Raw genomic sequence first — 47,682 nt, 5'->3', positions numbered from 1 at the left:
TAAGTGGGTCAGTTTCGGTTATAAAGGTGGGTCAGGTGATTTTTATAATAGTGGGTCAAGTGACTTTATATTTTCCAACGGGAAAAGAGTGTGCTATTTCTTCGTGTTGTGTGTACTGACAACAGACTCTTCGCCAACTAATTTTGAAACTAAAAAATTAAAGACGATTAAGAGTTCATTTCCAGTTATCTATTACTTGAAATGTCAGGTAGTGAAAAAGGGCGACTCACTTTATCCCTTCTTGTAATTGCATTTGAAAAACATTAGGAAAATATAGGAGGATAATTGTGTTTTCTTCCTACACGACATTGTTTAAGAAATAGTGTTAGTTTTAGCTTGTGTTTTCTCATTGTGATAAATCGAATATGCCTGAATTAGTTCAATTGGCTTATTGGAAACACCAATAGTAAGCCTTATAAAGCTTCATATTTGGGATATTTCTATAAAACATTTGGTCATATTGTCTATCTTTATTATATTTGCATTTAGTTTTAATTAAATAAAGATGGATGAAAGACCTCTTAACCGGCTTAAAGTGGTTCTTGTAGAGAAACAAAAGACAAGCAAATGGTTGTCAGAACAGTTGGGCGTATCTACTGTAACAGTAAGTAAGTGGTGCACCAATATGCATCAACCAGATTTGCAGACGTTAGCAAAGATTGCCGATTTGTTAGGATGTGAAAAACGAGAACTTATCACGGAATAGATATGCCTAAAAGTAAAATGCATAAACGACGCGGAAGACTACCTTCAATAGAGGTGGTTGACCTATTTTGCGGAATAGGCGGACTAAGTTATGGAATGAAGTCAAAAGGTCTCAAGATCCGAGCTGGGTTCGATTTGGATCAAACTTGTCTGTACGCATATGAAACTAATAATGAAGCAAAGTTTATTTTCAAGGATATTAGGACTGTTCGAAAAGAAGAAATAATACCTTTCTATTCCAAGAAATCAATAAAGGTTTTGGCTGGCTGCGCTCCTTGTCAGCCTTTTTCATCTTACGCATTTAAAAACAAGAATAAAGATGAAAAAAAATACAATCTTCTTTATGAATTTGGACGTCTTGTTAAGGACGTCCAACCAGACATAGTTACAATGGAGAATGTTCCAGCTATAGCTTCATTCAAACTTCAGTCAGTTTTAGGAGATTTTGTTAAAACACTTGAATCAGAAGGATATTATGTTTCATATCATGTGGTTTATTGTCCTGATTATGGTATTCCACAGACGCGCAAGCGATTAGTATTGTTAGCCTCAAAATTAGGTGAGATAGAATTGATACCTCCAACACATCGAAAAGATAATTATGTGACCGTTCGTGATGTGATTAGCAACCTTCCCCCTCTTCAAGCCGGTGAAGAATGCCCTGCTGATAAGTTACACCGCTGTAGAGCCTTATCTGCTCTGAATATGAGAAGAATGGAGGCTACACCATATGGTGGAAGTTGGAAAGACTGGCCGGAGGAGCTTTTGTTGAATTGCCATAAGAAGGAAGGAGGTAAGAGCTTTGGTAGTGTTTATGGCCGTATGACTTGGGAAGAGCCTGCTCCAACGATGACTACGCTTTGTACAGGTATCGGCAACGGTCGTTTTGGTCATCCTATTCAGAACAGAGCTATTTCCGCACGTGAAGCTGCATTGTTCCAGACTTTTCCAACAACATATAAATTCTTTCCTAATGAGCAGGAAGTGTCTTTAACTAAGGCTTCACGTTATATAGGAAATGCTGTTCCCCCAAGATTGGGCGAAGTGATCGCAGAGAGTATTAAGAAACATATTAGAACTCACAAATAATATGGACGATAATCGTAAACTAAAATGGCGATTTGACGTTAGCACATTCCGGCTAATCGGGCGTGATTTGATAACAGATCGAGTTACAGCTCTATTCGAATTAGTAAAGAACTGTTATGATGCTAATGCCCAAAATGTAAATGTTATTTTTGAAAATGTTGGAGTTGGAAAAAAACAAGCAGTTATACGAGTAGAAGATGATGGATATGGAATGTCGTTTGAAGATATCCGAGACAAATGGATGGTTATTGGAACTTCAAGCAAACGCGCTCATCCATATTCACCAAAGCCCTTCAATAGAAGATGTGTTGGAGAAAAAGGCATAGGGCGTTTTGCTGTAGATAAACTTGGAGATAAAGTTTCCGTTATCACCAAAAAAAGAGGTGCAGAAAAGTGGCTAAAAGTTGACATTGACTGGACTTCTTATTATACTGAGAGCGAAGAAGAGGCAGATATTCGTCTATTTACCGATGTTGAGAATGTTTATACTTATAATGATTCCGAAAATCCTGATACATCAGGAACGAAATTGATAATCACTTCCATCAGAGATCCTTGGACCAAGAAGGAAATTGAGCATTTAATGCGTGAAATTTCAAAAATTGTCTCTCCATTTGCGAATTTGAGTTACCCATTCAAAGTTCGGGTAATTGCACCAGAATTTAATATAGACCAAGAATCTATCAGAACATTAGATGACTTTAATAATGCGACCATTTCTCTGAATATAGATTTTGACGAGGATAAAAAGCTTCAGCAGAGCATCTTCTATGATAAGGAAAAGAACATTTTTAGTTACCATCTTATTCCACTCAAATCTTTTGGAGGAATAAGGATTAGGATTTTTTTCTTTGACGAATCAGCCCGTAGAAGCTATCGAAAAGCCTTTCCTAATGATCCTATAGATGGGTTTAAGGTCTATCGTGATGGCATCATCGCTACGCCTTTTGCAGAAACCAATGAAATTCAAGATTTAAAACGTGACATCTTGGGAATTGATAAAAGGGTATATCAGGATATATTCAATAGAATAAGCACACGTGAGTTTTTGGGTGTTATTGACATCACCAAAAATGGGAATCCTCGAATAATAGATGCGACCAATCGACAAGACTTTGTGGATAATGTTGAGTATCGAGAGATGAAAAAATTCATCATTACTCAACTTAATGCTCTTCAAGATTACAAAGTAGAAATGCGTCAAGCAAAACGTGATAATGCACAGGAGGGGCTAAAAGTCGCATCAGATGACATCAGTTCTTTAGTAGAAGCCTTTAACGATATTGTCGCCAAAAAGCCAGAATTGAAGCAGACGGTAGAGCCTCTTATCAAACAAGTTCGTAAGACAGGGCGTAGTGTAAAGACGGCTATTAGCGAGCAAAAAAAGGCTTTAGAGGATTTTACTCGTAAGGAGAACATCTATATGAGTATTATGTCCCTACAACAGTTTGCGATTAATATCACTCATGCTGTTCGTACCACCCTTAATCAGATACGTGATAGGGTGGAGTTCTTCTATCGATATTATCCCGATCCTGAAGAGGAAGAATTGTTCATACTCTATTCTAAAGAGATGTATGAACGTTTCAAAGTACTCAACCGTGTGATTAACTATATGCTCAGTTATTCACAATCGAACTTGACTCCTGAGGAAGTTGATTTAAAAACTACGTTTGAGGAAATATTGGGTGAATACGATGATGTCTTCTCACGTGAAGGGATATCCTTACAGACAGATTTCCCTGATAAGATTGTTCTGAATGCAAATCGACAATTTTTTAGGGATATTCTGCAGAACCTAATAGATAATTCCGTGAAAGCAATGACCAAGTCAAAACCAAAAGTGATTCGTTGCTCTTACGAGGTTCAAAACGATATGTTAGAGATACTTGTTTCAGACACAGGTATAGGTATTCCTCAAGAAGACCATGAACAAATTTTTGCGTTGTATTATACAACGACCGAGTTGCAAGGAGGTGCTGGCATTGGATTGTATATTGTGAAAACTCGTGTCCAGTCTCTTGGAGGCTCTGTCGCTGTCGTTGACAGTGAATTTGGTGAAATAGGAACGACAATAAAAATAACAATACCTTTTAAAAAGTAAATAATTATGGATTTTAAGATAGTCTTTATTGATGATAATATGTCGGAGAAAGAGCCGTTTGTTCAAAATATAAGAAAGCATTACAAAGATGCTGACTGTAACCATGTTTTTCAAAATCCAGACAAAGGTTTGGAATACGTGTTGGAGAATTTGAATAGCAAAATGATAGTATTCATTGACTGGAATTTCAGTGGTCACCACAAAAAAGGCATTGATTTGTTGAAGGAGATTCGCAAAAAAACATCTTTGCTTTATATTGTGATAATGTCGGCCAACCAGTTAAGGACTGATATTCCTCTTGAATCTATCGTTGAAATGATGAACGAGGAGAATTTCTTCTATTTGGACAGAAGCAATGATGACTTTGACTCTGTCATTTCCATCATTGACAGAGTTCGTTCTCAGTGGAGTACAAAATTCGACTGCGTCCTTGAACAATGGCTTCTCCGTCATCCAGAAGATAACAACAAAGAAGCCTTTAGCGAAGTCTCCACTGGTAAAACATTTACTTGGGCTGACATCCTTGTTGAGTTGAGACAACAAACGCCTATAGGCAAATCTTTTGAACAAAAGCTTAATGAGTATTATATCTATCAACTAAATCGTTCTAAAAAATAAATATGGGCAAAATATTGATAGCATGTAATAACGATTCTACCACCATACTTCATGATTTCTTAGAATCATGTGCGGACGAGGCTAAACAAATATGTGCTGATAATAGTATTGAATACTCTCCTGTTTACCCTCCAAATTTGAGTGAACAGAATGTTATTGGTGTCATGCCTGAACACCAACTTTGTTTTTTTGCCGGTCATGGTGATACAGATGGAATTTATAATGAGGCCGAAGAAGCTGTAGTCTCAATACATACAACCAACTATAATTTCAAGAATAAAGGTCTTTATTGTGTTGCTTGTTCTTGCGCTCAAAAACTTCATTCACATTTGAAGTCTCTTGAATTACTATTCTTTGTCGGTTATAACGACACGTTCAATGTAAGAGGTGAACGTGAACCTTTTATAAATAGTGCTATGGCAGGCTTGAAAAGTTTTTTGAATGGAGACCCATTAAAAGTAGCAAAAGAAAAAATGATTGCTACGTATGACAATCAAATCGCTACATTAGATACAACTGATCCGATGGCTGCTGTTGAATTGGTTCACAATAAAGAGGCTTTAGTCTTTGATGGTAATGATGATTTATTATTTTCCAACTTACAATAATAATGAACATATTGTATAAAATCATGTACTAACAACTGTTTATTAAGCACGTAATTATAAGATCGCTCCTTATTATATTTGACAGAATGAGAAGTTATAAGTAAACATACTTTTCACTCTGCTTCTTGGGGTGGAGAGATACCCTAAAGCATACTGATCCGAAAGTTGGAGGTGGGCGACAGGAACATTTATCGGGAGTATATCGCTTTTTGCAACTACAAGGGTAAACGGTACGCCATACTGCTCATACGGAGAAAGGCGGTGTATATTCCATAACTATTATAAAAGAGTTGGTACAGCCATCAATGGGTTGCACCAACTCTTTTATAATCATTTTTAATTAGAAGTTCAAATTTCCTTTGTTCCAATTATTATCAAGTTGCTCAATATCACTCATTTTATAAACAATAGAGTATGGATAGTCTTTGTCTTTAAAATCAGCATGAGGGATAACACCTTCTCCTTCATTATACAGAGTTGCAATTATACCGTTAGCGTATTTTTTTGTATAAATATCACCATCTTCAGAGAATCCAAACTGTATTAATTTTTCCTTTTTAATAGGGTCTATATTAATTGTAATGCTTTGGGTTATATCCCTATCCCCAGAACTCTTTAAATGCAAAATAACTTCCAGTCTTTTGAAAAGAGAGAAGAAATCCGGAATTGACATTTCATCAAGTCTAAGCTCAACTAAGGAGTTGTCATTTACCATGTCTTCACATAAAATGGACACATTACACCCATCACCATAAGATGTAAAAAATTTCACCCCTATAGGATGGTAACGTTTTATGTCAACATCTATTTCCTCCAAATATTTTTCCAGAGTTGTGAAATCACTAATATCAGCTGCTGTTGAGCCTACATAATCATTGTATTGAACGGTTGCTTTCATTTTTATATGGATTTGATTACAATCACTATATAGCAACAACTGCGCCAATTTGTTTTCCTATCATCAATAGCTATGATACATGACAAAATGTCATAAAAATAGTTATCGAAGATTGGGACAAAGGTTTCTTTGCTACTTTCTTTGTCCGCCATCATGCTCACTGAAAGAAAGTAGGGCGGCTCTCGCCTCCCACCTCTCAAAAACGGGGGTAAAGCCCCGTCACCATCGTGAACATTTCCTCCAGCATATCGCAATATATCCCTTCGTGCGTTTCTATGTCCTTCGTCCTGCACTCGAATGTCTTTTTGCTGAACGTCTTGCGGTAGAAACGCATATTGTAGAGGTCTGCTCCTCCGTCATAGATGATGTCAAGTCGGTTGGCACTCGTCTTGTTCCTCGCAAGGCTCATGCGTAAACCGTTACCCATGTCTATGAAGTCTTTGCTTCCCGTCATGGCGGCAAAGCGTCTGCCACCTATCTGCTCCAAAATTGTCTTTGCTATCATATTCGTTGTTTTTAGGTGTTATGGTGTGGCGGTGCGGACACTGCCACACCGTTCAAAATTCAGTTTTCTCAGCTATGGGTGTGCATCTTTCCAACCACTTTCTCAGACACTCCATGTTGTACTCGCTCGTTATGACTGCCGTATGGCTGTCAATGGCGGTGAAACGGCTGCTTTCATAACTGTCTATCCACCCCTTCAGGGTATCAACTCCCCATGCTTCGGTATCGTCAAACATTCCGTCCAATGCCGTGATAGGCTCGCTGAACTTGACAATCAGCGTTTGGTAGGTTGTTTCGTTCATCGCTTGTCCTCCTTTCTTTCCTTTGCCGTCAGCCACTTGTCCCGTGCGGCTCGGCACTCGTCCAACGTGGGTTTCACACAAGAGAATAATTCCCCGTCTGTGTAGCGGTAGTCGTATTGCACAAGTATCCGCTTGCGTCTGCCGATACCCGTTTGGAACTTCTCGTATTTCTCTGTCCCTGCTTTCGTGCAGGTGCTTACTCCGTTGATGGTCATCCGTGTACTCATAATCGTTGTTTTTTAGATGGTTAGAAATGTACTGACAACACTCTATTCCGCATCACCATTTCGGGGTTGCTCGTGTAGCGTTGATGCAGGTAGAAATGGTGTGAGCCGAAGCCGTAAAGAAAGAACTTGTCAAGTTCGTGCTTCTCGGAAAAGTCTTTTACGCTTGCTCTTAACTGCTCCTCACTCTGACAAAGAGTGAGGAGGTTTATAAATTCAAGGAACATCGTGGGGATTTTATCGTCCCACAAACAAATCATACTTTCAATTCTTACTTCCATGCTGTTATGTATTATAAGTTGATATTATGCTGCGTTCATCCGCTGACGGATAAGTTCGGCATTGTCCTCCACAAGCCGGATGATGCGGTCGTGGTACTCGGTATTAGAATTGCATACCCCTCTGCTCTGTACCACTTTCAGTGTTTTCAGTGACACCTCTATCGTTTCAATCCGTTTGCCGTCAATGGTGGCAGATAGGATGAGGGAGTTTGCCTTGTTGTGATAACCGCCCACGCAATGGTGCATCATCCGTCCTTCCTCAATCATTTCCTCCACGCTTTCAATGACTTTGACAAGAATAAGGTTGTCGGAGAATACAAGCCCGAAGAACATTCCTTTGGCTTTCAGATAGTTTTTCTCGTCCTCAACTGCTTTCCTGCGTTGCTCTTCAGTCCGTTCACGCTCCCTTTGGCGGTTGCGCTTTATGACCAATTTGTCGTGTTCGGCTTTGAGGTCGGCAGGGCAAACGTATTTTGGGCTGTTCGTGTCCTTGCCGAAATGACGGAGCAGGTCTATGGTGTCACGCCACATTGAGCCGTCCGAAATGGTGTAGCCGTTGCGGATGCAAATCTTGACGGATGCCCAATACCGCTCCATGTCAAAGAAACTGCGGATATAATGACGTAACATGGCGTATTGCCCTGCCTTCAAGAGCGTTTCTGCTCGGCTGTCGGAAAGGATTGCCGTGAAAAGGTCATACGGCAGGATATTGTGATAGTCCCCGTTGAAGCCGTTGCGTTTCAATTCGGGGATGAAACGCTGTCGGGGATAGGTACACACAGGTGTTATATCGTATGCGTGAAGTCTGTTGTTCTTGCGTACCTCCATGTCGCTGTATTCCGCCCATTGGTCGTAATACAACATTGACATACCACGCAGTCGGGCAACGGTGGTGGTTGTGCCTTTGGGCGAAATCCACCTCTGCACCACTTCATAAATGGAATACTCGGCTGCTTGCCCTGCCTTGTATCGGGACTTCACGAAGAAGAAGCGTATCACTTGGTACTGCTTGCTGGTGGTGACGATGGAGAAGTACTCGTTCTCGCTGAAAACACTCTTTCGGGTGCGCAACGCTTCCAACTGCATACCGCAATGTGGGCAGATACATCCGCAAAGGGTGTCTGCAAGGTCGTGGTCGCTCTTCCACGAATGTCCGCACTCGGTGCAGATGTTCGTGCCGTCCGCTCTCTTGATTGCATAATGCTTGAAGCAATGGCGGAAAGCGTATGCCTTTTGTGTGGCGTTCAATCTCGGTAGCCGCTTGCTCAAACGTGCGACTTCCTGCTGTATGCGTGTTCTCGGTTTCATAATCAAAAGTCGAATAAGGATTGTTGAACTTGGGTTGTCTGTTTGGCGGTCTTAGGCTTGTTGCGGTTTTGCAACTTGCGGACTTCCTCCTCTTGGTATTGTCGGATAGCGTTCTGCCGTGCCTCCGCCTTTTCCTCTGCGGTGAGTTCCACCACATGGTTCACGGCTATGTGGCATTGGATAGGCTTGCCCACCTCTATCTCGTTCTCGTCATAGTAGTGTACGGCTTGTCCGTATATCTCGCCGTCCGTGAAGCCGTTGCAACCGCTTTTCTGCACATAGTTCAGAATGTAGGTCACACAATCGTCTATATTCTTGGCAGGGTTGCGGTAGTTCTTCGCAAAGAGCGCATCTTCCGCTGCACGTTGCTCCAAATACATCTGTATCGTTCTCTTGAAATGGTCTGTCGTTTTCATATCGCTGTCGCTTTAGATTGTCTGTTTCAGTATCTCTCTCCAATATGTCGGCTCAACCTCGCTCAAAAGGAAGTCTGTAAAGTCCTTCCGTGCGTCCTTATTCAGTTCGTGGTAGAGTTCACGGAACACGGATATATTGCCGTTGATGTATGTTTCCACCATGTACTCGAATATGTTGTCCACCTCATAGTATCTGCATTGTTGCTCTACGGTCTTGCTTCTTCTCTTTGCCATGTCGATTAAAGATTAAAGGGTGAATAACCAAAGGATGAAGCCGAAAAAGACGATTGTGGAAAGGATAGCCACTATTACACCTATCGCCACTCGGAACACTCCGTTTACTATCTCTCTGACGATGCCCCAAAGGATGCCGAATACCCAAAGGACGGTGCGCATGATTAAGTTGCATATTGCAAGCCCCATGTATTGCGCCACTTGTCTGAAATCTGCCGTTGCTGTCATATCTTTGCTGTTTTTGATTTTTTGTTTTTTAATGCGGATTCATGAGCTGAGGGAGTTGAGTTTCAAACTATCTTATCTGCCTCTCGTTTATCCGACATTTTTTTTAATGCGTCTTTCTGTCGCATCGGTCGTTTTCGTTTCGGGTGCTTAAAAAGGTAGGGATTAGGGAATGCAAGGTTTTTCAGGAAAAATACTACCCACAGGGCTGGAGATTTTTCCCGAAAACAGGAGGCTTGACCTTGTTTTCCCGTCAAATCCCGGAGTTACCTTTGCGCCCAGAACGGAAATGACTGCCTGATGCGGTCCACTGAAAGGCGCGAAAATGGAGGTAAACGGAAGTAGAGGCAGATTAGACAGAAAACTTCAAAAGAGAAATCCGTGAAAAAAGGAAGTCTCCCCCCCCCAAAAAAAGGACATAGCCGGTAGCGTGAAACCGGGCAAACCACCTGCAAGGAAGTATGGTTCTATCTGTCTGGTCAGATGTGTCGGGGCGGGCAGATAAAATCATTCTTCCCGGTTTGCCTGCTGTGGGTGACGGCTTGTTCCATTTATGGACAAGCGGTCATACACGGCTTTCCGCTTCCGGCTCAAAAGAACAACGAAAATGAAAAATCATCTGAAAAGCCGTAAAAGCACCTCTTGGCATAAGCACAAAAGAAATGGGCCTTGCCTCATTAGTCTAAACAGTTGTTTAGGTGTGAGGCAAAGCCCTTTTCTCAGCTTATGCGGTAGTCGGCACACGTTCGTTCAAAATTCTTTTGTACGATGGTGTGCCGACGGATAAAATCGCTTTTACGGAAAAACCTATATGATAAAGAAAAAATCAGGGAGATTCATTTCAAAATCTCCCGTTTTATTGTTACTTTTGCATACGAAGAGTTCTTTGAAGGTTACGCAATGCGCAGAAGAATAATGCAGCAGATAACTAACTAAATCGTAACCTATTACTATTATGAGCAATTAACCTAAGCTCATTTCCAATAAATTACACTCTTTTCGTAACTTCCGAAAACAAGTATACAAAGAATTCAATAAAAAGGTTTAAACTTAACTTACAAATTTGTTAATTATTTCCTTTATTGTATTTTCAGCCTTGCTTATTCTAACCATTTCATACATCAGCCTACTCACTTACGAGATAACCAGAATCCCTACTTCTGTTGAAAGCGGAACTCATCCACCATATCCAGTAACACTGCCCCGTAACGTTCCACGATCTTTTTTCCAACTCCGGGAACTGCCAGCAATTCCTTTGAATTCGTGGGCAGCGTGTTACTGATTCCCAACAAAGCTTTCTGCTGCAATACCGTATACACGGGCAATTTCAATCGTTCAGCCTCTTTGTTCCTCCAAGCACGAAGAGTTTCATATAACTTCGAATGTAATATATCAGGAGAAATCTCCACTTTCTCCGCTCCGGCACGTTTCGCCTTAATCTTCACTTTCGGGGCATCAATTAACGCCTTCGCCTTCGCTCGTAAATAATCTTTTACAGAAAAACCGTTCCCGATCACTTTCAACGTTTCAAGTTTCAAGTTCACCTCTCCCCGAAAACGTTCCATATTTTGTTCCACCAACTTCCTCACCTCCTTGTTATCAATCTCCGGAATAGCCTCTTCCAAGAATTTTCCAAAAATAGACATCGTATGTTCCCGGAAATATTCCGCCCCCTTCTTCACCCGGTCTGCGATCACCGGATCCGCCTCGTAATTCCCTTCTTCCGGCATCAACCGTTCCAACTGGTTCTGAAACCGTTCGGCCACCGCCAACAATTCCTCTGCGCACTTGGCTCCCGCCACCCGGTAACGTTCCACCCAATCGGGATACAACCGACGCAACTGCTCATCCAGCACCCGGTACAAATAATGTAACCTCCACCGGATCGTCTCGTAATCGAATTGTTCCAGCAACAACTCCCTGAAATAAGACTGCCGGGCCTGTTGCAATTCCTCCTTATTCGGCTCCTTCTGTTCCGCCTCCCGCACGAATTCATCTATTGCCCCGTCACTCACCAGTGAACGCACGGTTACTGGGGAACTCAACACAAGTCCCTCGAACGTCTTGCAACGGCTCAACGCCACGTACACCTGCCCGTGAGCAAATGCTGCATTGGCATCCACGATCGCCCGTTCAAACGTCAACCCTTGGCTTTTATGAATCGTAATCGCCCACGCCGTTTTCAACGGGTATTGCTTAAACGTTCCCTCCACCGTCTCCGTGATCTCCCGAGTCTCCTCGTCTAACGTGTATCTCGTGTTCGTCCATTCCTCCGGGGTCACCTGAATCTTCAGACCATCCTCTTTTCCTACCACCTCGATGGAACGGTCATTAATAGCCGTGATTTTACCGATTTTCCCGTTGTAGTAACGTTTTTCCGGTGATGAATCATTTTTCACGAACATCACCTGTGCCCCCTGTTTCAACACCAACGTCTCCTCCGTGGGATAAGAATAAGTGGGAAAATTATCCTTCACTTCTGCCTTAAACGAATAAGCCCTAGTCGATAATTCTGCCATTTTCACGTCGTTAATCCTTTGTGCTTGGTGGTTATGTGTTGTCAACGTGATATACCCCTCGTCATCCGAAGGCTTAAAGCCCGGTACATACCTCCGGTTTAACATCCCCAACACCGCAGCATCCACCCGGTTCTCCCGTACCCTGTTCAACAGGTCCACGAATTCCCGATCCTGTTGCCTATAAACGTGTTTCAACTCGATTGCCACGTAACGGGTGGCTGCCAAAGCCTTACTATGGAAAAAGAACGCCGATGCGTAATGTTGTTTCAACAACGCCCACTCGTCCTCTTTCACCACGGGAGCCAACTGCTGCAAATCACCGATCAACAACAACTGCACCCCACCGAAAGGCTCGTTCTTAGAGCGGTAACGACGCAACATATCATCCACCGCATCCAGCAAATCTGCCCGTACCATACTGATCTCGTCAATCACCAGCAAATCAATCGTCTTGATAATATTGATCTTTTCCCGGTTAAACTTGTGCGTGTATTGCAATTTTTCACCTCGCTCCACCGTATCCGAACTTCCCGGCACGTATGGCCCGAACGGCAACTGGAAGAAAGAGTGGATCGTCACCCCACCCGCGTTAATTGCCGCCACTCCCGTGGGAGCAACCACAATCATCCTTTTGGGTGATCTCCGTTTCAATTCCCGCAGAAACGTAGTTTTTCCCGTTCCCGCTTTTCCTGTAAGAAACACGTTCACTCCCGTATATTCCAAAAAGTCATACGCCAATTCCAGTTGAGGATTACTTTCCATGAATCAAGATTTTACACGAATTATCATTCTATTCGGCCTTCACAGACACGCAACTCGTACAAAGGTAGAAAAATAATCTATTCGTATCACGGCAATTATACACAATCACGTACACCTCTTGATATTTTCGATTATTTTTTAGGATTATTCTTTACAGATTCATATATTTGTAGAAATTACATACAATACCATTTATGAGATTTCAAAACTTCATCATGGGCATTCCGTATCGGGTTCGTGCCTAATTTAATCCCGGAAAAATTCCTCCGGACTTTTTTAAAACTTTCCTCCTAACCGGGAAGTATCAAGGTATTGTTTTCTCACTTTTAATATTGATATAAAATTACCATGAATAACTGGAAAAAGGTATTCGCAATTATATGGACAGGACAGTTTTTCTCCATACTGACCAGTTCGCTCGTTAATTTTGCCATCATTTTATGGCTAACCTTTGAAACTAAATCGGCAGAAACTTTGGCTTTCGCCACGATTGCCGCCATGTTACCGCAAGGCATCTTAGGTATGTTTTCCGGAGTATTTATCGACCGGTGGAGCAGGAAGAAAATCATGATCCTGTCTGACAGTTTCATTGCTTTCTGCACACTTATTCTAGCCTTTTTATTTTATTTCGAACAAGCGGAAGTTTGGCAAATCTATCTATTGTTAGCACTACGATCGATAGGTTCAGCTTTCCATGCTCCTGCAATGCAAGCATCTATCCCATTACTCGCTCCAGAATCTCAATTATTACGGATCGCCGGGATCAACCAGATGATCAATTCTGCCTGTAATATAGCCGGACCAGCTTTAGGAGCCTTGGCAATTACCACGCTGGCCATGCCTGTCGTGCTTATGCTCGACGTGATCGGAGCCATACTCGCCTGTACCTCGCTGGCTTTCGTCAAAATACCGAACCCTCCACCCGGTGAACACGCGGGAGAAAACAATGTCCTTCAAGACTTAAAAGAGGCTCAACGGGAGGTTGTCAGCCACCGGGGGATGCCATTATTGTTAATCCTCTCAATCATAGCCACATTTTTTATCATGCCAGTCAGCGTGCTTTTCCCTTTAATGACCCTCAATCACTTTTCGGGAGATGCTTTCCAAATGAGTCTGATTGAAGCCATCTGGGGAGTCGGAGCCCTATTTGGGGGAGTAGCCTTGAGTATCAAACAATACAAGATCAACAAAATCACGCTGATCAACCTGACATACATCCTCTTGGGAGCCGGATTCACGGCATCTGGCCTACTATCTCCCAATGCCTTTGTCTGGTTCGTCGTGTTTACCGCATTTGAAGGCGTGATCGGGTCATTATACTTTGCCTCGTTCACAGCCGTTATCCAGACGAAAATCAACCCGGCAATACTCGGACGAGTATTTTCCATATACATGAGCCTTAGTATGCTCCCCTCCATGCTCGGATTAATGAGTACCGGGTTTATTGCCGATCACGTGGGGATTACAAACACGTTCGTCATTGGTGGGCTCGTGATATTAGCTATCGGGGTTATATCATTCTGCCTCCCGTCCTTGTTGCAAGTGGGTAAATTGACCGTTAACGGGAAAACCCACAATATCTAAAGTATATAAATTAAAAGCCACCTCGAAAAAGGTGGCTTTTAAATATCTGATCAATTCGATAGATTACTTTCCGGCACGAGCTTTATACTCTTTCAAACCGTCTTGCAAGAATTTCACGAAAGCATCCCGATCTTTATTATAACCTCTAGCGGGTTGTAATACATGCGGTTTCAATACTTTCTCGTTACCTTTACGGCTATCTAACAAGATATAGTTCGGTTGAGCGTTCGACTCGAATTGCTTGATCTGGAAGTCTGTATTCTTCTTTCCAAGCGTGTTTTTCTTCTTTCCGTCATACTCTGACACGTAAACCTCTTCTGCTGGTAATTTGGTCTTATCGTCCACGTAAAGAGCCACGATAATATAATCATTCTTCAACATTTCAAGCACACGAGGATCAGACCAAACACTTTGTTCCATCTCACGACAGTTCACACAACCGTGACCGGTGAAATCAATGAACAAGGGTTTATCTTGAGCTTGTGCGGCTTTCAATGCCTGATCATAATCGAAATAACCATCCAACCCGTGGGGCAAGTGCAAGAAATCAGAGTATTTTACAGGTTCGTTGGATGCGGCACTAGCAGCTCCTTGTGTTCCACCTACCTGCACGCCACTCTTCATAATCTCTTTCGCGTTGTCACGCACGATACGGTTAATATCGAAGTCAATCGTTTCTTGTGGCGGGAAATATCCGGCCAAAGCTTTCAACGGTGCCCCGAACATACCCGGGATCAAATAGATCACGAATGACATGGTAATAATAATCATCACCAAACGAGGTACTCCGATATATGGTAAATCGCTATCGTGAGCGAATTTGATTTTACCCATCAAGTACAATGCTTGTAACGTGAACACAGCTACCCAGATAGCGATGTAAACCTCACGGTCTAACAATCCCCAGTGGTAAGTTTGGTCTGCTACCATCAAGAACTTGAATCCAAGGGCAACCTCCACGAATCCTAATACAACTTTCACCGCATTTAACCAACCTCCTGATTTCGGTAGATTGCTTAATTTTGAAGGGAAGAAAGAGAAGAATCCGAAAGGCAATGCCACGGCGATAGAGAATCCTAACATACCGATGATCGGGCGTAATACAGATCCGCGTGCAGCCTCTACCAACACGGTTCCAACGATCGGGGCGGTACAAGAGAATGACACCAATACCAACGTGAATGCCATGAAGAAAGCTCCGATGTAACCACCTTTATCAGCTTGTTTATCCGATTTATTTACCAACCAAGACGGTAACACGATCTCGAACGCACCAAAGAAGGATGCAGCGAAGATCATGAATATAATGAAGAAACAAATATTAGGCAGCCAGTTCGTACTCAACCAGTTAATGAATCCCGGTCCTAACAAGAACGAAATGATCAATCCTAAAGCGGTATAGATACCAACGATAGACAAGGCGAAGAAAATAGCTTTTGCCTTTGCTTTTGCTTTATTACTATCCCCATGCATGAAGAATGACACCGTCATCGGGATCATCGGGAACACGCAAGGCATCACAACTGCCAGTAATCCACTACCAAAAGCCACCCAGAAGAACAGCCACAAGGAATCATCCTCGGTTGCATCCTTCGTTTCATCGGCAGCAGCAACAGTAGCTTTATCGGCACCTTTGTTACCCAACTCGATCGCGAAATCCTTCTCTCCCGGCACACAAGCACCTTCCTGACAAGCCTGAAATTCAACGCTTCCTTTCACGGTAGTAATGGAAGGATCGGTAACTTTGATCTTTTGGGTTACGGTGTAATTATTTGAATAATACCACACATCGACTCCGAAAACATCATCATGCTTTTTACTTGGTTCACTCTCCTCGGCCGTACCCACTAATTCGATTCCCTCTCCCACTTTCTCAATGGTAATTGATGTAGGCATGGGACCACCTGCCGGGGTTGACATGGAGTAAACCGTCCACCCGGGTTGAATGGTTGCTTTAAAGGTTAAAGCGTATTCGTTATCCCCGGTTTTCTTCTGTGAAAACGTCCAACTTGTCGGGTCAGACATTTGAGCGAAAACCGAAAAGGTTCCCACGAACAACGTAAAGATCAACGTCAATAGTCTCTTTTTCATAAAAAATTATTTAATAAAACATCAATTTGCATGCTTCTCGAAATCGTATGCATTATCACACAGTGGACGCAAAAGTACCATATAATTTGTTCTCACACAAATTCATGGTACTATTTTAACATCGTTTTAAGATGGAATGACGAAACTGTAAGTAAAAACACCTACTCGGGTTCTATTTCTCTATTAAAACGATTAAAAAACTTATATTCGTAAATATAAAAAGAGGGTACTCCGACCACCTTTAAATGGATATGGTGCTTGAAAGCCCACTTCCTACGCAAAGACCAGAAACCTTTTTTCAAATACGCCTCCACAAAGGGGTGTACTTTCAATACCAGATTCTTGATTTTCTTCTCCTCGACCAAGAACTCAAGCTGGTCTTCAATCTTATCAATCACTAAAACAGCTGCATCTGCTTTACCGGTTCCATGACACACGGGACAAGTCTCCGTGGTCGTCACGGTCATTTCCGGACGTACCCGCTGGCGCGTGATTTGCATTAATCCGAATTTACTCAGAGGGAGTATGGTATGCTTGGCACGATCGAGTTCCATTGCCGAACGCATCTTATCGAACAACTTCTGGCGGTTTTCCGCTTGTTGCATGTCAATAAAGTCGATCACGATAATACCTCCCATGTCTCGCAATTGTAACTGACGAGCCACCTCGTCGGCAGCAGCCAAGTTTACTTCCAAGGCATTTGATTCTTGGTCATCGCCCAATTTCACACGATTCCCGCTATTCACGTCTATCACGTGAAAAGCTTCCGTGTGCTCTATAATAAGGTATGCCCCGTTTTTAAACGAAACGGTACGTCCCAGCGAAGACTTGATTTGCTTGTCCACCCCAAAATGATCGAAGATCGGTACCTCGGTTGACACAAATTTAACGATACCTTCTTTCTCCGGAGCTATCGTGCTGATATAACGCTTAATTTCTTTACTCAATGCTAAATCATTCACATAAATGTTCTCGAACGAGGGATTCAATATATCCCGGAGAATAACGCTGGTTCGGTCAATCTCTCCCAAAATCAGCTTGGGAGGCTCTATATCCCGAAGATGTTTGAACGCGGTCTCGAAACGTTCAACAAGTTCTGTTAATTCACTGTCAAATAGCTCGGCATTCTTGCCTTCGGCGACAGTTCTCACGATCACCCCGAAATTCTTGGGGCGTATACTTTCAATCAGTCTTTTCAAACGCTTCCGTTCTTCGACCGATTTTATCTTTTGTGACACGGATACCTTTTCCGAGAAAGGCATCAGAACTAGGTGGCGCCCGGCAATACTCAACTCGGAGGTCAAGCGCGGGCCCTTGGTGGAAATAGGTTCTTTCGCAACCTGCACGGCAACATATTGGCCGACAGAAAGCACGTCCCCGATCTTCCCGTTTTTACTGATTTCCGGCTCCAGTTTTAACTTGGCTACAGGCATCCCCTTCCGGGCTATACATTGCTTTATATAGCTATCCAAAGAATAAAACTGGGGACTGAGATCAAGGTAATGCAGGAAGGCATCCTTTTCATAGCCGACATTAACGAAAGCGGCATTCAAACCGGGCATGATTTTCTTCACTTTCCCGTAATAGATGTCACCTACCGCAAATTTAACGCTAGTCTTCTCCGTTGTCAACTCTACCAACCGCTTGTCCTTTAACAAGGCGATTACTACTTCTTCCGCTTTTACATCTATGACTAACTCAGTATTCACTACCTGATCAATTAATGTATTAATCAAAATAAACCTAAAGGCATAGCCCTTAGGTTTATAATCTCTAACTCACAAACGATGACTACTTCTTTTTGTGTCTGTTCTTTCTCAGTCTCTTTTTCCGTTTGTGAGTGGCCATCTTATGTCTCTTTCTTTTCTTTCCGCTTGGCATAATTTCACTCCTTTCTTATTTTACTTGATCTTTCACCTGATTGACGAAACTCTTCGAAGGCTTGAACGAAGGAATAAAGTGTTCAGGAATCTTGATCGTTACATTTTTAGAAATATTACGAGCGGTTTTCTCAGCTCTCTTTTTCACTACAAAACTTCCAAAACCTCTTAAATATACATTTTTTCCATCAATCACAGAACCTTTTATTGCTTCCATAAAAGCTTCAACTGTAGTTTGTACCGCAGCTTTCTCGATACCAGTGGTTCTTGAAATTTCATTCACGATGTCCGCCTTTGTCATTTTCTTTAAGTATTTAGTATTCAATATTATATTTCATTTCTTCTAAATTTCAGACTGCAAATATATATCTTTTCCACAAACAATGAAACAAACTACCGCATTTTTGTCAATATTTTTTGTGTTCTATATCTTTAATTGTCAACATCGGACACATCCCTGCACCACTTTTTCCAACAAGCCTTTACCTTGCCTGTACCTCATTTAAACTGGTAACAACAAAGTTATTACTTTCAATGATCGGGAATAAATCACGAATCATAACAAGATGGCATTGGGATTATTTTTTTTCTCCGAAATTATTCCGTAATTTGTGACAAATTTTAATCCATACATATTATACATGGTAAACAAAGTTATTCTTATCGGTAATGTCGGGGCTGACCCGGACGTAAAATATCTCGAAGGAGGTGTTGCCGTGGCAAGATTCAGCCTTGCCACGTCGGAGGTGTACAATAATAAAAACGGAGAACGTGTAACTCAAACCGAATGGCACAATATCGTTCTCTGGCGGAATCTGGCTCAAATAGCCGAAAAATACGTTCGCAAGGGGATGATGCTTTACATCGAGGGACGTATCAGAACCCGTTCATGGGACGACCAAAACGGGGTGAAAAGATACACGACCGAGATTTACGGGGATAATTTCCAGATGCTATCCCGCAAACAGGATAACGGGGATAAACCTCAAGACACGCACATGCCACAAGCACCCGATTTAAGCGGTGGTGACGACAGTGACGATCTCCCGTTCTGAAAGATAAAAGCTAAAAATTAAAAACTAAAAGTTTGAAGTAAACGATTTCGAACAAGGAAATCAGGCTTTAAACGATTAGTTTTTAGTTTTTATCTTTTATCTTTTAGTTTTTCTATGTATCTTTCGGCGATATTTAAGTTTAACCAATTATATAAATTTTGGACACAGATTATATTCCCCTTGCCGGGCAGATTTTTACAGGTGCATTCACCCTCATCGATTTAATTTTCGTCATTATCTTATTGCTTTTATTATTATGCTCGGCATTAATTTCCGGTTCGGAGGTTGCCTATTTCTCACTTTCTCCTTCGCAATTAAAATACTTGGAAGACAACGGGTACGAGAAGGCCCGCAACCTGCAACAGAAACCCAACCGACTACTCGCCACGATTTTAATATCCAACAATTTCGTGAACGTGGCCATTGTCGTGTTGTCCACCTATCTGGTAAATTCATTATTTGATTTCTCGGCTTATCCCACGTTAGGTTTCATTATCCAAGTGATCGTGGTAACGTTCGTGATCTTACTGGCCGGAGAAATCATTCCTAAATTATACGCCAACCGCTCCCAGTTGAACATGGTGATTTTCATGGCAGGTCCACTGACCTTCCTGTCTCACCTGTTCCGTCCGCTATCCGCCCTGTTGATCGGTTCCACCTCTATTATCAGCAAGCGCATGGATAAAAAGGATAATTTATCCATCGACCAATTATCCAAAGCCTTGGAATTAACCAAGGACACGGCAATCAACGAGGAAAAAGACATTTTGGAAGGCATTGTCCGTTTTGGTAATATTGACGCGGTTGACATCATCCGTCCCCGCATCAACGTGATCGCCATTGACGGGAGTTCAAGCTACCAACAAGTGAAAGAGATCATCACGGAACACGGTTACTCACGTATGCCCGTGTACGAGGAAAACCTGGATAACATCACGGGAATCCTCTACGTGAAGGATTTATTACAACATCTGGATGAGAAAGAGGACTTTCGCTGGCAAACCTTAATTCGTCCTGCCTATTTTGTCCCGGAAACCAAAAAGATCAACGACCTGCTGGAAGAGTTCCAAACGAAAAAGGTACACTTGGCGATTGTTGTTGATGAATACGGGGGAACCTCCGGAATCGTCACGATGGAAGATATTATCGAAGAGATCGTGGGCGACATCAACGATGAATACGACGAACAGGAAATTGTTTACACGCGGGACAAGAATGGGGCATATATTTTCGAGGCCTCCACGCTGTTGAACGATTTCTACAAAATCACGGACATAGAGGAGGATTCATTCCAAGAAGTGGAGGGAGATGCAGACACCTTGGCCGGACTGATCCTTGAAATCAAGGGGGAACTTCCTCACAAGGACGAGGTGATTACATACAAAGAACATCAATTCAAAGTACTCGAAGTTGACAACAGGCGAATCAAGAAAATTCAATACAAAAAGACCGGGCAAGTCCCTCTCTCGTCTATAACTGCCCCGCCGATAAGCTAGGACAAGTACTCTACAAATATACACCCCTTACATAGCATGAACACCGGTTCGTGTTCATGCCATGTATATGCTATGTTCATGCTATGTTCATGAGCTAGACTATCGGCGGGGGAAGGGATACCCAAAGGCGGACAAAGGGGCGTTCATCGAACACTTTTAATTCCCACTAAAACATAGCCTTCCCATGTGCCGTGTAAGGAACATTTATTCCCAATATCTTACACAAGGTAGGTAATAAATCCGACATCGTGTAGTTCCCTTTCAAATCGGCCTTCACTCCCGCACCGTATAAATACAGGGGAACAATCGGACGCTTGGTATGCCGGAAATAAGTATCCTCCAACTCTTTCAGTTCCGAAACCCAAGTCGGATGGATACAGAAAAAGACATCCCCACTACGTTTGTGAGAAAACGAATTCTGAACCAACCGATTTACCCCTTCCGGGAAGGAAGTGTGCGTTAATGAATAGGCTGTCATGACTTTGGCTACCCCCTCGAACTCGATCATAAAATCAGCCACCTTATCCTGCATTTCTTTCAGATTTATCTTCTTCTGCTCGATCAGATCCCGGTTCAAATAAATTTGTCCCTGATCATAATCGGAAATCCAGTCACCCGGCCCGTAAACCAAACCCAAGTAAGACTTCAACAAGGCCACAGATTTAAATATACTAAAATAATCAGAATTCACTTTAATCTTCCGCAAATCCTCCGGCATCAACTCCCGCATCTCGGAAAAGGTCACGAACAGCGTGTAGTTTCCTTTCCCGACCCGGGCATCCAACTTACTTACCAATGCCGCAATATCCATATCCAAACGGATCAACATATCCTTCTCCTCGCTCGAATCTATCGTGAAATCCCGGGACATATAGTCTAAACAGGAAAAGTTCAAGGCTAGCAAATCCGGATCATTATCCACTCCCAACCTTTCCTCGTCAATCAATTTTTCGGCCAACACCCGTACCAATGTATTCGCGTAAGGTGTAGCTTTCAAAACCCGGTAAGTATTATATTCCTTCTTTGCCCGGGCTATATCATAATAGAAATGATTCGTCAGGCGAATACGGGCAGCCGACTTATCCTCGTCAGACAACATCATCCATCCTTTATTCACAAAATGATCGCTCTCGACCCATGTATTATACATTCTCAACCATTCGGGTAATTCCGAACGATAATAAGAAGAGGACACCCATTTACCCGTTTTCTCGCTGAACCAGATGGCCATATCGGCACTACTTCCCCCACTTAGAACAGCTTCGTCACCATTCATGGCAATACTGAACACTCGGGACATGGGATTATTCCATTTCATGGCGCTCCCCAAGCTCATCGTCTGTAAATAATCGGGAGACAAACTTTTTATACTATCTGCCTGTTGATCACCGATTTCCGTATAACGATCGGATTGAGTAGAATACTGACGTTTCCGGCGTAAACGATCGTACCACGCCCTCGACACGATCCCATGTTCCGTGGGTAACATACCCGTGTAAATCGACGCGTGATCCACCCCGGTTTGCGTGTAAAAATAGTTATAATTCATATTCACCCTGGCTCCTTGTTTCATGATCCGCTTCAAACCATTATCCGACAATTCGTTAGCATACATATCCATCCATTCCGGATAAAAATGGCTGATCACCACTCCCACTATCAATTTCGGTTTTTCTTCCGCGAAAACACCAGATACCCAAGCCAATACACTCGCTAATAACAATAACTTTTTCACGATCGTTTCTATTTTATAAATTCGTATTTCTGATCCCAAGTTTCAAATCCTCAGTATAGACACAAAAATAATCAGAATATGATAATTTACAACTTATAATTCTTTCAATTCTTAATTGTTTCGTATCTTTACGGCAAGAATCTAAAATAACCATATCCATTATGACTGAGAAAAAGTGCCAGTTGACAGAAAAACTGAGGAACTATGTTTATCGCTACGGAACTGAATTATCGGACGATAAATTGAAGAAAATGGGAACTTCTCTTGAGGAGATTAACGAGAATTTCTCAGACATGGAAGACATCGCGAAGAGTATCTTCGAGCAAGAGCGTATTGCTTTTGAAAAGATATTCAAAGAATACGATTTCGACGGATGGAACGCGATTGACATTCTACTACTGGTTGGAAACGAAATCCACCAGCGCTTTTTTAACGTGTCACCTTCCGTCAGCTACAAATTAGCCGAGGCGTTCCCAGAACTATTCGAACAGCACAAGCTGGAACGTTCCAATTTTATCTACGAGAAGATTAAAATTAACATCGAAAAGGGGATGCAACAAGGTATGTATAAAAACGACGTATCAAGTGAAATGGTTGCCCGCATGTATATTGCCAAACTGAATGATATTCACAATCAAGAAATCTACCCTCCCGAAGTCTTTGATTTCGCTACAATTTTCAACAATTTGATTGACGGGGTAATCAAAACCATCACGAACGAGGATGGATGGCAATATTACAAACAGCGTAAACAACTGTATAGCGTATTAAGTTTTAACAGGTAAAAAAGAAAACAATGAGTGCAAAATATCAAATCGATGACATTGATCGCAAGATCTTGTCTCATCTTGTAAAAAATGCAAGAATTCCCTTTTTGGAAATAGCCCGGGAATGTGGCATATCCGGAGCCGCCATCCACCAACGCGTGAAAAAGATGGAAGACTCCGGTATTATCGAAGGTTCCCGTTTTATCGTGAAACCCGACGCACTTGGTTTTGGAGTATGTGCTTTTATCGGGGTTATCCTTGACCACGCTCACACCTACAAGACTGTCGTGAAAGAGATTGAAAGCATCCCGGAAGTTACAGAATGTCACTTTATCACGGGCGGTTTTACCTTTTTGATTAAATTAAGATGCAACGATCACCAGCACTTGATGGATATTCTGATCAACACGTTACAGAACATCCCCGGTATCGCTAAAACCGAAACATTCATCTCCTTGGATCAGCTTATCGAGAAACAGATAGCCCTATCCCCACAGGACAAATAGTCGTTTTAAGTTAAATCAAACCGTCATATTTTTCTTCTTCCTGGATAGTTTTGGGGCAATTACTTTCAATACTCCAGGAAGTACTTTTACCTTTACCGGAGACTCCAAAGTATACGGGTCCCCATCAATATGCGCTTTATTCAAGTCTCCTTCCAAAATCGCCTCCCTGCATTGGATTTCGCTAAAATAAGGAAGTCGAGCGATCTTGGAATTCATAAAGCAATAGAGGAAACGAGGTATTTGATAATATTTAGGCCTCTTCAAAATGCAAATATCAACCAGCCCGTCCCGTAACGAAGCTTTGGGGGCTATCGAGGCATTATTTCCATACTGGGAACTATTGGCAACACTCAAAACGAAACAATCTTCCTCCCACGTTTTCCCGTCTATATGAAACACGTAACGCTTACCGGGGTAACGAAACCACATATGTATGATTGAATAGATGTAAGAGAATATACCCCGGATCTTCATCCTACTAAAAAAGTGTGCCACCTCGGCATCAAAGCCGAAACCACTCACGTTCAACGAGTAATGGCCATTAATCTCCACGACATCAATATCCGTGGTCTCACTTTTCAAAATCTGTTTCAACGCTTTATTCATCATCTGGGAAAAACCTAAATGACGGGCAAAGCCGTTACCACTCCCTAAAGAGATCACGCCAAAAGCGATGCCCGTATTTATCAAGGCAGTACCGATTTCATTTACCGTACCATCCCCTCCTGCCGCAATGATATGCGTGTAATTCTGATGCTTGGCCTGCTCCACGATCTCTTTCGCATGCCCGGCATATTCCGTGAAACGTATATTGTACTCGATGTGTTTGTACGCCGCAATATGCCTTATCCGGTAAGGAATCTCCCAGCCCAAACCGAACCCCGATATAGGATTCACGATAAACAATATTCGATAATGAACCATTTCAATTTTAGATTTATTGATTTTAGATTTTAGATTTCCACGCACAAACCTGACACTTTTTTGTCGCAAATCATAAATCTATTCATTGTCAATTTTCAATTGCTAATTGTCTTTCCGTCCGATTCCGTAATACATATAACCGAATTCTTTCATCTGTTCCGGACTATATATATTTCTTCCGTCAAATATAATTTTATGCTTCAATGCTTTTTCGATAAAAGTAAATTTGGGAATCTTGAATTCGGCCCATTCCGTCACCACGATCAAGGCATCGGCATCGGTCAGCGCATCGTACATATTATCCGCGTATTCGATACGATCACCAATCCGTCTCTTACACTCTTCCATAGCCACCGGATCAAATCCCCGTACCACAGCTCCGGCCTCCACCAATTTATCAATTAACACCAATGAAGGAGCTTCTCGCAAATCATCCGTACCCGGTTTAAACGACAATCCCCACATGGCAAAACGTTTTCCCGTCAAATTCGGCCCGAAGTGTGAAGTGATCTTTCGGAACAATACGCTCTTCTGGTTCTCGTTCACCCGCTCGACGGCTTTCAACAATTCCAAGCTATGTCCATGATCATCTCCCGTACGAATCAACGCTTTCACGTCCTTCGGGAAACAGGAACCGCCATAACCGCACCCGGCATTCAAGAATTTCTTCCCGATACGGGAATCACTACCGATACCTTTCTTCACGGCTTCCACGTCAGCCCCGACAATCTCGCACAAATTAGCAATGTCATTCATAAACGAAATACGGGTAGCCAGCATCGAGTTTGCCGCGTATTTAGTCATTTCCGCCGACAATATATCCATGAAATAGATTGGCGTGTTATTCAATATGAAAGCATGGTATAAACGTTCCATGACCCGACGGGCACGATCGCTCTCCACCCCGATCACCACGCGATCCGGAGAGATAAAATCGTTCACTGCATCCCCTTCCTTCAAGAATTCCGGATTAGAAGCCACGTCAAATGCCACCTCGACACCTCGTTTTTCCAAAGCTGCTTGAATTACTCCTTTCACCTTGTAATTCGTTCCCACGGGCACCGTTGATTTCGTTACCACGACAATATAATCATTGATGATCTCCCCGATTTCACGAGCCACGTCCAGCACGTAGTGCAGGTCCGCACTCCCATCCTCATCAGGTGGGGTTCCCACGGCAATAAAAACAGCATCTGCATCCTTCAATGCCTCTTTCAACGACGTAGTGAAAAAGAGGCGTCCATCTTCCCGGTTCCGGGTAACCAACTCTGCCAACCCCGGTTCATAAATAGGCATTCCCCCATTGTTCAACAACTCGATCTTGGCATTGTTAACATCGACACACGTTACAGTTACTCCCGTTTCGGCTAAACACGTTCCGGATACAAGTCCGACATAACCGGTTCCAACAACAGCTATTCTCATATTATCTTATTTTACCTCCCTAATTAGGGTCTGATTTTTCAGTCTCGCAAAAATATAAATTTAAAACGAACAATAAGTTCCCATACCGTTTTTTTATTTAATTTTGTCTTAATGATAAATCAAACATTACCAGCATGAAAAAAAGAATTCTTCTTTTTCCTTTACTGTTTTTGATGATCACGATCTTTTCGTGTAAAGATAAAACCAAGGAACAAAGCAAGCTAGAGTATAGCAAATACATTTCCGGCTTTACCCAGGGAATGATAAAATCCTCCGACCCGATCTATGTTCGGTTGGAAAATAACGTTCTACAGACAGGGGACAGTCTTCCCACACAGGTCGAAAAACTATTAAAGATCTCCCCGAAAGCCGAGGGGACCGTATCTCTACGGGATGGTAACATTATCGAGTTTACCCCCACCAAGCCTCTAAAAAACGGGCAAACATACGACATCAGTCTCTACCTGGACAAACTCTGCAAAGTCCCTTCCGACTTGTCAACCTTCCGTTTCAGCGTGAAAGTCCTCCCTCTCGTATTCGCGTTCCAAGAAGGCAGCTTGCACATCGACCCCACGGATAACAACAGATTTTCCTACCGGGCCTCCATCACGAATTCTGATGCCGTGGCCCCCGCCGAAATAGAACTACTCGTGAAAGCGACGATCAATGGTTTGTCCCACAAACTAGAATGGGAACACACGCCCTACATCCACTACTTCAGGGTTCCGGACATTAGTCGGACAAACGAAACACAATCACTGGAGTTAAGTTTCAATAAAAAGGTGAAAAACGGGAACGATTTGATCGTGGAGATCCCCGGTTCAAAAATATTTTCCGTACTGGAAGTCAAAGCGAGTGATGAAAACTCCCAGACCATAGACATCACCCTCTCGGACAACGTGGATGCCTCTCAGGATTTACAGGGATTAATCACCGTGGACGGGGTAAATCGCCTAAACTTCAACGTGCAGGGTAACATCATCCGAGTATATTCCAACGAACGGGATAAGATGCAAGGTGTCGTTCAAGTAAATATCTATAAAGGTATCAAAAACTCATTCGGTGAAAAATTGAAATCGGATGCCACCTACAACGTCAGTTTCGCCTCCGCCAAACCTGCTGTTGCCTTTATCGGCGAGGGAACATTTACGCCGGCCGAGGGAAACGTGCTGATCCCCTTCTCCGCGGTAGCGTTGAAAGCCGTGCAATTGCGGGTCGTGAAGGTATTCAACCAAAACATGAACTTCTACTTGCAAGACGGTAATTATAATTACAGTAGCGATTACCAACTACGCCGGGTGGGACGTATCATTCTGGATAAGAAAATCCCACTTGAGAAAGAAGGACACCCAATAAATGCGAACAAATGGCAGGACTACACGATAAACCTGGCAGACCATATACAACTGGAAAAAGGAGTTATCTACCGGGTTCAACTGAAATTCCAAAAGTCCTACACGACCCTAGCCTGCGCTAACGAGGGGGATGGAATCACGGAAAACGATTGGGATTCCCAGTCTGATTATGACTATTATGATGACGACGATTATTACTATAATTACCCGTCCGACTACTCGTGGGAAGAACGGGACGATCCCTGTTCCAACTCTTATTACTACGTGTCCGATCGTTTCCCCAGAAGAAACTTGATTGTCACCTCACTCGGCCTTACCGCCAAAACCGGAAGTGACGGTAAATACGTGGTAGCCGTGAACGACCTGCTCACGGCCGCTCCCGTGGAAAGTTGCAAAATACTCTTCTTCAATTACCAGAACCAGAAGATTGATTCTGCCGTAACCAACAATTTGGGAATCGCAACCGCACGAGTACAAGGGAAACCGTTCATCGTGCTTGCCGTCAAGGGAAACGACAAAGCCTATTTAAAAGTAAGCGATGCAAATTCTCTATCATACAGCAACTTTGACATCAGTGGCGAAGTCGTACAACAGGGAATAAAAGGTTTCATTTATGGAGAACGGGGCGTGTGGCGTCCGGGAAATGAAATACACCTCTCTTTCATGCTGGAAGACAAAGAGAAGGTGATTCCCGTGGGACACCCCATCATTGCCGAACTCTACGACCCGAATGGTAACGTGGTTCAAACGAAACGGGAAGGACGTAACGAACACGGTCTCTATTGTTTCACTTTCAAAACAGACGAGCAAGCCGTCACGGGTTACTGGCGGGCAGTTGTACGTATCGGGGGAATCTCCTTCTGGAAAACCGTCCGGATCGAAAGTATCAAACCGAATCGCCTCAGTATCGTGACCAACCTGCCGAATGACATTCTGGGAAATGGTATCCCGGATAATTCCATTCCCGTGCAAACCCGTTGGTTGCATGGAGCCAAAACCAGCTCGCTAAAGGTCAACACCGAATTAAAGTTATCCCAGAGTAACACCACGTTCCCGGGATACAAAGAATATAGTTTTGATGATCGATCTCGTTATTTTAACGCGACCACAACGACCTTCTTTGAAGGAACTACTGATGCGGAGGGTAATTTTACCCTATCGGCTGATGAAATCAGCACGGAGAACGCACCGGGAATGCTGAATGCACTCCTCACGCTGCGGGTATTCGAACCCGGTGGGGACTTCAGCATCACGACAGCCGGATTCAAATATTCACCTTATGAAGAATATGTCGGCGTGAAACTTCCCGATTCCGAGGACAACTGGTACTCCGCCGGAAAACCGATCCCCATCGCGGGAGCCGTGCTTACGGCCGACGGGAAGCCGGTATCTGACAGGGAAATCGAAGTTGAAGTCTATACCTTGGAATGGCGCTGGTGGTGGGATTCCGAAAGGGACAATATCGGATCATACGTGAACCGCTCCTACCGTAAACCGGTCTTCAATAAAACCGTGAAAAGCCAAAATGGCAAATTCAATATTGACGTTACCTGCAACCAGTGGGGACGCTATTACGTGATCGCGAGAGATAAATCCTCCGGCCACTCCTGTGGAACAACCTTCTACGTAAGTTCTTGGCGGAATGACATGAACATCCCGGGTATGGCCACCCTACTCACCTTAACCAGCGATAAGAAAGCATACCGTGCCGGGGAGAAAATAAAAATCACCTTCCCTTCTTCCGAGGGTAGCGTGGCACTCGTGAGCGTTGAAAACGGGAAAACCGTGAAAGACATATTCCGTGTACCCACATCTGCCGGTTCCACCTCTTTCGAGATCGAGGCGACCAGTGAAATGTGTCCCAATATCTACGTCAACGTCTCCCTCATTCAACCTCACAAGAATCGGAACAATGACAAGCCGATTCGTCTGTATGGCGTACTGAACATCAATATTGACGATCCTAACTTACGCTTGACCCCAAAGATCGATATGGCACAGGAACTTCGCCCGTCACAGGATTTCACGGTTTCCGTGAGCGAAAAGGACGGAAAACCAATGACTTATTCCATTGCCATTGTCGATGAAGGATTGTTATCCCTGACCTCGTTCAAGACCCCGAACCCCTTCCCGGCATTCTATGCCAGAGAGGCTCTCGGAGTAAAGACGTGGGACTTCTACGATGATGTCATCGGAGCCTTCGGGGGACGTTTGGAGAAAGCATTTGCCGTGGGAGGTGACGAATCCCTGGAACCGGAAGAAAACCGGAAAAGCGATCGTTTTACTCCCGTGGTAATCTTCAAAGGCCCGTTTACCATCAAGAGCGGGGAAAAGAAAACGCACACCTTCCGGATGCCGGAATACATCGGGGAAGTACGCACAATGGTCGTTGCCGAGGACAACGGACGCTATGGTTCTGCCTCGCAAAGCACGAAAGTCAACAAACCGTTGATGCTCAACGTCACGATGCCTCGTTTGTTCACCCCGGGAGACGTGATCGAAATTCCGGTAACCCTGTTCGCCATGAAAGAGAACATCAAAAATGTTACCGTGAACATCAAAACCGACGATAAGATCGAAATCATTGAACCCGCGAGCAAAGAAGCTCACTTCTCCGGCACGGGAGAACAGATCATATTCTTCAAGGTAAAAATCAAGGAAAACATCGGTAAATCCACGTTGACCTTCACGGCACAAAGCGGCTCGGAGAAAGCCCATTTCAGCTGTGATGTTGACATTCGCGTACCGAATCCCAAGGTAACCCGGGTAGATGCGCGGGAAGTGGCAAGCGGTGAATCCATCACATTCAACAACACGATGGAAGGTTTGGAACCCGCCTCATTCCTCGAAATCACCTCTATCCCGGCGCTTAATTTGGAACAACGTCTCGGCTACTTGATTCGTTACCCGCACGGATGCGGAGAGCAAATCACCTCTGCAGTGTTCCCGCAGCTCATGCTTGACCGGATCATGGATCTCAGCGAGGCTCAGAAAGTAACCGCAGAATTGCATGTAAAAGACGTCATTTCCCGCTTACGCAACTACCAAGTAAGTAATGGTGGATTCAGCTACTGGTCGAACTCCAGCTACGTTTCCGACTGGGTTTCCACGTACATCACGGACTTCCTGATTCAAGCCGAGAAAGTCGGTTATCGAATCCCGACTTCCATGAAAAACTCCGCTCTTGACTACCTGGCAAAACAAGCAAATGCTTGGCGACGGGGGGATTACTACTCGGAAATCGAACAATCCTACCGCCTCTACGTGCTTGCACTTGCCGGTAAACCCAATATGGCAGCCATGAACCGGATGAAGGAAGATACCTACAAAAACCCGATCGCCCGCTGGCAACTGGCAGGAGCCTACGCCTTGGGCAAACACGAAAAGATTGCCAAAGCGTTGATCGCCAATCTTCCGGCAGAAGCTGAACTATATCGTCAGCTTGGCAGATGTTACGGCTCTGACCTTCGTGACAACGCGATCATCATGCAAAGTATGATCAACATGGACATGAAAGACGAGGCATACAAGCTCATGCAGAAAATGGCCCGCAAATTCGCCTCTAACGAATGGTTAAGTACCCAAGAAAGTGCTTTTGGCCTGTGTGCCATCGGCAACTACGTGGAACGCTACTTCAAGGACGGTAACGGTATTGATGTCCAGATCGGGAAAGATAACTACAAGACGGCAAAAACCGTGTTGCAAAAAGAGTTGGCCGTGAAGAACAACAAATCGGAAGTGACCGTGAAAAACAATTCTTCGGGAACGCTCCACGTGCGTACCATCAACAGCTCCACGCCATTGGGAGTGATCACGCAGAGCGAAATGTCCGGGTTGAAAATGACGGTCAACTACTACCGCAACGGCACTCGGAACAACGAACCCAATTATAAACAAGGAGAAGACATCGTGGCCGAAATCACGATCCAGAACACCGGAAACATCGGTTTATACGAGGAATTGGCATTAACTTTCATGTTCCCCTCCGGTTTCGAGTTCCTCAATGAACGTCTCTCGACAGGAGTGAACCCGTTCCAAGGAACCGACAACGTGGACATCCGAGATGACCGGGCATACCTCTATTTCTCGTTGAAACAAGGCCAATCGAAAACTTTCAAACTTCGCTTTAATGCAGCGTACTCCGGAACTTACCTACTTCCGGCCATCACCTGCTCGGCGATGTACGATAACTCGATTACCGCCACCCTACCGGGAAACACGATTTCAATTAGCAGAGAATAAAATAAATCGGCCGGAAAGATTTCCGGCCGATTTCAAACACACAAAACTAATAATTCTTACAACTTCCAGATACGACGTTCATCCGAACTGTCAATATCATAAAAACAAGGTGTTGCCAAATCTCCCAAAAGATATTTAGCAAAATGAGACCACATCTTATACTGGAAATACCCATCTGAAAACCTCATCATAAGCGTTTCTTCCTCGCAAAAGAAACACAAGTTTCACCTCTTTACCATGATTGATACAAGCATCAAATAGCCGCCTTATAAAAGTTCGGAAGCATACAGATAACCGCTGTCGACATATTTCCATACCTAAATGTGTAATATTCAAGCTCTCGATAAGGCTCTCCTCCACGATGATTGAAAACAACCACGATAATCCCTACTTGAGCCAGAGATTCGTTTGCACTTATCCCCGGAAAGTAACCAGTTAGCACGTATACGTTATACGAATCATATTATCAGGGCGGAAACTTTTCTGCTAATTTATAATTAGCATGTTGCCCCATGCATAATGAGGCAACACGACTAAAAAACAAGCATATTAAAATTCTAATTTTCATTCACTTATTCAAAAACTAATTTAATAATCTCTCCAATTGTTTTCGTAGGGTTTCCCCACGTATTTTGGTTGCAACAATACGATTATCTTTATCAACCAACACCATATGCGGTATTCCGAAAATTCCATACGTGGAAACGATAGGAGCATCCAACTTCATTCCTCGAAGATCAACCCCATTCACCCACGATAAATTTTCATCTTCAAGTGCCTTTAGCCAAGCCTCTTTTTGCTCATCCAAGGAGATCCCGACAATTTCCAGTCCCTTATCATGAAATTCCGCATACAACTCTTTCAACTCGGGAATCATAGCACGACAAGGTCCACACCAAGATGCCCAGAAATCAATTATTTTCGCTTTTGCCTTTACAGAATAGAACGTAAACGATCTTCCGTCCGGAGCTTGTACCGTAAAATCAGGAGCCAGTTGACCGACAGCCAAGCCTTCTAATTTTTTTATTCTTTCTTGAATAATTTTCCCGGTAACACTATTTTGCTTATCCGGACTAAATTTGCTAAAAGCTTGATTCAACTCATCTAAAGAAAATCGCCGAAGTAGCATAAACACATTATTTAACGCCACATAGCTATCCGGATTTTTTTCCAGTAAATCCTGCTGTTGAATGTCTACTTCCCGTTGCAAGGAATCGATAAAACGTTGTAATTCAACGAAACGAGGATTATTCCGTTCTTGCGAAACGGCAATATACTCATCTCGGATTTCGTCTATAGCCTTGGAACAGGCAAGTCTGATTCCCTCATATTCATTCGCCAGTCGTTGCTCTTCTCCCCCACCTTCTATTTTAGACCCCTGAATCCGTTCCAAATCCAAAGTGATTTTGTATTCCTCATTTTCAAGATAGACAGGCAACATTCCCAATCCGTACCCTTCCAACCCCAAAGTTGCTATCACAACCCCATCACAACTTCCTTTGATTTCAAACTTACCGTCTTTGACCTTTCCCGTGGCTAAAGTATCCGAGGTATAAGAACCAGCAGATACTAGGTATACTTCCCGGTCGGAAATACCTTCTACTGTTCCTTTTATCGTATACCCCGGAGTTCCGTTACAAGCATACAATAAACACCCGAATAAAAACAAAAATAATCTATTCATAATAAAATCATTTTATTTTACACTTAACACGTCATCAATCTTGTACAGTAAGAATTCGTAATGCTTGCGAGTTTCCCCCGAACTTCGAGGAATAGCTTGCTTAATCAAATCTTTAGTTTTTAACAACATACTAAAATAAATATGCTGTACGGGTTCTCTTGTTGCACCTAAATCCGTGATAATTGGAAAATAGATATTATGCTCGTCCATATTTTCAGCCTCTCTATTTATCGTACAATCCACCCTATTCAAAACTTCCGGAGATATATGGTAATATAAGGACCCATCCGCTAATTGTCGTTGTCCAGCACCTCCACCCGCTGCATTCCGGCGAGGGTCAGGTAATAGTCCCGTAGAAGCAGACATCAGTCCGACCATAATATTCTGCCGACTCCGTTCTACCATGCTCAAAACACGTCCTTCCCGAGTCGGAGCCCACACCCGACGATTCAACTCCTCTACAAATTCCTCTGCGGTATAAGTATCTTTACTCTTCTCTCCCATAAAATACATATATTCTATCTTGGCAAACATCTGCGAGAAAATACCCCATACCAACATATTGGTCGGATCATTCGAAATTTCAGCATTACCCTCCAATCCCTTCACTTTCAAAGAAGAAACTTCTTCCATTAAAGTAAAAAAATAGTCGATATACCTCTTTTCCTCTTTCCGAGACTCAAAATCAAAAGTCACACCCTCCTTTTCATCGTAATTCACATACATCCCTCCGAAATGAGAAGCCAAAAAGCGGAATTTAAAATCTAAGGAATTAATCAGCAAGCTCGCATAAGTACTACGCTTTGTGTAATCTTTATCATTTTCAGCATACCACTCGCATAAATGCTCACAAGCATATTTCAAATTCTTCAAGTAGTAATTCATCATTTTGATATGATCATCCCCTAATAAAGCCGGAGCTGCCGACGGATCAAATATCAGACGATTCCCATACCCGAAAGCACAATTCCGATTCCCTTTTTCTTTAGCAATCCATTCATTTAAGACAGGTTCTTCCTCCGCTGGACTTGCCACCCCATAAATTGGACGATAAAGCCAATTAATAGCATAACAGTCGTATTCTCCCGGTCCGGTAGGAATCAATCGTACACCTTTTAGCACATCTTCCTCTTGTGCTACAATATTGTACATCTGGAAACTCATCATGACAGACGGGGCAATCCCATATTTCTGAGTGAAAGAAGGAGAACGTAAAGAATCAACCGCAAAAGCCCCTTCACACTTGGCATTCTCGATCACCCCCAAACAAGAACCGGCAACTTGAGTCATGTACGATTTAATCAACTCGTATTGTGTTTTCTCTGGCAATCTTCCATTCGTCCGCGCTCCCGGATCAGAAGCCATTACCGCAGTCTTGTACATTCTTTCCAAATTGCCAAGTACTCCCCCGTGCAGCATGACAGAGGCATTCAAAATCTCACCGCTACGCATATCAATATGCGAAGAATTTTGAGCGAACTCCAGCCACATCGGAGAATACCGGATCACGGAATTATTAATATTGATGGCACTAAACTCAGGATCATTCTTTGGGAATTCAATTACCCGAACCACGTTTTTAAAACCTGCTGTTTCAAATGCTTTATTCCAAGCCTCAAACCCATCTTTAATCGCCTTTTTCCAATCTGATGGTATTAAGGTATCCATATAAAATACAATTGGTTTCTTAGGTTCAACCAACTCTCCCGCCCGGAAAGCGGCTTCATCACTTGGTTCCAAACGCCAGCGAGTAGTGTAACGGATTTCCTTAAAACCTTCCTTTAGATCTCCCAACACCCTCTTCTTCAAATTAACAGTCCCGACACGGGTATCTGCAAACCGGGGACGCATCACGTCTTCCGGTAAAAGCAACAGAATTCGATCTGCTGTCACCGTCACGGCAACATCCTTTCTATAAGTCTGCGTTCCCATAAACGTGTGATTCACGGAATAAGAATATTCACCTGTCACAACCACGTTATTATCAAAAGCGTTAACACCCAATAAACGAGTCATATTCGAACGGAACTGATGTTGACGTTGGGTAAAACCCCCCATAGAGTTTCCACCAAAAGCCGCAAAAGGACTTGTGTAATCCGAATGGTCAACAAGAATCTTGGTTATATCAACCACCATTGCGGAACTATCCGGCGTGTAAGCCATAATTTTCATGGATTGCCAGATACCGGGATTCGTGTTCTGCTCCAAAGATCTCGTCACATTCTCTTCTGTCCCGATATTTGAAGGTTCATCGCCGGGAATAATACGAGCCATTAAATTAGATTCAAGGCGAGTGAAACGCAAATAAATAAAATTATTAAATTGTCCCACAACACCTTCTCCTGCATCACTGATCTCCCGGATTGCCGAGGTCAACATCATATCCTTTCCCAACAAACTCACCGGAAATTCAGCATACACCAAATCTCGTCCCCGATCATTCACCATATGTATTGTCATCAAGCCCTTCGCCGTCTGCACTTGCTTTCCCTTAAACAATCGGTCATAATCTGACTCTTTCTTAGGAGTTGATTGTTTCGTTTCCGTTTGAGGAACATTTTTCTTTTTCTTATTTTTACGTTGGGCAATACAATCATCCTGCCAAACAAGCAACAGAACGACCGACACCAATAACATATATACAATTCTCTTCATCATCATTCCATTTATTGTTTGAACGTCTTATTCAACTTAAACATCATCAACTGATAAAAATCCTGCGTGTCCTTGGAACCCGTCTTAGCTTGTCTTTCTATCAAAGTCTGAACTTTTCTCAGTAAACTATAACAATCATGATTTATAGCTGCACCCTCACCTCGTAACGTCGGTTCTCCATATCCCATATATTCCTCTCCGCGAACCGCATTTTGTAAAGAAACATATTCTCTATTGGAAAATGCCCCGGCCATATTTTCCGGGATATCACCATAATCTTTCCGACTATTGGCTTTCACGAAGTCTGGAACCTCAATTCTATTAACAAAAGACCGGGTAGAAGCACTTGCATCTGCTCCTAAAATCCCCTTACGATTCAACGTTGCCCCTTGTATCAAAGCATCCATAAAGTTCATCTGTAATTTCTTCTGAACAGCTGTCAACGTTCTACCCTGTACTGTGGGTTTCATAATATAATCATACAAATCGGTCAAATAAGCCTCCCGGGTATAAGCATCTTTTCCTGCCTTTGCCTCGCAAATAGCAATCATGTCAAGAGAAGACATCAAACCGGAAAAGATAATATTCTCTAACTGACCGGAAACATTACCTGCCATCGGATACCCCCTTTGTAACTTCACAGAATTTAACCAGGACAAATCCTTCACTTCATCCAACATAAAACGAACGGCCCTCTTTTGTCTCTCTTTAGGCACCGTGGTATAAGCCGGAAGAGCATCCCCATCATAACGTTCATTCAAATAAATACCACCGATATTTATCATGACATGATTTAAATAACGCACGTACTGGTAAACCATCTCGTTATAAATCCGTTGACGGAAATTGTAATCAGGATCATTTCCTTTCACCCAGTTATCCAGATTTTTCATGATATACTTCAAGTTCTTAATTCCATATGCTCCCGCTTTCATGGCATCATCCCCCAAATCCTCTTCAACCGAACTCGGATCAAGACGAAGTCGGAACTGTTGCTTTCCATACCGATAAATCGGATCTGCCCCATTCTCTGAAATCCATTGACTCAAAATAGGTTCTTCATCCTTGTAAGTCTTAGCATCCAAGATAGGAGTATACAACCATTTAATCGCATAGTAATCATATGCACCTAAATCAGGAGGAGTCAGTTTCACACCTCTCTCTTTATCCCCGGGTTGTGCCACATAGTTGTAACGAGCATAATCCATGATAGAATAAGTAGTCCCATATTTCTGCGTAAAAGAAGGCGAACGCAAAGAATCCACCGGAATAGCTGCAGAAGCCGACATATTGTGCATCAATGATAATGTATGCCCCACCTCATGAGCAATCACGTAACTCATACAATCTCCCAGAATATCGTCCGGCATATCCACGCAACGCACATCCGCATCGGCAGGAGCAGTTTGAATAAAACGCCAGCTCTGTAACATCTCCACTACATTATGATAGATATAAACGGTAGCTTTAATAATCTCTCCAGTTCGAGGATCCGTCATAGGCATTCCCATCGCATTGGCAACCGGAATCGGGCAATAACGTACGCAACTGTATTTAAAATCATCCGGATCAAAATTTGGATCGTCTTTGGGAAAATCCTTCGCAATAATCGCATTTTTAAAACCAATCTTCTCGAATGCCTTTTGCCAGATCTCAACGCCTTCTCTTACATAAGGTTTCCAGTTTTCCGGAAATTTATCATCAATATAAAAAACGATCGGTTTTTTCGGCTCCACTAATTCCCCTCGTCTATACGCATCTTCATCTTTGGGCTCCAAACGCCAACGCTGCACATACATCTCTGGTTCTGTCCCTTTTTCTCGATCAAAGCGCACCATCGGGTGTGTAAATATACCGATTCGGGGATCGGCCAAACGAGGACGCATTCCTTCTTCCGGCAATAAAATAACACTTCGGGTCATTAAAGCCGTAAAAGGTCTTTTAGCAATTCCCTGACGGGGATCACGAGGGTTTCGGCTACCAGCCATATAAGACAATTGAGTCTTGATAATCACATTATCTTCAAAAGCCTTCACCCCGGTAATCATCGATTTTTCCCGGTTAAATTGTTTATCTATCTGGGCCATACCTCCCCCGGCAGCAGGAGCATAAAGAGAAAATGGATCCAGTTGCTCTTTATCACTCAAAAATAAATTTGTCATATCAATGACTACCGCAGAGCTATCCGCATTATAAGCCTCGATTTTGTAACGCTCAACAACAGGAGGCTTCATACTAATAGCCAAACGATCTGCAATATTGGCATCATTCGTTAGATAACGACAATTATCCATACTTACCATATTCACAGTGGAATCCACCATGGTAAAAGCCACATGCATTGGAGGTTTCGAAGCCTCTCCGACATTAGCAAAACGATTATCCGATATTTCACTCACGGTAGAAGCAATCAAAAAATCCCTGTTCATCAATGCTACGGGCAGCTCCAAATAAAGCTTCCCTTCCATCCGGTGTAAAGTCATTAACCCTTTTGCCGTTTCCACTTTTTTGCCGGCAAACAAACGCTCATATGCACTCTTTTTAGGGGTTTGAGATTGACTCATCTCCACCTCTCCTTTTTTTGCCTTTTTCTTTTTTACCCTGTTCAAACCATAGGAATCTCCCATGCCTAAAACCAACAAGGAAGAAACTAAAACTACAAACAAACTGTTTCGTTTCATAATAAATTAATTAGTGATTTATCTCTATACAAATACGATTTTCGATTGAACACACAATACCCCATGTTACAATAAAATTGTAACAAAAAATATCTTAAAGACGAGAAGAAGAGGAATCAGAATCAGAAATATCTGGTTCCTCTTCTTCTAAATATTACTCGTTTAAAATTTCAGCGTACTTTTGTAGATTTATGTTATACGTGGTTTTCATATACTCCACGACTAAATCATACTTATCATTGATCTTCTGAAAACCAGCCCGATCTAAAGGATCTTCAGCATCAACAGGAAACTCTTCACGAACTTTTTCTTCTGGCCACAACATAGCCATTCGAATTACATTCAAAAAATCCCAAATCACTCGCTCTTCAACAGTTTCAGCCACAGGTCCCGGATTATCATCACGCTCAACACCATACTTATTTACTTGGAGAATCCATGGCATCCAAGTTGGAGCTCCACGAGTCAAACTCTTCTCCCTATCGACAACTTCAAATGTTTCAGTAATCTGAGGAGCAAAACCTCTTCTCAAGTAAGCATTTTCCGGATCTTTTTCATAAAGACAAATACCAGTATTTTCATCATACCACACTTCTGGAATCCCAGGATTTTCTTCTAAAAATTGTTCCTTCGAACAATAACGAGTTCCTATACGAGTTTCATAATCCGTCATTTCTAGAAAACCGGGTGCAACTTTATATACTCCGGTTGTAAATCTGGATTTCATACCCGGATAACTGAACGAACAAGCCACCCCATGAATCATTTTGGGTGTTAACCCCGCTGCCAACTCCTCACTTGTAAAACTCAAACTCCAGTAATCCATACCATCCTTTTTCAATTGAATATGATTTTTCATATATGACGACGATTTCGGATTTCCATCATTGAAATCATTCACCAAATATAGATAAATAGGCAATTGTTCTCGATCTGCCTCATTATCTTTATCCATTCCAGACAATAACCAATCCTTAACCAATTGTAAATAAACTTGAATATCATCCGAACTCGGAGTTGTACATACATAAATAGGAGCCGTTTCAACAGGAGTCGTCCATCTACGGTTTAAGTGCGTACTATCCACATCTTTGTAAATAATATACATTCCCCAATCTTTCGCAATCTGCTCAATTTCCTTATCCCATGGATCATTTCCTTGTGGAAAATCAAAATCTAGAAGATCTACTCGCTCCACTTTCCCAACATTATCATTATCGGCACATGACATAAAGCCTAGTAAAGCCAATACCCATATCCAATACATATTCTTCAACATAGATTTGTTCATTTAAAAGTCAACATTAATTTTTCAATTCATTCTGAATCAAAGCAGAATTCAATTCAAATGCTTCATTGGGAATCAATAACGTATATCTCGGGTCATCCTTCTCCAATACGTATTCTATTGCATCACTACCATAATTCCACACTCGTTTCATTCCTTCCATCCCATAACGACGCAAATCAAACCAGCGATGATTCTCGAAACATAACTCCCGACGCCGTTCTGTACGAACAAAAGAAACTAAACCATCCGGATCTGTCACCGTCACCTTATAATCAGGAGAACTACTAGCAAAACGTTTCTCTCTTAACCGTTCCAACAGATTGATAGCTTTTGTTTGGTTTTGTGCATCCCCACTCTCTTTATACAACATGGCAGCAGCTTCAGCCACGTTCAGGTAAGCTTCCGTCACTTTGAAGGCAACACCCCAGCTACCGGCCTCCCAACCATAAGACATTCCATAATAAGTCCCGACCTCATATTTACTCACAGGAACCCGATATTGGGGAGTTTCAGAACCACTGCTAATTCTCTCCCAAATCAAATAACGGCTTTTCCTCAAATCATTCTCTTCATAAGAATTGATCAAATCATTCGAAACAACACACACGGATATCGATTTATAGTTTGGATTCCCATACTTATCATATATTGTCATATTAATCGAAGAAAGAGGTAAAGTCACCACATCAGCCTCATTACCGAATAAAAATATCACTTCCGGATTCTCCCAAGTATAATAAGGAATATAAGAAGGACTTCCATATGGAGATGGTGCTTCCACCGTATTCAAATCCTTAAGTTCAAAACTATAATCATTGATTACTTTTTCCCCATAGGCCAAAGCTTCCTGCCAGTTTTCCATGTAAAGGTATACACGCGAAAGTAACAATTGAATACAAGGCAGATTAATCCGATTATTTTTCAAACTCCACTCAGAATCAGGCAACAACGTGTATAAACGTTCTGCTTCCCGTAAATCCGCTAAAATTTGGTCATAAACTTCTCCTACCGTATTTCTTGCTTTACTACTAGTTGATAATTCTGAAGACAATTGTAAGGGAACCCCCAATTCATTTCTTCCCACGTAATAGGGTTTTGCATAAAGATTAACCAAATGGAAATAATAATACCCGCGAAGAGCTAAAGCCTGTGCTTTCACTAAATTCTTTGCATCTTCAGTTCCCTCCGAATCATCCACGTAATCCAAAACAGCATTACAACCCACAATTTTCTTGTAAACTTCTCCATACGTATTATAACTATCGTACTCTTCTTTCAATCTTTGAGACCAAGAAAAAAACAACTCGACTTCATGCAGTTTAGTCTCGTAATATGGATCATACTCTTCCACGTTCCCTCGGGTTGCAACATCATCATCCAAAAGTCCCAACACTCCATACAGACGTCCGTCTTCACCACTTCCAGGTCCCATATAAGCCTCTCCCAGTAATAACTCATCCAATGACTTTACCAAGGTTGGTACATACTCACTCTGCGATTTCGGTTCCAGAAAATCTGAACAAGCTGCCAGAAAAAACATGGGAACCAAACATCCATATTTCAATATTTTATTCATAAATCATGTACTTTAAAATCCGATATTTACACCAAAAGAATAAATTTTAGGCTGAACACTATCTCCTAATTCCGGATCGAAACCGTCAAACTTCTTATCCGCAATAACAAAGACATTATTCATCGTGGCATTCAGAGACAAACTCTTGATTCCCCATCTGGCACACCATGCCCCATCAATATTCCATGTTAAAGACAATTGTTGACAACGCAAGAAAGAGGCACTAACAACTCTCAAATCTGAAACACCCCACATATAGTACGGGTCAAATGCAGATCCATCCTGTAAAGTAATAGTTTTCGGAACCCGGCTCGTATAAACTCCCGGAATATCTGTTTTCAGCTCATCTCCCGGTTTTTGCCAGCGATTTTTTAACTCCTTACTCAGATTTACATTAGAAAGAGGGATATTACCGTTAGCAGGATATGGATTAGGTAATCTCTTTTTAGCTCCTAATAACAAAGAAAAATTAGCTCCTAATGTCAACCCTTTCCATCTTAACCGTGTCACAAGTCCTCCCGTAAAATCAGGCTCTGTTTTTCCTGAATACACAAGTACCTCCGTCAAATCATTTACATCTCTCAAAATAGGCTTTCCAGTTTCTTCATTTACGATCACATTACCCGCAGCATCTCTTTCATAAATCAAATTAAACTCCGGTTGACCATTCTCCGGATTCAATTCTCTATAAGCAAATGACCAAAAACTGGAAACAGCATAACCTTTCTTCAACACCCGATCATTAGCTCCTTCCAAATAGTTTCGTATGCTAACATTACTACTAGCTTCTGATTTGGCCTCATTCCAGTTCTTTGAAGAATTTAATCCAATCGTCCAAGCCCAATCCTTGGTCCGAATCGGAGTGATGTTCAACGAGTACTCTACTCCAGAGTTTATAATCCGTCCACCATTCACTTCCATTCCCTCTCTCCCGAACTCCAATGCAATAGGCTGATTTATAATATTATTTGATCTTTTGGTATAATACTCCAAATTCATCGTGATCCATTGAAGCAATTGTACATCTAACCCAAAGTTCCACGTCTTAGTACGTTCCCAACTCAAATGCGGATTAGGCAAACGAGAAATCTTTGCCATATACTCTCCATAATAAGGTTTTACGCTACCCATCGTCAGAATTAACTCTGGACTAATGGAAGCAACCGTATTCCCTTGAATACCGTAAGAGGCACGTAACGTAAATTGATTCAATATATCTGACATAAATTCAGCCCAAGGTTCCCGAGCTATATTCCAAGAGAGTCCGAAAGAATAAGTCGGATCAAAACGTTTATTCTGATCCTGTCCAAAACGATTGGATGCATCATTTCTCACACTTGCATTCAGCACATACCGATCTTTATATGAATAAGCTAAAGTAGCAAACACAGAAAACTGGTTGGAAGTCATTGTCGTACGAGTCCATCCCTCTCCGCTATAAAGTTTTGATAAAATACCCCAAGGCTCGATCCCTTGATTACCAGTAGGAACAATATCTTTTATAGGGGTCGGTTGAACCACTTGCTCTCCTCGTTCTGCCACATATCCAAAAATAGTTTGAGAGCGATCCTTTGTAGCTGTTGAAGAGACTTCCGTACCAACCAATACGTTAATACGATGATCTTCCTTAAAGACTCTCTGAAAAGATACCTTATTTTGTATATTCCACGCAAGAACATCAGAAGAGCCATTATACAATTCACCACCAAAAGGAAGCATGGCCGCTTTATATGCAGTACTACCATATTCTTCTGTTCCATAATCATACCCTCTATATTTATTGGCCACATAATAAGTCTGTTCTCCCGCATAGGATTCTGACAGACGTTCGTTATTATTCACCCCTCCAACAAACTCATATTTTAAGCCAGGAATAATTTCCCATGAAAGATTAAGAGTCGCATTCAACCGGGAAGACTTATTCTTGGAATAGCTATGATCCATCTCGTTCAAGATATTGTATCCCAAAATCATTCCAGTATTATTTAACGAATAGGAACTCATTCTTTCCTGAAAATAATAATCACCTTTTTCATCGTAAGCCAACATCGAGCGGCTTGTTTCCTTAGCATACGTCATCGGATCCACACCTGCAGCATATCCCCAAGTTTTATCTATTGTACCCACTAAACTAACGTCAGCATGTACCTTCGGATGTAATTGTACACCGATATTCAAACGCCCGCTTAAATTCTTTGCATCATTATTTAACTCAACCCCAGCTTGATCGCTAAATCCCAATGACACGCTATAAGTCATTTTTTGAGATCCCCCAGACATACTCAGATTATGATTCTGACTGAATGAATTGCGAGTTAACAATTTAAACCAATCGGTATTAGTCTTCTCCAAACGCTGAATGGCCAACTCTGCCTCATCCTTTGTAATTTGTTTCTCATAGTACATACGCATAACCCCCTCGTAAGTATTCATAGAAGCCAAAGGCGTCGATGAATAGATAGCACCGGCCTTATATGCTTCCCGACTGAACTGGATACGTTCCTTCGAATTCATCAAGTTAAACATACCATAAGAAGGGCGAGCTCTAAAAGAAAACGTCCCGTTATAATTCACGGTCATCCGATCTACTTGTCCGCGTTTCGTTGTAATCACGATAACCCCATTAGCTGCCTTCGAACCATAAATTGCCGTAGCCGAGGCATCTTTCAAAACAGTAATTGTCTCGATATCTGCCGGATTCAACCAAGAAATTTGATTCCCAAGAATGTTCTTCAAGTCATCTACCATTATATCATTCTGGTCCAACTGCAGCGGATCCGGTTGAATTACTCCATCAACCACCCACAACGGATCTTGGTTACCCAAAATCGTCGAAGTACCTCTAATTCTAATCTTCGGACTTGTTCCGACACGAGAACTCGTATTCATCACCATCATACCGGCAACACGTCCCTGCAACATTTGGTCGATCGAAGAGTAAGCCGGCATCATCACGTCAGACGCTTTCACGGTTGTCATCGAACCAACCACGTCACTTTTACGCATAGTCTGATACCCAGTTACAACCACCTCTTCCATCGTTTTCACATCCTCTTTCAATATCACATTAATCTTAGTTTGACCGGAATAAACCACTCTCTCGGAAACCATTCCTACAAAAGAGTATATCAAAACGATTGACTTCTGTTCCGGCAACGTCAAAACATACTCTCCATTGGCATCTGTTGCCGCACCCATGGAAGTTCCTTCCAACAATACGGTTACACCAGGAATAGGATTATTGTTCACATCCGTAACACATCCTGTTATCCGAATCTGCTTTACCGATTCTGCCTTATCGGCCTTCTTTTTAATAAAAACAATTTGATTCTCGATATGCCATTCCAAATCTGTCTTCGCTAGGGCTGTTCCCATCACATCTTTCAATGAAGCCCCCTTCATTTCCATTGTAATGCCCTGATAAGACTTCACGTCTTCTGTCGAATACATAAAACGATACTCCGTCTGATTCTGAACTGCCTTGAATACATCCGTCAAAGCTCCATTTTTAATATTGATGTCGATCTTTTCCTGAGCCACCACTGAAGCGATACCCGGTAATACCCACATCATTAATAACAACAACAGAGCTTTTCCTCCTGTTTTTTTACACGAGGGAAAAAAACAATCACTTTTTTTCATAACTTTGTTTCACTTTTAATTAATAAAATCTACCTCTCACAGGTAGGTGATAACGGGATTTGCTGGTAACAAGTCCCGTTGCATTTTTAATATCGATTTACTATTAACGTTTTATTCTTAATATCAAATTTCACTTTTTCCAATACCTCAAATTTATTTAGTAACTCCCGAATATCTGCATAACGAACCAATTCTCCCGTAAACTGAATATTCTCTAAATCGGCTGAAGTATAGAAGACTGTCATATCATACCAGCGGGATAACGTGGACATGATCTCTCCCAGCGGTTTATCCACAAACACGTATTTACCTTTGTGCCATGCCGTGTATTCAGATGTATTCACTTCTTTTACATCCAATCTACCATCAGTCAGAACAGCTTGATTCCCCGGTCGTAATTCCACATTCTGTTCCCCGGCAGACACTCGTACCCGTCCCTCCTCCAATGTGGTTAAAACCCGCTCTTCATTCTCGTAATTTCTCACGGCAAAAGATGTTCCCAACACACGAATCGTCTGCCCCTCCGACATCACGATAAAAGGTTGTTTCGCATTATAAGTCACTTGAAAATACGCCTCCCCCTTTAAATACACGACTCTCTCCGTCCCTGTAAACCGAGTAGGATATTTCAACTCACTGTCTGCATTAAGCCATACTTTAGTTCCATCTGCCAGATTCACGAAAAATTCGCCCCCTCTCGGTATTGTCAAGGTATGTATATCCGGCTTATCCTGCCCTCTACTTGTATCTCTCAAATAATTTAACGTATCACGATTCGCAATCACGGTCGAATCCAATTCGCCCCGAACCACATCGTGTTCAAGATAAACAGTTTTTCCCTCTCCCCATGCTAGAATTGCCCGGGAAGAACCCGCAACAATTTGTTCCCCCACCACATGTTCCTGCCTCATGAAAACATCCCGTTCCAACAAGAACCAGACACAAGCGAATATAAAAGGTAAAAAAACTGCAGCATAACGCATTCGTTTAAAAATCACACGACGATGATCTCTTTTAATTCTTTCCTCTAATCGTGCAAACTTACCCCGGAAATCATGTTCCGCGCTTTGCTCTTGATAAGCAAGAAATCGTTTACCTCTAAGAATTCGTTGAAAAAGCTCCTCATTCTTCACTGACTCGGTTCGCCAAGTTAAAAGCTCTTCCTCCTCTTCCCGGGAAATAGTCCCACTCCAGTAAGCGGCAATCAATTTAGAAATTCTATATTGCGATTGTACATTCATATTCATCTTAATTACACACTAAAGACACCACCCATTCAAAAAGTGGGTATCAGAATAGAGAAAAAAATCACATAAAAATTTTTAATGACATAAATTTTACCGCAATATAGGAGAGAACTAACTAAAAGAGAATAGAAAAAGATTTGTACAATGTTGAATAACGCTCACGCAAAATCCGCTTTGCTTTCTTTCGTTGTGTTTTCACCGTTTCCACGGATAAATGTAATGCCTCGGCGATCTTCTCAGAAGTTTCCCCTTGCAATGTTCGCTCGAAAATATTACGACACTGTGGAGGTAACTCTTCTAACAACTGCTGTAATTCCCGATATACCTCATTCTCTAGGATCTCATCAAAAAAAGTATGCTCCTCGTCCTGTTCATCATAAAAATACCCTTCTCGATTCTTACGCCTCTCCTCGTCACGGATATAATTCAAACAACCATTCTTCACGGCACGATATAAATAAGATTTCAATGAAGATATATTTTCGAAAAGACGACGTCCCTCGTATAACTTACAAAAAACATCCTGTACCACATCTTCCGCATCCTCCCGGCTCATGGAATACCCCCTGGCAAAAATACAAAGTGCCACGAAAAAATTCTCGTACAACACGTAAAAGGCTTTACGATCACCTTTACTCAACAACCTCATATGCACTTCCGTAAATTCCATACTTCACTCTAAAAAATTCTCCATATTTTCGAATCCAAAAGTAATAAAAAAGCATTCGAAAAAAACAAGCTCTTGCAGGAATCTAATTCCTTTCTTCAAAATTCATCCAACATCCCCCACATGCAAAAACATAAAACACATCTATATCGAGATCATACCTTTTATCGCTTTTACGGTATAATCTTTTTTATTCATACCACCTGCCAATATCCCCAATACAAGACACACAGTCGAATAGAACACTCCTTGTCTCGTTAATTTAATACATTTTTAAGAAAAAATTCATGCTTATTATTTAGAAATAGTCTACATTTGTCAAGCAAACGATTTAGATATGCGTCGAGAAAATGTAAATAAACTGATACACTTGTTCCTGCTA

The 47,682-nt window shown here is 42.3% G+C and carries 38 protein-coding genes and 1 pseudogene (1 of these 39 cut by a window edge); 14 read left to right on the top strand and 25 right to left on the bottom strand.

The window, feature by feature from the left end; genetic code table 11:
- The 7 genes and pseudogenes from I2I33_RS20325 to I2I33_RS13785 all read left to right on the top strand — a co-directional run.
- A partial coding sequence (locus tag I2I33_RS20325) for a hypothetical protein (protein WP_229128303.1) occupies window positions 1-247 on the top strand: 247 nt, incomplete at its 5' end.
- A 258-nt stretch (window positions 248-505) separates the two neighbouring features.
- Window positions 506-706, top strand: coding sequence for a helix-turn-helix transcriptional regulator (locus I2I33_RS13810; protein WP_007840021.1), 201 nt, complete (start codon window positions 506-508; stop codon window positions 704-706).
- A gap of 2 nt (window positions 707-708) precedes the next feature.
- Window positions 709-1,794 (top strand): DNA cytosine methyltransferase, encoded by a 1,086-nt coding sequence (locus tag I2I33_RS13805; RefSeq protein WP_050541320.1) that lies wholly within the window; start codon window positions 709-711, stop codon window positions 1,792-1,794.
- Window position 1,795: 1 nt separating this feature from the next.
- Entirely contained in the window at window positions 1,796-3,898 is a 2,103-nt protein-coding gene (locus tag I2I33_RS13800; RefSeq protein WP_007840023.1) for a sensor histidine kinase, read from the top strand.
- A gap of 6 nt (window positions 3,899-3,904) precedes the next feature.
- A complete protein-coding gene (locus tag I2I33_RS13795) occupies window positions 3,905-4,516 on the top strand; it encodes a hypothetical protein (RefSeq protein WP_007840024.1) in 612 nt (203 codons plus the stop codon).
- A gap of 2 nt (window positions 4,517-4,518) precedes the next feature.
- Window positions 4,519-5,124, top strand: coding sequence for a hypothetical protein (locus tag I2I33_RS13790; RefSeq protein ID WP_007840025.1), 606 nt, complete (start codon window positions 4,519-4,521; stop codon window positions 5,122-5,124).
- A 147-nt stretch (window positions 5,125-5,271) separates the two neighbouring features.
- Window positions 5,272-5,400, top strand: a pseudogene (locus I2I33_RS13785) (lysozyme); the annotation flags it as partial.
- Window positions 5,401-5,464: 64 nt separating this feature from the next.
- Here the strand turns inward: I2I33_RS13785 and I2I33_RS13780 are convergent.
- From I2I33_RS13780 to I2I33_RS13730, 10 genes are all read right to left on the bottom strand, one after another.
- Entirely contained in the window at window positions 5,465-6,022 is a 558-nt protein-coding gene (locus I2I33_RS13780) for a hypothetical protein (protein WP_032947779.1), read from the bottom strand.
- 196 nt (window positions 6,023-6,218) lie between these two features.
- A complete protein-coding gene (locus tag I2I33_RS13775; protein WP_007840027.1) occupies window positions 6,219-6,527 on the bottom strand; it encodes a hypothetical protein in 309 nt (102 codons plus the stop codon).
- Between the two features lie 52 nt (window positions 6,528-6,579).
- Window positions 6,580-6,885: a DUF6956 domain-containing protein gene (locus I2I33_RS13770; RefSeq protein WP_080565185.1), complete on the bottom strand. Its 306-nt coding sequence runs from the start codon at window positions 6,883-6,885 to the stop codon at window positions 6,580-6,582.
- Window positions 6,825-7,055, bottom strand: a complete 231-nt coding sequence (locus I2I33_RS13765) for a DUF3873 domain-containing protein (protein ID WP_007840029.1) — start codon at window positions 7,053-7,055, stop codon at window positions 6,825-6,827. Before I2I33_RS13765 ends, I2I33_RS13770 begins: the two co-directional genes overlap by 61 nt.
- 20 nt (window positions 7,056-7,075) lie before the next feature.
- Window positions 7,076-7,333: a hypothetical protein gene (locus I2I33_RS13760; protein ID WP_007840030.1), complete on the bottom strand. Its 258-nt coding sequence runs from the start codon at window positions 7,331-7,333 to the stop codon at window positions 7,076-7,078.
- 24 nt (window positions 7,334-7,357) lie between these two features.
- Window positions 7,358-8,641: a PcfJ domain-containing protein gene (locus I2I33_RS13755; RefSeq protein ID WP_007840031.1), complete on the bottom strand. Its 1,284-nt coding sequence runs from the start codon at window positions 8,639-8,641 to the stop codon at window positions 7,358-7,360.
- A gap of 2 nt (window positions 8,642-8,643) precedes the next feature.
- Window positions 8,644-9,057, bottom strand: coding sequence for a PcfK-like family protein (locus tag I2I33_RS13750; RefSeq protein WP_007840032.1), 414 nt, complete (start codon window positions 9,055-9,057; stop codon window positions 8,644-8,646).
- A gap of 12 nt (window positions 9,058-9,069) precedes the next feature.
- Entirely contained in the window at window positions 9,070-9,291 is a 222-nt protein-coding gene (locus tag I2I33_RS13745; RefSeq protein ID WP_032947780.1) for a hypothetical protein, read from the bottom strand.
- Window positions 9,292-9,303: 12 nt separating this feature from the next.
- The gene (locus tag I2I33_RS13740; RefSeq protein ID WP_032947781.1) at window positions 9,304-9,519 is read right to left on the bottom strand and encodes a hypothetical protein; all 216 of its coding nucleotides are present in this window, start codon (window positions 9,517-9,519) and stop codon (window positions 9,304-9,306) included.
- Window positions 9,520-10,670: 1,151 nt separating this feature from the next.
- On the bottom strand, window positions 10,671-12,797 hold the full coding sequence (locus I2I33_RS13730; RefSeq protein ID WP_087421234.1) for an HRDC domain-containing protein: 2,127 nt from the start codon (window positions 12,795-12,797) through the stop codon (window positions 10,671-10,673).
- Between the two features lie 348 nt (window positions 12,798-13,145).
- On the opposite strand from I2I33_RS13730, the gene I2I33_RS13725 reads away from it, so the two are divergent.
- On the top strand, window positions 13,146-14,381 hold the full coding sequence (locus I2I33_RS13725) for an MFS transporter (RefSeq protein WP_087421233.1): 1,236 nt from the start codon (window positions 13,146-13,148) through the stop codon (window positions 14,379-14,381).
- Between the two features lie 63 nt (window positions 14,382-14,444).
- Here I2I33_RS13725 and I2I33_RS13720 read toward each other — a convergent pair whose 3' ends face one another.
- The 3 genes from I2I33_RS13720 to I2I33_RS13710 all read right to left on the bottom strand — a co-directional run bounded on the left by I2I33_RS13720 (window position 14,445) and on the right by I2I33_RS13710 (window position 18,653).
- Complete coding sequence (locus I2I33_RS13720; protein ID WP_087421232.1) at window positions 14,445-16,472, bottom strand: protein-disulfide reductase DsbD family protein; 2,028 nt, start codon at window positions 16,470-16,472, stop codon at window positions 14,445-14,447.
- A 161-nt stretch (window positions 16,473-16,633) separates the two neighbouring features.
- The gene (locus tag I2I33_RS13715; protein WP_087421328.1) at window positions 16,634-18,181 is read right to left on the bottom strand and encodes an Rne/Rng family ribonuclease; all 1,548 of its coding nucleotides are present in this window, start codon (window positions 18,179-18,181) and stop codon (window positions 16,634-16,636) included.
- A gap of 187 nt (window positions 18,182-18,368) precedes the next feature.
- A complete protein-coding gene (locus I2I33_RS13710) occupies window positions 18,369-18,653 on the bottom strand; it encodes an HU family DNA-binding protein (RefSeq protein WP_027201488.1) in 285 nt (94 codons plus the stop codon).
- 340 nt (window positions 18,654-18,993) lie between these two features.
- Between I2I33_RS13710 and I2I33_RS13705 the strand changes: the two genes are divergently transcribed.
- Complete coding sequence (locus tag I2I33_RS13705; protein WP_027201489.1) at window positions 18,994-19,407, top strand: single-stranded DNA-binding protein; 414 nt, start codon at window positions 18,994-18,996, stop codon at window positions 19,405-19,407.
- A 158-nt stretch (window positions 19,408-19,565) separates the two neighbouring features.
- Window positions 19,566-20,903 carry a gliding motility-associated protein GldE gene (gene gldE, locus I2I33_RS13700; RefSeq protein ID WP_087421231.1) on the top strand — a complete coding sequence of 446 codons (1,338 nt, stop codon included), beginning with the start codon at window positions 19,566-19,568 and terminating at the stop codon, window positions 20,901-20,903.
- 166 nt (window positions 20,904-21,069) lie between these two features.
- On the opposite strand, the gene I2I33_RS13695 is transcribed toward gldE, so the two are convergent.
- Window positions 21,070-22,638 (bottom strand): alkaline phosphatase family protein, encoded by a 1,569-nt coding sequence (locus tag I2I33_RS13695; RefSeq protein WP_239428282.1) that lies wholly within the window; start codon window positions 22,636-22,638, stop codon window positions 21,070-21,072.
- A gap of 161 nt (window positions 22,639-22,799) precedes the next feature.
- On the opposite strand from I2I33_RS13695, the gene I2I33_RS13690 reads away from it, so the two are divergent.
- Window positions 22,800-23,423, top strand: a complete 624-nt coding sequence (locus I2I33_RS13690; protein WP_027202309.1) for a hypothetical protein — start codon at window positions 22,800-22,802, stop codon at window positions 23,421-23,423.
- An 11-nt stretch (window positions 23,424-23,434) separates the two neighbouring features.
- A complete protein-coding gene (locus I2I33_RS13685) occupies window positions 23,435-23,911 on the top strand; it encodes an Lrp/AsnC family transcriptional regulator (RefSeq protein ID WP_087421230.1) in 477 nt (158 codons plus the stop codon).
- A 15-nt stretch (window positions 23,912-23,926) separates the two neighbouring features.
- On the opposite strand, the gene I2I33_RS13680 is transcribed toward I2I33_RS13685, so the two are convergent.
- Together I2I33_RS13680 and I2I33_RS13675 are read right to left on the bottom strand one after the other, a co-directional pair.
- Entirely contained in the window at window positions 23,927-24,835 is a 909-nt protein-coding gene (locus I2I33_RS13680) for a diacylglycerol/lipid kinase family protein (RefSeq protein ID WP_087421229.1), read from the bottom strand.
- 102 nt (window positions 24,836-24,937) lie between these two features.
- The gene (locus tag I2I33_RS13675; RefSeq protein ID WP_087421228.1) at window positions 24,938-26,260 is read right to left on the bottom strand and encodes a UDP-glucose dehydrogenase family protein; all 1,323 of its coding nucleotides are present in this window, start codon (window positions 26,258-26,260) and stop codon (window positions 24,938-24,940) included.
- A 134-nt stretch (window positions 26,261-26,394) separates the two neighbouring features.
- Between I2I33_RS13675 and I2I33_RS13670 the strand changes: the two genes are divergently transcribed.
- Window positions 26,395-31,857 carry an alpha-2-macroglobulin family protein gene (locus I2I33_RS13670; protein WP_229128302.1) on the top strand — a complete coding sequence of 1,821 codons (5,463 nt, stop codon included), beginning with the start codon at window positions 26,395-26,397 and terminating at the stop codon, window positions 31,855-31,857.
- Window positions 31,858-31,913: 56 nt separating this feature from the next.
- Here the strand turns inward: I2I33_RS13670 and I2I33_RS20425 are convergent, their stop codons facing one another.
- The 9 genes from I2I33_RS20425 to I2I33_RS13630 form a co-directional block, all read right to left on the bottom strand.
- Window positions 31,914-32,048 (bottom strand): hypothetical protein, encoded by a 135-nt coding sequence (locus tag I2I33_RS20425; RefSeq protein WP_255378865.1) that lies wholly within the window; start codon window positions 32,046-32,048, stop codon window positions 31,914-31,916.
- Between the two features lie 392 nt (window positions 32,049-32,440).
- Entirely contained in the window at window positions 32,441-33,541 is a 1,101-nt protein-coding gene (locus I2I33_RS13665; protein ID WP_087421227.1) for a TlpA disulfide reductase family protein, read from the bottom strand.
- Window positions 33,542-33,553: 12 nt separating this feature from the next.
- The gene (locus I2I33_RS13660; protein WP_162613787.1) at window positions 33,554-36,196 is read right to left on the bottom strand and encodes a zinc-dependent metalloprotease; all 2,643 of its coding nucleotides are present in this window, start codon (window positions 36,194-36,196) and stop codon (window positions 33,554-33,556) included.
- Window positions 36,197-36,207: 11 nt separating this feature from the next.
- A complete protein-coding gene (locus tag I2I33_RS13655) occupies window positions 36,208-38,877 on the bottom strand; it encodes a zinc-dependent metalloprotease (protein ID WP_087421225.1) in 2,670 nt (889 codons plus the stop codon).
- A gap of 154 nt (window positions 38,878-39,031) precedes the next feature.
- Window positions 39,032-40,156 (bottom strand): hypothetical protein, encoded by a 1,125-nt coding sequence (locus I2I33_RS13650; protein ID WP_087421325.1) that lies wholly within the window; start codon window positions 40,154-40,156, stop codon window positions 39,032-39,034.
- A gap of 25 nt (window positions 40,157-40,181) precedes the next feature.
- On the bottom strand, window positions 40,182-41,744 hold the full coding sequence (locus tag I2I33_RS13645) for a RagB/SusD family nutrient uptake outer membrane protein (RefSeq protein WP_087421224.1): 1,563 nt from the start codon (window positions 41,742-41,744) through the stop codon (window positions 40,182-40,184).
- 12 nt (window positions 41,745-41,756) lie between these two features.
- On the bottom strand, window positions 41,757-45,386 hold the full coding sequence (locus I2I33_RS13640; RefSeq protein ID WP_087421223.1) for a SusC/RagA family TonB-linked outer membrane protein: 3,630 nt from the start codon (window positions 45,384-45,386) through the stop codon (window positions 41,757-41,759).
- Between the two features lie 86 nt (window positions 45,387-45,472).
- Window positions 45,473-46,627, bottom strand: coding sequence for a FecR family protein (locus I2I33_RS13635; RefSeq protein ID WP_162613786.1), 1,155 nt, complete (start codon window positions 46,625-46,627; stop codon window positions 45,473-45,475).
- 121 nt (window positions 46,628-46,748) lie between these two features.
- Window positions 46,749-47,303 (bottom strand): RNA polymerase sigma-70 factor, encoded by a 555-nt coding sequence (locus I2I33_RS13630; RefSeq protein WP_087421221.1) that lies wholly within the window; start codon window positions 47,301-47,303, stop codon window positions 46,749-46,751.
- Window positions 47,304-47,637: 334 nt separating this feature from the next.
- Here I2I33_RS13630 and I2I33_RS13625 point away from each other — a divergent pair, with 334 nt between their 5' ends.
- Window positions 47,638-47,682, top strand: partial view of a hypothetical protein gene (locus I2I33_RS13625; RefSeq protein ID WP_087421220.1) — the 5' end (the start) only. The gene runs 318 nt beyond the window's last position; 45 of the gene's 363 nt are visible here — the first part of the coding sequence; its start codon is at window positions 47,638-47,640; its stop codon lies beyond the right edge, outside the window.

The sequence above is a fragment of the Butyricimonas sp. BSD2780061689_150309_C8 genome, assembly GCF_015560935.1.
Lineage (GTDB): Bacteria > Bacteroidota > Bacteroidia > Bacteroidales > Marinifilaceae > Butyricimonas > Butyricimonas paravirosa.
The sequence above is the reverse complement of the archived record's forward strand: the minus strand, read 5'-3'. Positions and strand labels throughout refer to the sequence as shown.

What these genes read in the sequence shown, in the direction of transcription:
- I2I33_RS13810 (WP_007840021.1), top strand. Translation starts at nt 506, where the DNA reads ATGGATGAAAGACCTCTTAACCGGCTTAAAGTGGTTCTTGTAGAGAAA.
- I2I33_RS13805 (WP_050541320.1), top strand. Translation starts at nt 709, where the DNA reads ATGCCTAAAAGTAAAATGCATAAACGACGCGGAAGACTACCTTCAATA.
- I2I33_RS13800 (WP_007840023.1), top strand. Translation starts at nt 1,796, where the DNA reads ATGGACGATAATCGTAAACTAAAATGGCGATTTGACGTTAGCACATTC.
- I2I33_RS13795 (WP_007840024.1), top strand. Translation starts at nt 3,905, where the DNA reads ATGGATTTTAAGATAGTCTTTATTGATGATAATATGTCGGAGAAAGAG.
- I2I33_RS13790 (WP_007840025.1), top strand. Translation starts at nt 4,519, where the DNA reads ATGGGCAAAATATTGATAGCATGTAATAACGATTCTACCACCATACTT.
- I2I33_RS13780 (WP_032947779.1), bottom strand. Translation starts at nt 6,022, where the DNA reads ATGAAAGCAACCGTTCAATACAATGATTATGTAGGCTCAACAGCAGCT.
- I2I33_RS13775 (WP_007840027.1), bottom strand. Translation starts at nt 6,527, where the DNA reads ATGATAGCAAAGACAATTTTGGAGCAGATAGGTGGCAGACGCTTTGCC.
- I2I33_RS13765 (WP_007840029.1), bottom strand. Translation starts at nt 7,055, where the DNA reads ATGAGTACACGGATGACCATCAACGGAGTAAGCACCTGCACGAAAGCA.
- I2I33_RS13760 (WP_007840030.1), bottom strand. Translation starts at nt 7,333, where the DNA reads ATGGAAGTAAGAATTGAAAGTATGATTTGTTTGTGGGACGATAAAATC.
- I2I33_RS13755 (WP_007840031.1), bottom strand. Translation starts at nt 8,641, where the DNA reads ATGAAACCGAGAACACGCATACAGCAGGAAGTCGCACGTTTGAGCAAG.
- I2I33_RS13750 (WP_007840032.1), bottom strand. Translation starts at nt 9,057, where the DNA reads ATGAAAACGACAGACCATTTCAAGAGAACGATACAGATGTATTTGGAG.
- I2I33_RS13745 (WP_032947780.1), bottom strand. Translation starts at nt 9,291, where the DNA reads ATGGCAAAGAGAAGAAGCAAGACCGTAGAGCAACAATGCAGATACTAT.
- I2I33_RS13740 (WP_032947781.1), bottom strand. Translation starts at nt 9,519, where the DNA reads ATGACAGCAACGGCAGATTTCAGACAAGTGGCGCAATACATGGGGCTT.
- I2I33_RS13730 (WP_087421234.1), bottom strand. Translation starts at nt 12,797, where the DNA reads ATGGAAAGTAATCCTCAACTGGAATTGGCGTATGACTTTTTGGAATAT.
- I2I33_RS13725 (WP_087421233.1), top strand. Translation starts at nt 13,146, where the DNA reads ATGAATAACTGGAAAAAGGTATTCGCAATTATATGGACAGGACAGTTT.
- I2I33_RS13720 (WP_087421232.1), bottom strand. Translation starts at nt 16,472, where the DNA reads ATGAAAAAGAGACTATTGACGTTGATCTTTACGTTGTTCGTGGGAACC.
- I2I33_RS13710 (WP_027201488.1), bottom strand. Translation starts at nt 18,653, where the DNA reads ATGACAAAGGCGGACATCGTGAATGAAATTTCAAGAACCACTGGTATC.
- I2I33_RS13705 (WP_027201489.1), top strand. Translation starts at nt 18,994, where the DNA reads ATGGTAAACAAAGTTATTCTTATCGGTAATGTCGGGGCTGACCCGGAC.
- I2I33_RS13690 (WP_027202309.1), top strand. Translation starts at nt 22,800, where the DNA reads ATGACTGAGAAAAAGTGCCAGTTGACAGAAAAACTGAGGAACTATGTT.
- I2I33_RS13685 (WP_087421230.1), top strand. Translation starts at nt 23,435, where the DNA reads ATGAGTGCAAAATATCAAATCGATGACATTGATCGCAAGATCTTGTCT.
- I2I33_RS13680 (WP_087421229.1), bottom strand. Translation starts at nt 24,835, where the DNA reads ATGGTTCATTATCGAATATTGTTTATCGTGAATCCTATATCGGGGTTC.
- I2I33_RS13675 (WP_087421228.1), bottom strand. Translation starts at nt 26,260, where the DNA reads ATGAGAATAGCTGTTGTTGGAACCGGTTATGTCGGACTTGTATCCGGA.
- I2I33_RS13670 (WP_229128302.1), top strand. Translation starts at nt 26,395, where the DNA reads ATGAAAAAAAGAATTCTTCTTTTTCCTTTACTGTTTTTGATGATCACG.
- I2I33_RS20425 (WP_255378865.1), bottom strand. Translation starts at nt 32,048, where the DNA reads ATGATGAGGTTTTCAGATGGGTATTTCCAGTATAAGATGTGGTCTCAT.
- I2I33_RS13665 (WP_087421227.1), bottom strand. Translation starts at nt 33,541, where the DNA reads ATGAATAGATTATTTTTGTTTTTATTCGGGTGTTTATTGTATGCTTGT.
- I2I33_RS13660 (WP_162613787.1), bottom strand. Translation starts at nt 36,196, where the DNA reads ATGAAGAGAATTGTATATATGTTATTGGTGTCGGTCGTTCTGTTGCTT.
- I2I33_RS13655 (WP_087421225.1), bottom strand. Translation starts at nt 38,877, where the DNA reads ATGAAACGAAACAGTTTGTTTGTAGTTTTAGTTTCTTCCTTGTTGGTT.
- I2I33_RS13650 (WP_087421325.1), bottom strand. Translation starts at nt 40,156, where the DNA reads ATGTTGAAGAATATGTATTGGATATGGGTATTGGCTTTACTAGGCTTT.
- I2I33_RS13645 (WP_087421224.1), bottom strand. Translation starts at nt 41,744, where the DNA reads ATGAATAAAATATTGAAATATGGATGTTTGGTTCCCATGTTTTTTCTG.
- I2I33_RS13640 (WP_087421223.1), bottom strand. Translation starts at nt 45,386, where the DNA reads ATGAAAAAAAGTGATTGTTTTTTTCCCTCGTGTAAAAAAACAGGAGGA.
- I2I33_RS13635 (WP_162613786.1), bottom strand. Translation starts at nt 46,627, where the DNA reads ATGAATGTACAATCGCAATATAGAATTTCTAAATTGATTGCCGCTTAC.
- I2I33_RS13630 (WP_087421221.1), bottom strand. Translation starts at nt 47,303, where the DNA reads ATGGAATTTACGGAAGTGCATATGAGGTTGTTGAGTAAAGGTGATCGT.